Genomic DNA, 56,379 nt, shown 5'->3' on the forward strand with positions numbered 1-56,379 from the left:
TCCTCGAATCAGGAGGCTTCAGAAACCAGCTACACCCTCGGATGCGATGAGCCATTTATCCACAAATTCATCCACAGTCTCGACGGCAGGGGCGCAGGTTTTTGCGACGTCGTCGATGGGGAGCGCGGTGCCGGTGCATCGTTGCAGGTTGTGAGGGTGCTCAGGTCGGTTCAAGGGGATGCCGGGGGCGGCAAGCACGTTATCCACATTTCTCGGACGGGGTTTCGATTCTGGGCCGAACCGGGAAGAATGGAGGCATGTCGACAGCGAATATTCCGGAGTCCTCGCAGGAGCATCCCGCTCCCGAGGCGCTCCTCGCTGCGCTTCGTGAGGCAGGCCCCACCGGTCTCGCGGAGCTGATCGGGGATACCGACTTCCTGCTCTCCGCCATCGCAGCCACCCCGAGACGGATGTTCACGCCCGGTGCGCGACCGCGCGGTACGTACAAGAACCTGCTCGACAAGATCCATGAGGCGCGCAGCTCTCTCGACGCCCTCGAGGCACGCGCCGTGGTCGCGCTCGCCGAGGCGACCACCCGTGACCAGGTGCAGGCCGCGCGTGACGATGCTGCCCACGAGAACTCCTTTCTCCCACCGCTGGACCGGCTGATCCGGCAGGCCGACGCCAGGACCGCACGGGATGTTTCATTGGCCACCAGGCGCTCGCCGTCGACGACGAAGAGGACCTTGACGTCTGCGCGGCGCCTCATCGGCGCCATGCCCCGCATGCTCCAGTCTCTGGCCGGGGGGAAGGTCACGGCCACGGTCGCCTATGCGATCGCCTCCGCAACGGGGCCGCTCGATGACCGGCAGCGCCGCCAGGTCGACGAGGACCTCTTCGCGCGACTGCCGCGGATGGACGGCGCCGGAGTGAAGCGATGGCAGAAAGCTGTCGCCCAGGCCATCGCTGAGCTCGATCCTCACGGTGCCGCCGGTCGTCACCAGGCGGCGCGCAAGAACCGGCACGTGAACTTCACCCCGGGCGAGCACGGCATGGCGACCGTCAGCGCGTACCTGCCGGCCCTCGACGCGAAGCTCGTCCATAAACGGCTCTCCCTCGAGGCGGAACGCCGACGGGCCGACGGTGCTCGGCAGGGCCATGGCGCACTGATGGCGGATGCCTTCACCGACACACTGCTCGGGCGGGACAGCGGGATGGAGCCGGTGACGCTCGAGATCGGGCTCATGATGACCGACCGTGCCCTGCTCTCCCCGGACCATGGGGACGTCGCCCATATCGAGGGCTACGGCCCAGTCCCGGCTGAGGCTCTGCGCGAAGAGCTGCGCAACGCGCTCGCCGAGCCCGAGGATCCGGCTGAGGATCGATTCGGACCGGACGGGCCGCAGCTGCGGGTCGTCCTGCGGCGTCTGTACCTCCATCCCACCGCCGGGGAGCTGGTCGCCGTGGAGTCTCGGGCCCGGGAGTTCCCGGCTGCCCTGAAAAGGTTCCTGAACTGGCGTGATGGCACCTGTCGTGCCCCGTACTGCGATGCGCCCCTGCGCCATCACGACCACATCGTGCCGGCGAGCAAGGGTGGCCCCACCAGCGTGGACAACGGTCAGGGCTCCTGCGCGTACTGCAACCTCGCCAGAGAGGACGACGTCGCCCGGGTCGAGCGTGTCGAGGACCCGGAGCTCCCCGGCCACCTGGTGGCCTGGACCGGACACGGAGGCACGACGGTCATCACCGCCGCGCCGCCGCTCGGGCCGATCGCGCCGGTGGAGGACAGCCGCGTCGATCCCTCCGAATGCCACGATGAGGACCAGGTCGAGCACTCGGAACAGGACGAGGGCCAGGACAATGGCCGGGGCGAGGACCAGGAAGAGCCTGGCGGGATCACCGGCAGCGCCCACGTCGCACCGTGCACGGGTAGCGAGTTGTCGATCAGCTGTCGGATTCCCGAGGGTGACGCCGGGCAGCCCAGCGGATATCCCAGAATGGTCGGACCTCCTCGGGGAAAGCCCGCAAGCGCTGGCGTGCCAGGATGCACCCCACGGGCGACGAAGTCCTGCGACCGGCGCCGTCGTGCGCCGCGACGTCCTGAGACTCGACATCCTGAGACTCGACACTGCGCGCGGCCACCGCGCGCGTCTCGATCTGCTGTGCCGTGGAACCACCGCGTCTCACGTCGTCACCGCCACGCCCTTGCAGCGGGGGTCTCGATCTACTGTGACCTGATGATCCGTCACACCGTTTCCTTCACCCTCGTGCACGCTGCGGACTCCGCAGCGGAGCAGGACTTCCTCACCCAGGCGCCGGCCCTGCTCCGCGAGATCGATGGAGTCGAGGACTTCGCCGTCTCGCGACAGGTCAGCCCCAAGTCGGATTACCGGTTCCAGTTCGCGATGACTTTCGCAGACCAGGCGACCTACGCCGCCTACGATGCGCACCCCGAGCATCAGCAGTTCGTCGCAACGCGGTGGAGCAGCGAAGTCAGCGCCTTCGAGGAACTCGACTTCATCGCTTATCCCTGAAGCATCCGCGCGACGCTCGACAGGACGATGCCCCGGACGCCGACCGCAGTGGTCGGCATCCGGGGCATCGCCGCTGGTCGGCGGATCAGGCTTCCGCGCGCCGCAGCCAGACCGTGGTCGCGCCGGGCAGCTCCTGTGCCGTGCCGTCGGCCGCTGTGAGCGGAGCGCTCGCGAGCAGCACCTCGCCGTCCGGCAGTGCGACCGGCGCGTCACCGAAGTTCGTCACGCTCAACCAGCCGCCGGGCCGCTCGAAGGCGAGGACGTCACCGGTGGAGACCTCCTCGTCCCAGGTCAGCGACTCCTCGCTCTGCAGCTCCCCACGCAGTCGCAGCGCCTCGCGGTACATCTCGAGGGTTGAGCCCGCGACCCCGTCCTCGGCCTCGACCGAGAAGTCCGCGAACCAGGCCGGCTGGGGCAGGTGCGCGCCGCCGGTCCCGAAGCCGAATGAGGAGCCTTCGCGGGTCCAGGGCAGCGGCACCCGGCAGCCGTCGCGGCCCAGGCCGTCGAAGCCGCGATCCTCTGCGGTGGTGCGCCAGAACGCGGGATCCTGCCGCTGTGCATCAGGGATCTCGGCGACCTCGTGCAGGCCCAGCTCTTCGCCCTGGTACAGGTAGGCGCTGCCCGGCAGGGCCAGCTCGAACATCGTCGCTGCACGTGCACGGCGCAGGCCCAGTTCACGATCGATGCCCTCGTCCGGACCGCCGGCGAGCACCCACTCCGCACCCTGCTTCACGTCACGACCGGCGCGCGGGGGCAGACCGTAGCGGGTCGCATGGCGCACTCCGTCGTGGTTCGAGAACACCCAGGTGGTGGATGAGCCCGTCGCCGCCGACTGCGCAAGGTTGTCCGTGACGATGTCGCGGAAGTGTGTCGCGTCGAAGTCCGCCTCCATCAGATCGAAGTTGAACGCCTGGCCCAGGCCCTCGGGGCTCGCGTACTTCGCGCGCCGCTCCGGGGTCTCCACCCAGGCCTCCGCCACGGCGGTGCGTGCCGGGGAGTACTCGTTGAACACGGCGCGCCACTCGGCGTAGATCTCATGGACCTCATCGCGGTCCCACAGCGGGTGGGTGCCGTCCTTGGGCATCGCCTGCAGCTCCGCCTTGCTCGGCAGCACCTCGCCGAGATCCTTGGCGAGCCCGTGCGCCACATCGATGCGGAAGCCGTCGACTCCGCGATCCGACCAGAACCGCAGCGTCCGCCTGAAGTCCTCGTGGACCTCGGGGTGCTTCCAGTTGAAGTCGGGCTGCTCGGTGGCGAAGGAGTGCAGGTACCACTGGCCGTCCGGCACCCGGGTCCAGGCCGGGCCGCTGAAGATCGAGGTCCAGTCCGCCGGGGGCAGCTCCCCGTTCTCGCCCGTGCCGTCGCGGAAGATGTACCGCGCCCGAGCGTTCGAGCCCTGCGGGGAGGCCAGCGCCTCGCGGAACCACTCATGGCGGTCCGAGGAGTGGTTGGGGACCAGGTCCACCACCAGCTTGATGCCGGCGTCATGGAGCGCGGCGACCATCTCGTCGAACTCCGTCAGGGTGCCGATCTTCGGATCGACGTCCCGGAAGTCGTCCACGTCGTAGCCGCCGTCCGCGAGCGCGGAGGGGTAGAACGGGCTCAGCCAGACGGCGTCGACGCCGAGCTGCTGCAGGTAGGGCACGCGGGAGATGATCCCGCCCAGGTCACCGATGCCGTCGCCGTTGCTGTCCGCGAAGGAGCGCGGGTAGATCTGGTAGACGGCCGCCTGGCGCCACCAGTCGGCGTCAGCCTGCTGGTCGGCGGGAACGGTCAGGGAAGGAGTGGTCACGGTCGAGGAACCTCCGGGTTCTGCGGGTGGTGGGTGAAGAACGGGTGTGAGGGGAAAGAGTCGGGTGGGGAAGCGGCAGGTGGGCAGGCCGCGCCGGGGCGTCACGAAGGGTGGCCGACGCCGCCGGCCGCCCTCGGGCTCGCCCGCTACTTGATGGCGCCCTGGGTCAGGCCGGACATGACCCAGCGCTGCGCGAACAGGTAGACGATGATCGCCGGCGCCATCGCCATCAGGTACGAGGCGAAGGCGACGTTGTAGCTGTTGCTGAACTGGGTCTGGAACATGTTCTGCAGCACCGGGATGGTCTGCAGCGTAGGGTCCGAGATGATCAGCGACGGCATCATGAAGTCGTTCCACGAGGCGATGAAGGCGAAGATGCCCACGGTCGCGCACATCGGTCCCAGCAGCGGCAGGATCAGCTTCCAGAACACCTTCCAGGTGCCGGCGCCGTCCATCCGCATCGACTCCTCCAGCTCGAGCGGGATGGTGCGCAGGAATGCGGTGAACAGCAGGGTGTTGAACGCGAGGGAGAAGGCGATGTGCAGGATCGCGACCCCCAGCGGGTTGTCCAGCCCGAGCATGCCCGTGAGCTGGATCTGGGGCAGCGCCACCACCGGGAACGGGATGAACATCGCCGCCAGCAGGTAGAAGAACGACCAGCGGAAGGCGCGCCGATCCCAGTTGCGCACGATCGCGTAGGCCGCGAGGGACGAGATCACGATCTCGCCGATCACCGCGATCACCGTGATGAAGATCGAGATGGCGAAGCCGCGCGGGAAGTTCGTGAGGTTCCAGGCCTCGACGAAGCTCGAGAACGTGAGCGGGGAGGGCAGGCCGAACGCATTGCCGTCGACCGCCTGCTCGGTGGTCTTCAGTGCCATGTTCACGGTGACGAACAGCGGCACCAGCACGGCCAGCGCGCCCACCATGAGCAGCACGGTGGCGGACCAGTTGGTGCGATCCCGGCCCACCTTCCCGCGGCGGCGGCGCACGGGCTGCGAGGTGGAGGTCGAGGTGGCGGTGGAGGACGTGGGGCTCGGGGCCGCGGCAGCGGCGGAAGTGGTGGTCGACATGATCAGAACGCCGTCCTTCCTCGGGTGATGCGGAGCTGGAGGAGCGCGAGCGCGATCGAGATCAGGAAGAAGACCATCGCGTTCGCCATCTGGTAGGCGTAATCGCCGCCCTCGAACCCGCGGAAGATCGACATCGCCACGGAGCGGGTGGCCACGCCCGGGCCGCCGTCGGTCAGGCCCACGATGATGTCGTAGGCGTTCAGGTAGTTCTTGAATCCCAGGATCGTGTTGATGACGATGAACCCGGAGACCAGCGGCAGCGTGATGTGCCTGACGCTCTGCCAGCCGGTCGCGCCGTCGATCGACCCGGCCTCGTACACCTCGCCGGGGATGGTGACCAGTCCGGCGATGTAGATGAGCATCGTCGAGGGGATCGACTGCCACGCGGTGACGATCACGATCGACAGCCAGGCCCAGTCGGGGTTGGCGAGGATCGAGGTCGACAGGGCGTCCACGCCGATCGCCTGCCCCATGCCCGGGACGGTGTTCGCGAACAGGTACTGGAACACGAAGGCGATGACGATGCCGGAGATGACCATCGGGATCACGTAGATCGTGCGCAGCGCGGTGGTGAAGCGGATCTTCGAGGTCAGTCCCAGTGCCAGTGCGAAGGCGAGGATGTTTACCAGGACCACGGTGATCAGCGAGAAGCCGAGGGTGAAGGTGTAGGAGCCCAGGATCCCCTGGTCGCGGAACATCGCGATGTAGTTGCGGACGCCGATGAACTCCCAGTCGCCGAAGCCGATGGAGTTGGTGAAGCTGTAGCCGAAGCCCAGCACCGCCGGCAGGGTGACCGCGAGGCTGAACAGGGCGAGCGAGGGGAACAGGAACAGGTAGTAGAGGGGGTCGATCCTCCGCTTGCGATGGACGATCGGGGTGCGGGGCCGGCTGGCGCCGCCCGCGTCGGTGGTGCGAGAGGGTGTCGTCGTCGACATCGACGCTCCTTGCTGGTGAGTCATGGCGTGGTCACTCCCGGAAGGCCAGGCGGGCCCAGTCGGCATCCATGCGCGCCAGGACCTGCTCGGCGTCGGCACCGCCGACGATCGACTGAAGGTAGTTCTGGGCCGGGATCGAGTTCGGGATGAACTGAGAGGCCCCCATGTAGAAGCGGCCCTCGTCGTAGTACTGCTGCATCTCCGCGATCCGGTCATCGGTCACCGCCGGGGCGTCCTTGGTGGTGCCGAAGGCGAGGAACTCTGCGTTGTACGGGTCCTGGACCTCGGGCCGCATGAGGAACTGCAGCAGCTCCCGCGCCCCCTCCTGCTCGTTGGCAGCGTCGGGGATCCACAGTGAGAGGTCGATGTTCACGCGGACCTTCCGATCGGCCGGATCGGCGGTCATCGGCAGCGGGAAGGTGCCGAGATCCAGGTCGCCGCCAGCCTTCTCGATCTCTCCGAAGGCCCAGGGTCCCTGGAAGTACATGGCCGCCTGCTCCCGTGCCATCGCCGTGTTGCCATCGCCGTAGGCCCGGCTCGAAGCGTCCGCGTTGAGGTAGGGGATCAGTTCGACCATGCGCTGCACCGGCTCGAGCAAGGTCTTCTGGAATGAGACCTCGGAATCGGGGCCGACGTCCTCGCCGAGCTCGTTCATCTGCTGGTAGAAGGAGCGCACGTCCACGAGCCCGCCGACGGTGTAGTCGAACAGGCCCTGCGCGATCGTCCACGGGTCGAGCAGAGTCGCATAGATGGGCGTGACATCCGCGCTCAGGAGCGTCTCGCAGACGGTCAGGAACTCCTCCCAGGTGGCAGGAACCTCCAGGCCGTGCTCTCCGAAGATCCGTCGGTTGTAGATGACCGACGCGGCGGTCACCGAGTAGGGCAGCACGCTGGTGCGCCCCTCATAGGTGGGATACCAGTCGGCGAGCTCGGCGACGTCCTCGCGGATCATCCCGGCCTCCGGCAGATCGGAGAGGTCCGAGAGGGCTCCGCGCTCCATGAAGCGGCCCATCTCGAGGTTGTAGTTCAGGCAGCCGAGGTCGGGCGGACTGTTGCGCACGAAGCTCGCCGAGAGGTTCGTGGCGATGTCGTGCTGGACGGCGAAGCGGCCCTGGGAGGCGGAGAAATCCGCGGCGAGCTGGCCGAAGTACGGGATCGCCTCCGGTTTGGACTGGTACAGCGTCAGTTGGGAGGAGCCGCTCGCGCTGCCGCAGGCGGCCAGGGCCGCCGCGGTGAGCGCGCCGCCGGCACCTGCCAGCAGGGTTCGTCGGGTGAGGGGGCCGGGCGAGCCGGTCGAGGATGACACCATCGTCTCCTTCGCGAAAGAGTGTGCAGGCTCTCTGGACAGATGCGACCATAGATACATCAAGCGTTATATTTATGGTCTATCGGAAGTATGGAGCGGGGTGGAAGTGATGTCAACCGTCCAGGACCGCGGCGCGAGCTCGCCGCAGCTGATGCGCCGCGCCAACCGGCAGGCGCTGATGCAGCACGCCCTGCGGGCGGAGGCGTTCACCGCGGCCGACGCGATGGCCGCGACCGGGCTCACCCGGGCCACGGTGCTCGGGGTCTGTGCCGAGCTCGAGCAGGCCGGGTGGCTCTACGAGGTCTCCGGTGGCCGCGACGAGGGCATCGTGCAGCGGGGCCGTCCGGCCAGGCACTATGCGCTGCGCGCCGAGGCCGCGGTGCTGATCGGCATCGACGCCGGACAGCACACCCTCAGCGCCCGGGTCGCAGACCTGCATGGGAAGGAGCTCGCGGCCGCGCGATGCGCGATGCACGGCGAGCTCGACGGCACGGATGCTGAGCAGGGGGCTGCTGCGGCCGAGGAACGGGTGGACGCCGTGCGGTCCCTCGTCGACGAGGTTCTCGAACGAGCCGGCGCGAGCGGTCGCCTGCGGCTGCTGACCGTCATCGGCGTCCCCGCCCCGGTCGACTCCTCCGGCCGCTCGCCCGCTGTCGGCGGTGCCTACTGGTCTGCCATGAACCCCGGCTTCGTCGACGCCTTGGACGGCACCGTCGTCGTCGAGAACGATGCGAACCTCGCGGTGCTGGCCGAGCACGCTCTCGCACCCGCCGCACCCGCCGCACCCGCCGCACCCGCCGCACCCGCCGCACCCGCCGGAGCTGTGCCGGGAGAGCGCACCGAGCACCTCGCCGCGCTGCTGATGGGGGAGCGCGTCGGAGCCGGTCTCATCGTCGACGGCGGCCTGCTGCGAGGGGCCGACGGCGGGGCCGGCGAGATGCGCTTCCTCGACACCGTGCTCGGCGACTCCCGCGGGGCCGACGGTGTCGCGGCCCTCGCCCGCCGCTGGAGCCTCGAGGCGCTTACCGCCGGGGCGGTCTCACCCGTTCTCGCGAAGATCCCTGCCGCACGGCTCGCTGCGGAGGACGTCTTCGCCGCCGCTCACGCGGGCGATCTGCTGGCTTGCGAGGTGCTGGACCGGATCGGGGACCGGCTGGCCCGCATCGCCGCGATCCTCTCCAGCCTCCTCGGGGTGGAGAAGGTGGTGGTCGCCGGCGCGATCGCGACGGCCATCGAACCTGTGCTGGCCCACGCCCGCGCCGTCCTGCCCGAGGTCTCCGCGCCCCCGTTCCCGCAGCTGCTGGCCAGTGCACTCGGGCAGGACGTGGTGGTGCGCGGGGCGATCGAGCTTGCGCTGGCCCGCCTGCGCGAGGATCCTCTGGGGCTGCTCTCCACCGATTGACCCACTGACTCACCCACTGACTGACCCGCTGACCGACCGAACCACCGAAGGGAATCACGCACCATGACCGTTGCAGCACCGGAGGGCGCCCAGCGAAAGCTGCGCGCCGGAGTGATCGGCCTGGGCTGGGCCGGCCAGCAGCATGTGGCCGCCTACGCCGCCGATCCCACCGTCGATCTCGTCGCACTGTCCGCGATGGAGGAGCACCTGCTGGAGAGGTTCGGGCAGGAGCACGACGTGCCCGGCCGCTACCAGGACTGGAAGCAGATGATCGCCGAGGCCGAGCTCGACGTCGTCTCCATCGCCACGCCCACGTTCCTGCACGAGCCGATGGCGGTCCACGCCCTCGAGGCGGGCGTGCACGTGCTCACCGAGAAGCCGATGGCCCAGACCGGCGAAGCCGCCGCGCGCATGGTGGAGGCCGCGCACCGCGCCGGCCGGGTGCTCGAGGTGTCCTTCAACCACCGCCAGCGCGGAGATGTGACGGCGCTGAAGGCCGTGGTCGATTCCGGCGTGCTCGGGAACCTCTACTACGCCAAGGCCGGCTGGATCCGTCGTCAGGGCATCCCGGGGCTCGGCACCTGGTTCACCAAGGCGGCGAGCTCCGGTGGCGGCGCGATGATGGACATCGGCATCCACATGCTCGACATGACCCTGCACCTGATGGGCGAGCCCGAGGTCACCGCAGCATCCGCTGCCACCCACGCGGAGTTCGGTCCGCTGGGCCGCGGCGGCTCCGGCTTCGGCATCTCACAGGTCGAGGAGGGCGTCCCCTTCGAGGTCGAGGACCTCGCGACCGCCTTCCTGCGCCTGGACGGCGGCGGCACGATGCTGCTGGAGTCCAGCTGGGCGCAGTGGATCCCGCACGACCTCTGCTACGTCACCCTCTATGGGGCCGACGGCGGCGCCACCATCGAATGGGGCGGCGATCCCACGCACCCGCACCAGGTGCTGAAGGTCTGGACCGAGGTCGCCGGCATCCCTGCCGAGCTGCAGCCGGTGGTGGGTGAGGACGGTCGGCACGCAGGGGCGATCGCGGAGTTCCTCCAGAAGGTGCACTCCGAGGACTGGGTCGCGCACGACGGCTCGCTCGCGTTGCGCCGCGCCCGCGTGATCGATGCCTGCTATGCCTCCGCCAAGGCCGGCGCCGAGGTGGCTCTCGCGCACTGAGCGCGCGTACGCTCCGAGCCCGCGCACGCTCCGAGCCCGCACATTCCTTGCGTGTGCGCACTGGCCCGGGGGTCGCAGCTGCGGAGGATGACAGTACGGGCCGACCACGATGATGTCGTGGTCGGCCCGTTCGCTGTGCAGCCTCGCGCTGTCGCTCGCTGTGCGAGGACGCTGCACCGTCGGCCGGAAGGTCAGTCCCTCGCGGCCGACGGGGCGAGACGGGGGAGGGTCACTCGCCGGGCAGCGGCGGGAGGACGTCGGGGTTCTCCTCGAGCCACTTCTCCACGGCCTCGGCATACTTGCCCTCGCCGAACTCGTTGACGACCATGTCCTCGAGCGAGCCGAACTCCTCATCGGTCAGGGCGGCGCCGGCGATCCACTCGGTGACGTCCGGGAAGTCCGCGCCGAAGCCCTGACGGGCCAGGTGGTGCAGGGCCTCGGCCTCACCGAAGTGGCCCTCGGGGTCCTCGAGTGCCTTCATCGAGTAGGCGGGCATCGCCCAGAACGGGGTCCAGAGCGTGACGACGATGTCCTCCTGGGCATCGATCGCGCTCTCCAGCTCGGTGATCATCGCCGGGGTGGAGGAGGTGATCAGCTCGTAGTCGTCGAGACCATAGCCGGGGATCACGCGCTCCTGAGTGGCCTCGGTGAGACCGGCGCCGGGCTCGATGCCGACGATCCGACCGCCGAAGCGGTCAGCCTGACCAGCCAGCTCGTCGATCGAGGTGATGTCGACGTACTCGGGGACGGCGAGGTTCAGCACCGCACCCTCGTAGTAGGGGACCAGGTCCTCGATGGAGTCGCCGTACTCCTCCATGTAGGAGGCGTGGGTGACCTCGGGCCAGGCCGAGGGGAAGATGTCGACATCGCCCTGGGCGAGGCCCGCGTAGAGCACACCAGCCTCGGTGATCGGCTCGTGCTCGACGGTGTAGCCCATGGCCGTCAGGCGGTTGTCGAGCAGGTAGGCGGTGGACAGGCCGTCGGTCCAGGACGGGATGTAGCCGAGCGTGATGGTCTCGCCACCACCGCCGCCGTTGTCGCTGCTGCCACTGCCGCTGCCGGAGTCGTCGGTGCCGCAGGCCGCGAGGCCCAGGCCCATCAGGCCCGCTCCGCCGCCCAGCAGGGCGGCGCGGCGGGTGAGGGGCCGGCGGACGGCAGCTCGGGGGCTGAAGGGAATGCGTCGGTTCGTCATGATCGGGTCCTTCCGTGGTGATCAGTGGGTGGTCAGAGGTGGGGCGCTGTCAGAGCGCGGCGACACCGGCGGCGCGGGCGCGCTGTGCCAGCGCCTTCTGGGTGAGTGCGACCAGCGAGCCCTTGTAGGCGCCCGGGTTGCCGAGGGCCGCGGTGAGCCGGTCCAGGTAGACGGCCAGCACCACGACGGCGAGGCCGGCCTCCACGCCCAGGGCCAGGTTCTGGGTGGAGATCGCCTGGACGACCTCCTTGCCCAGGCCGTCCGCGCCGACCATGCCGGCGACGACCGCCATGGACAGCGAGAGCATGATGACCTGGTTGACGCCGGCCATGATGGTGGGGACGGCCAGCGGGAGCTGGATGCCGCGCAGGATCTGTCCGCGGGTCGCGCCGAAGGCCTCACCGGCCTCGACGGTCTCGGAGTCGACCTGGCGGATGCCCAGCTCGGTCATGCGCACACCTGGGGGCAGCGCGAAGATGATGGTGGAGAAGACGCCGGGGACGACGCCGATGGAGAAGAAGGTGACCGCCGGGATCAGGTAGACGAAGGCCGGCATGGTCTGCATGAAGTCCATGACGGGCTTGACGATCGAGCTCACCGTGCTGTTGACCGCGGCGAGGATGCCGAGCGGCACCGCGATCAGCACCGCGAACAGGGTGGCGATCAGCACCAACGACATGGTCTGCATCATCGTCTCCCACTGCTCCATGGACAGGACCAGTGCGAATCCGACCAGGGTGGCGACGGCGAGCTTCCAAGAGCGCAGGATCAGGGCGATCAGCGCGAAGATCGGGATCGCGACCAGCGCCGGGACCAGCAGCAGCACATCGGTGAGGCCGCCGATCAGGAGGTCCATGATCGCGCGGAAGGCGTCGAACAGCCAGGAGACGTTCTCCTTGAGCCAGTCGAAGCCGTCGTCGATCCAGTCGCCGAGCGGGATGCGGGGGACGAGGGAGTCTTCCTGCGGGGTCATCGTGCACCTCCCTGCGCATCGTCGGTCTGGGGGGCGACGGCATCACTCCCCGGTGATGGGGTGCTGGTGGTCTGGCCGTTGCCGTTGCCGTTGCCGACGCCCGCCGCCGTGAGCAGCGTGACCCGAGGGACGACGCCGGAGAAGCGACCGCGCTCGTCGACGACGACCAGCGGGCTCAGGTGCTTCGCCGAGAGCGCGAAGAGATCAGCGATCGGGGTGTCCTCGGAGACCACCGGCATCTCGTGGGCCGTGGACCAGGGCAGGTCGTCACGGCCGGCGCTGACTGCCGCGGCGACGTCGTCCTCCCAGAGCACGCCGTGCGGAGTGCGGTCGCGGCGCAGCACCACCAGCCAGGAGTTCTGAGTCGCGCGCAGCATGCGATGCGCAGTGCGGGGACCCTGCCCGTCACCGAGGACCTCGGCGGGCTTCTCCATGATCGCCCCGGCGGTGAGCACGCGGGAGCGGTCCACGTCCTGGATGAAGCGGGCGACGTAGTCGTTGGCCGGCTCGTTGAGGATCTCGTCGGAGGTCCCGACCTGCACGATCCGGCCGTCGCGCATCATCGCGATCCGGTCACCGAGGCGCATCGCCTCGTTGAGGTCGTGGGTGATGAACAGGACCGTCTTGTCCAGGCGCTGCTGGAGATCCACGAGCTGGTCCTGCATGTCGCGACGGATCAGCGGATCCAGGGCGCTGAACGCCTCATCCATGAGCAGCACGTCAGTGCCGGCGGCGAGGGCGCGGGCCAGCCCCACTCGCTGCTGCATGCCGCCAGAGAGGTTGTCGGGACGGTAGCCACCCCAGCCCTTCAGCCCGACCATCTCCAGGGCGGTGTTCGCCTTCTCCTCGCGATCGGCACGGTTCATGCCGCTGATCTCGAGCCCATAGGCTGCGTTCTCGCCGACGGTGCGGTGGGGAAGGAGGGCGAAGTGCTGGAAGACCATCGAGACGCGCGTACGGCGGGCTTCGCGGACCTGCGCCGGGGACATGTCCGAGAGGACGGCGTCACCGATCCGCAGCTCGCCGGCCGTGGCAGGCAGCAGACCGTTGACCATCCGGATCAGGGTGGACTTGCCGGAGCCGGACAGCCCCATCACCACGAAGATCTCGCCGGGGTCGACGCTGAAGCTCGCATCGATCACGGCTGCGGTCAGTCCGTTCTCGCGCAGCTCGCCGCGACTGCGGCCCTGGCGCAGGGCATCGACTCCTCGGGCGGGGCGGCGGCCGAAGACTTTATACAGGCCTTCCGCAGAGATCACTGGAGGCACGTGGGCTCCTTCTTCGGTGGGCGATTGGTGGGCATCCATCGCATCGACGGCGTCCTGTTCCCCCGTTCCGGGGTGCCGGCGCGACTCTGAGACTCTTCGAAGCGTAGGCGTCGGCGCAGACCGAATCAGCCCAGGATCAGGCGTTTTCGTCCGATGGCGGGGTCTGCTGAAGCCGTAGCGGGACGTGGCCGACTATGGGTGGCGAGGAATGAATCGACGCATGGCCTGGAGCGATGCGGGGCTCGAAGTAGTCGCATCGTCCGAGATTCGTCTGTCCGACAATCTGGACATAACTATTCGGTCACGCATGGCGTGGTGCGAAAAGCGCGCTGCCACGGGCGCGAATCCTGTGTCTCAGGTCTCCGGTGCGGCACTCTTTGCCGCTGCCGCTGCCGCTGCCGCTGCCGCTGGCGCTGGCGCTGGCGCCGGCGGGTGGGCCAGGGCGCAGGTTCAGGCGCGGCTCGGGAGATTCTCCGCGAGGAAGCCGACGGTCCGCTGCCAGGCGGCCTCTGCGGCGTCGGCGTGATGGAGCCCCGGATGAGGATTGTCGAACGCATGGCCCGCGCCCTCGTGCAGCTCGAAGCGCACCTGCTCCCGAGTGCCGCCTGCGGTGACCGCCTCGCGGATCTGCTCGACCTGCTCCGCCGGGATGAAAGCGTCGGCGGTGCCGAAGTGGTGCAGGCTCGGCGCCCCCACCAGGGGAGCCCGGTGCAGGAGCGTCGGCAGGGCGGAGCCGTAGTAGCTGACCAGCACCGACGGCGGGCGCTGCTCGTCGGCGGCGGAAGCGGCCGCGGCGAAGGCGAGCCCGCCGCCGTAGCAGAAGCCGAGCAGGCCCACCTGCTCGGAGTCCACGGCGCCGTGCGCCCGCAGCGCACCCATCGCAGCGATCGCGTCGGCCTCCGCGCGCTCCCAGGGCAGTTGCCCGGTCAGGGTGACGCCCTCGGTGAGCCAGGAGTCGAAGTCGTCCCAGTCCTCGAGCCCCACCAGCGGCGGGTCCAGACGGGCGAACAGCTGCGGGGCGAGCACCGCATAGCCCAGCGCGGCGAGGTCCGCGCAGCGCTGCTGCATGTACTCGGACAGGCCGAAGATCTCCTGCAGCACCACGAGCCCGGGCACCGGCTCCTCGAGGTTCTCGGGCAGCCAGAGCAGGCCCGGCAGGTCGCCGGCGTCGGTCGGGATCGGAAGCATCGTCGCACTCACGCTGTGACTGTATCCCGCTCCCGAGCGCCGGGGGCTGCAGAACACGAGTCCCACAGGACCACCGCCGGCGACTCGCAGGAAGGTGACTCGCAGGACTCGGGCCTACTCTGATCTCGACCCGCTCCCATCACCGCTGAGGACCGACCATGACCGCTCTCGAGGATCGCTGGACCGCCGCCTACGCCCCTGGGGTGCGCCGCCATCTGGACTATCCCGCCGGTTCCCTGGTCGACGAGTTCGATGCGTACACGGTGACCTATGCGGAGCAGGCGGCGCTGGACTTCTTCGGCCGACGCACGAGCTATGCCGAGCTCGCCGCCCAGGTGCGGGCCGTGGCCGGGAACCTGCACCGCTTGGGCGTAGGGCCGGGATCGACCGTGGCACTGCTGATGCCCACCTGCCCCCAGCACGTCGTCGCCTTCTACGCCGCGCTGCGGTGCGGCGCGACCGTCGTCGAGCACAACCCGCTCTACCCGGCCCACGAGCTCGCGCCGATGTTCGCCGACCACCGCGCGGAGGTCGCGATCGTGTGGAACGTCGCGGCCGGGACCCTGCAGGAGCTGCCGGAAGAGGTGCGCCCGGGCGCGATCATCGCGGTGGATCTCATCGAGGAGATGCCCCGCGGGAAGCGCGCCCTGCTGCGGCTGCCGCTGAAGAAGGCCCGTGCCTCACGGGACCAGCTCTCCCGGCCCGCGCCGGCCAGCACTCTTCCCTTCTCCGGGCTGCGCCGCGAGGCCGCCCCGGCACCCGCCGCCTCCCGTCCGGCGCGCGAGGACACCGCCTTGCTGCTGTACACCTCGGGCACCACCGGCGCCCCGAAGGGCGTGCCGCTCAGTCATGCCAACCTGATCGCCTCCACCACTCAGGCCCGCGAATGGGTCACGCCCCTGGTCCCGGGCAAGGAGGTGTTCATGGCCTGTCTGCCGCTCTTCCATGTGTTCGGCTGTTCGCTGTCGATGAACGCGGGCCTGACCGTCGGGGCGATGCTGCACCTGATCCCCAAGCCCGAGACCGGACTGATCCTCGATGCGATCAAGCGGCGGCGGCCGACGACGATGATCGCGGTGCCACCGCTGTTCGATCGCGTCGTCACCGGCGCGAAGGAGCGGGGCGTCTCGCTCGAGGGAATCCGCACCGGGATCGCTGGAGCGATGCCGCTGCGACCCGAACTCATCGAGGCCTGGGAGAACGCGACCGGGGGCCTGCTCATCGAGGGCTACGGGCTCTCGGAGTGCTCGCCGATCGTCTGCGGCAACCCCGTCGACAGCACCCGCACCCCGGGCTCGATCGGCATCCCCTTCCCCGACACCCAGGTACGCCTGGTCGACCCCGAGGACCTCGACCGGGATGTGGAGCCCGGTGAGCCGGGGGAGATCCTGGTGCGGGGCCCGCAGGTGTTCTCCGGATATCGCGACCGCCCCGAGGCGACCGCCGAGGCGTTCCATGACGGCTGGTTCCGCACCGGAGACATCGCCCAGGTCGACGAGCGAGGGTTCCTGACGATCGTCGATCGGCTCAAGGAGATGGTGATCACCGGCGGTTTCAACGTCTATCCCTCCGAGGTCGAGGACGCGATCCGTGGGGAGCACGGCATCGAGGACATCGCCGTGGTGGGCGTGCTCGACGAGCAGGGCGCTGAAGAGGTGGTCGCCGCGATCGTCACGCCGGATGGAGTGCTCCCCGACGTCGAGGACCTGCGCCGACTGCTCAAGGAGCGGCTGACGGCCTACAAGGTGCCGCGCCGTTTCCACGTGCTCGCCGAGCTCCCGCGCAATGAGATGGGCAAGGTCCTGCGCCGTGAGGTCCGCGACCGGCTCCAGGAGCTCGACCGCCGACGCCCCCGGCGCTGAGCGCGGCAGTGCTGAGCCGGGCAGTGCTCAGGAGAAGAGCATGAGCGCGTAGACGCCGAACAGCAGCAGGTGCACGGCGCCGTGCACCGCGGTGGTCCGCGGAGCGCTCGCCGAGATCGCGGCGACCGCCAGGGTCACCCCGAGCAGCAGCAGGTTCGTCGGCGATTCCGCGAGCACCACCTCGGTGCCGGTGACCAGCCCGATCACCAGCACCGTGGGGATCGTCAGGGCGAGGGTCGAGACCAGTGCGCCATGGCACAGGTTCACCACCCGCTGCATTTCCCCGTTCAGCGCCGCCCGCACCGCGGTGATCGACTCCGGCGTGAACACGATCATCGCGATCAGCACTCCGCCGAGGGCGACCGGGGCACCGAGCCGCGCCAGGCCGTCATCGAGCAGCCCCGCCATATGGTGCGAGAGCAGCACGATCGGCAGCACGGTCGCGATCAGCAGGGCGGCGCGCGCCAGCAGCTCCTCCCGGTGCAGGGAGAGGACCTCCCGCAGCGCGGTGCGGTTCCCGGTAGTGCGGGCGGTGCGAGTGGTGGCGGCGGTGGCGGCGGTGGTGCGGGTGGCGGTGGTGGGGTTCGCGTCGGTCGCGGGCTCGGCGGCCGCGGCGCTGCCCACGGCTCGCTCGATCTCCTGGAACTCACCGGCCTGGGCTCCCATCTGGCGCCAGAGGAAGAAGGCGTACACCGCCACCGTGAGCCCACCGACCACCAGTGCCTGGGGAGGCGCATAGCCGCCGCTCTCGCTGATCGTCGCCGGCAGCGCGAAGGCGAGCGCCGCGAGCGCGGTGAGCATCACCAGGTAGGCGGAGGTCCCCACCCGGTGCGTAGCGAGGGAGCCGTGCCGCAGGCCGCCCACCAGCAGGCAGAGCCCGAGCGCCAGGTTCATGATGATCATCGAGACCGCCATCACCGAGTCCCGGGCGATCACGGCGTGCTCTCCGGGACCGAGCATGACCGCGGCGATCAGCACCACCTCGATCACCACGATCGAGAGCGTCAGCACGAGCGTGCCGTAGGGATCGCCGAGCCGGCGCGCGAGCGCCTCGGCCTGGTGGACCACTCCGCCGGCGGCGACCACGATCACCGCGATGATCGCGGCCAGCACCAATGCGAGCACGGGGGAGGGCAGCGGCGCGGCCAGCAGCGGGCCGGCGAGGCTCAGAGCGCCGACGGCGGCCCAGCCGAGCACCAGGCGTCCGATGGCGTCGCGGGTGAGGAGCTCGCGCGCGAGCTGTCTGCGGGTACGGGGGCCGGGCTGGGCGGGGGAGTGGCCGGTCGGGGTCATGGGGGATCCTCCTGCGAGGCCGTCCTCCCTGCGACTGCGCGGACCGGGTCGTCCCGGCGGCGGCGCCGGCACTCTCCGCGCGGCGCCTCCCCACCGTAACCTCACCGCGCCCGGCGGTCAGCTCCCGGTGAGGGAACTGACCACCGAGGGCGGTGATTCAGCAGCCGAGCAGCTGAGCGAGTGGGTGGTCCAGCAGTCCAGCAGTCCAGCAGTCCAGCAGTTCAGCAGTTCTGTGGCCGGTGGCTCAGCCGTCGCGGGGGACCGAGATCCCGACCAGCAGGCCCTGGTCGTTGTCGGCATAGGTGCCCGGGGCGACCAGCAGCCCCCAGGTGGTGCCGTCGGTGGTCGTGGCCTCGCAGTCGACGGTCTCGAACTCGGTGAAGTCCAGGCCGTCCTCGCAGGTGACGTCGCTCCACTCGGCCATTGTGTTGACCGGTACATAGGCGTTCTCGGAGGTCAGCGTCTGCAGTGTGCTCTCGGCGACCTCGTCGGCGCTGAGCGGCTCGGCACCGAACATCGAGCCGAATCCCACCCCGGTGAGGCTGACGTCCTCGTCCAGCAGGCCATCGGCCGCTGTGGGCAGCTCGGTCCCGGTCGAGAACAGCACTGCCACCGTCGAACCGTTCTGAAATCCGTCCTCCGACGGCACGAAGACCACGTTGGCGACCCACTCCTGGTGCGGCTCGGTCGTATCGAAGCTCGCCGGGCCGAGGCATCCGGTCGCTGCGGCGCCCGGCTCGAGCACCAGCTCGTCCTCGCATTCGGCAGTGCCCTCGAAGGGTGCTGCGAGAAGTGCTGCCAGGTCGTCGTCCGTGAGGGCGGGGGCGCCCTCTCCGCTGGTGTCGTCCGTCCCCAGATCGGTCACCAGCATGATCCGCGTGCGCTCCCTCGAGGCACCCGGCTCACCCCCGTCCTCTCCCGCACCCTCATTGGCCCCTGCGCCGTCTCCTGCTTCCTCTTCTTCTTCCTCGCCGCCACCGTCCGACGCGGACTCCTCGTCGGAGGCGTCCCCGCCTTCCGATGACTGCTGGTCCTGCTCTCCACCACCATCGGAGGTGTCATCGGCATCCGTCTCGGCGGCCCCGGCGGGGGTCTCCGGAGGGGTGTCGACGTCGGCCCCGCAGGCGCTCAGCCCCAGCAGGGCCGCGCCGGCGCAGAGCGCCATCGTGGTGCGGGCTCGTCGGCCGATGCTCGTGATCGTCATGACGGTTCCTCTCCTCGGGAGTCCGCGGGGCGGCTGCACCGTGGTGGACATCGAGCCAAATGGCCCGGGTCACACGGTGCCAAAAGGTAAAGGAAAGGTCAAGGCTTAGTCACGGGTGTGGCGCGATGGCGAGGTGAAGATTTTGTGTGCAGCTGTCGTTCGGGGCTCCGGTCGGGCTCAGGCATCCGGGCCGCGAGGGGTGGGGTCGCCGTGCTCGCGGCGGTAGCGGTCGTCCTCGGCATCCTCGTCGTCCACAGAGCGTCGCGGATCGCGGAACCCGAGGGCGATACCGAGTGTGGCGCCGACGGCGAAGCCGATCAGAGCACCGATGAAGATGTTGTTGATGACGGCCAGCCCCAAGCCGATTCCCACGGTGAAACCGATCATCATGCCGAAAGGGAGCCAGGTGGCGTCGAAGCGGCGACGCGTGGGTGCAGTCATGGATCCTCTGTCCGATCAGACCCACCGGCAGGGCCGACGGGAGGGGAACTACCAGGGTAGTCTCGGCTGCTGTGACCTCGCGCGCCAGGACGCAGACCCCACGCCCGTCGGCCGTGGACCGCCGATACCATCACGGGCGTGACAGCGACTCCCACTTCGGCTCCGAGCCCCACCACCCTGCAGGCACTGCGGAACCCGCGGCTCCTCACCACCGAGGCGCTCGCCGGGGCGGTCACCACGCTCGCCCTGATCCCCGAGGTCATCTCGTTCTCGGTGATCGCCGGCGTGGACCCGAAGGTCAGCCTCATCGCCTCGGTCGTGCTCGCGATCTCGATGTCGATCCTCGGTGGCCGGCCCGCCATGATCACCGCCGCCGCGGGTGCCGTCGCGCTCGTGGTCGCGCCGCTGGTCCACACCCATGGCGTCGAATACCTGCTGCCCACGGTGATCCTCGCCGGCATCATCCAGATCCTCTTCGGTGTGCTGGGGCTCGCCAGGATCATGCGGTTCATCCCGCGCTCGGTGATGATCGGCTTCGTCAACGCGCTCGGGATCCTGATCTTTGCCGCTCAGCTGCAGCACGTGCTCGACGTGCCGGCCATGGTCTACCCGTTGTTCGCGCTGACCCTGCTGGTGGTGCTGCTGCTGCCGCGCTTCACCAAGGCCGTGCCCGCACCGCTGGTCGCGATTGTGCTGGTCACCGCGATCGCGGTGTTCGCGCATCTCTCCGTACCCACAGTCGGCGACCAGGGCGAAGTCTCCGGCGGACTGCCCGGAATCACCCCGCTCGAGGTCCCGCTGGACCTCGACACGCTGCGCCTGATCCTGCCCACCGCCCTCAGCGTCGCCTTCGTGGGACTGATGGAGACGCTGCTGACCGCCAAGCTCGTGGACGACATCACCGACACCCGCTCGCACAAGAGCCGTGAATCCTGGGCGCTCGGCGTCGCGAACATCCTCGCCGGCTGCTGGGGAGGCATCGCCGGCTGCGCCATGATCGGGCAGACCGTGGTCAACGTGAAGCTCGGCCGGGCCCGCACGAGGCTGTCCACCTTCTTCGCCGGAGCAATGCTGCTGATCCTGGTCACCGTGCTCTCGGATCTCATGGAGGCGATCCCGATGGCCGCGCTCGCCGCGGTGATGATGGTCGTCGCCGTCTCCACCGTGAACTTCCACAGCGTGCGACCCGCGACCCTGAAGCGGATGCCGTGGTCGGAGACCCTGGTGATGGTCACGACGGTCGTGGTCGTGGTCGCCACCAACAACCTCGCGATCGGCGTTGCGGCCGGGGCGCTGCTGGCGATGGTGCTGTTCGCCCGCCGTATCGCGCACGTGACGAGCGTTCGCCGTCTGGTCACCGACGGGGCGGCGACCTACACGGTGCGCGGCCCGCTCTTCTTCGGCAGCAGCAACGACCTCGTCGAGCAGTTCACCTACGCCGAGGACCCGCCGCAGGTCACCATCGACTTCTCCGCCGCCCAGATCTGGGATGCCTCGACCGTCGCCGTCCTCGATTCGGTGCAGACCAAGTACTCCGACCACGGCATCGAAGTGCGTTTCACCGGGCTGGACGAGCACTCCACCCAGTTCCACGGCCGGCTCACCGGCACGCTGAACTGACCCTGCCCAGCAGCAGCAGCTGTCAGCTCCGCACTCACCAGGGCAGGACCTCCGGGATCGGCTCGGCGCCGAGGACGTGCTGGTCGCAGAACGCGAGCACGGCCTGGTTCCAAGCGAGCGCATTGGATGGGGTGAGCACCCAGTGGTTCTCGCTGGTCAGCTGCAGGAAGCGGTGCGGCATGCCCTGCGGCTCGCCGTCCCAGGTGGAGACCAGGTCCCACCACAGCCGCAGCGCCTCGCTGATCGGCACCCGGTAGTCGCGGTTGCCGTGGGTGATCAGCATCGGGGTGGTGATCGCGTCGACCTCGTGATGCGGGGAGAACGCCCGATACCAGTCCGGATCCTCATCCTCATGACGGTGCACGCGCATCTTGGAGGCCGCGGCGTCGGTGGTGCGGTGCTGCTGATCCAGCGCCCACAGCCCCGCATGGGTGACGATCGCGTCGAAGCGAGTGGTGTGCCCGGCGATCCAGTTCGCCATGAAGCCGCCGAACGACGCCCCGAGCATCGCGGTGCGGGAACCGTCGAGGTCCGCCCGCTCGAGCACCGCATCGAAGAGGGTCTCGCACTCGTGGAAGACCACGTCCGGACGGCGCGGCCAGCCGCGGTTCAGCCCCGCCTTCCCGTAGCCGGTGGACATCGCCGGATCCGGCATCAGCACCGCATAGCCGCGCTGCACCGCGAGCCACGGGCACCAGCGCCAGCTCCAGGCGTTGTAGGAGCCGTGCGGCCCGCCGTGGATCCACAGCATGACGGGCGCCGGGGCCTCGGCCGACGCCCCCGCGGGGACGCACAGCCAGCCGCCCACGGTGAGCCCGTCGACGTCGGTCTCCACCCATTCCAGCGTACCGGGCAGTGCGCTGACCGCACCCGGTGCAGGCAGCTCGGTGACGGCACCGGCGCCAGCGTGGGAACCGGCGTCGATCCGGACCGGCCGGGACGGGGTCGCCACGTCATTGCGGAGTGCGAACAGGGTGCCGCCGGCCGTCGCGGCGAGTGACGAGAAGACGCCGTCGCCTGCCACCGTGCGGGACTCGCCGGTGGCGGCGTCGATCCGCAGCACCGCGCCGGAGGAGTGCAGGTCACCGGTCACCAGCAGGCTGCCGTCAGCGGCCCATTCGAGGTCGGTGATGCTCAGATCGCCGAGCAGCGCGGTGACCGGCTCGCCGCCGCTGATCTCGCCGCCGCCGAGGGGGTGGATCTCCAGGCGGCTGTAGCTGGTGTCGGTGGGCGAGGAGGCGGTCGAGCGGATCACGGCGAGCTTCTGGCCGTCGCGGGAGAACAACGGGGAGCCGTACTGGGCAGACTCGTCGGCCTCCAGCAGCACGCTGCGGCGCAGGGTTGCGGTGTCGATCAGCACGAGCGAGCTGCGGGTCTCGCCGCTGCGCACCCGCTGGGTCCAGGAGGTCGCGACGGTGGAGCCGTCGGGGGAGAGGTCCGCGGAGGCGGCGTAGAGGGTCACGGTGCCGACGTCCGGGGTGAGATCGGTGAGGTCACCCTCCGGGGACACCAGCACCAGGCGGCGGCTCTGGTCGCCGATCTCGTGGTCCCACAGCCGGATCGGCATCCCGGTGTGCCAGATGGTGGTCTGCTTCGCGTCATTGCGGGCCTTGCGGCGCTCGGCATCCTCCTCGAGGTTGCTGCCCGGCAGCACGCTGGTGGCGGCGAGCATGGTCCCGTCCGCGGCGACCGAGAGCAGGGACAGGCCTGCGGCGGCGGAGGCCACCACCTGTGCTTCGCCGGTGCGCGGCAGGCGCCAGATCGCGGTGACCTCCTCCTCGGCACCGCCTTCAGGATCCGGCCGGGAGGAGCTGAACAGCAGCGACCCGTCGGGGGCGAACCGGGGCGAGCTCTCGCCCTTGGCGGAGAAGGTCAGCCGACGGGCGGGCTGCTCCCCGGCCGGGTCGAGCTCCCAGAGCGAGGAGACGAGCTTCGCGCCGGGCTCGTCGGCCTCCTGGATCGCCGTGACGACTCGCCCGTCGTCGCTCGCGGCCACGGAGGCCAGGCGCGGGATCCGCAGGAAGCCGTCGATGTCAGCAAAGTCAGCGAATCCAGCGGGATCAGCGAATCCAGCGGGATCAGTGAATCCAGCGGGATCAGCGGGATCAGCAGACGGGGTCGAGGGAGCGGCAGGGTCAGCGGTGGGAGAGGTCATCTGCGTCACGCTACCGGAGCCGCGGGCGCCACCGAGGGCAGGTCAGGGGACGATCACGATCTTCCCGTGAGCGTGACCGGACTCCACCAAGGCGAGTGCCTCAGCAGCCTGGCTCAGGGGGAAGGTCTCCACCACGTGCGGGTCCACGAGACCGTACTGGACGACTCCGGTGATCTTGCCCAGCACCCCCTCGGAGCGCTCCCGACCGCCGCCGCCGAGCTCGACGGCGGTGGTGCCATCGGCAGCGGAGACGATCACCGAAGGATCCTTCGCCAGCGGCGCCAGCTCCCGCAGCGCGTCCCCGCCCACGAGATCAGCCAGCACATCCACGCCGCCCGGGGCAAGCGCCCGCACCCGCGCGGCGACCCCCTCACCGGAGGGGACGAAGGTCGCGCCGGTGGCCTCGACCAGCTCCCGCTTGGACTCCGAGGCGACACCGATGGCCTTCAGCTCGTGGACCTTCGCGATCTGCAGGGCCATGCGGCCCACGCCGCCGCCCGCGCCGAGCACCAGCAGCGTCTGGCCGGCCTCGATCTCGACCTGGTGGGTGAGGTCGTAGGCGGTGGTGCCGGCGACCGGGATCGCGGCGGCATCGGTGAAGGAGATCTCCTCAGGCTTGACGACCGTCGCCGAGGCGTCCAGGACAGTGTGCTCGGCGAAGGCGCCGAGCCCGCGCGCCGGGGCGCCGAGGACCTCGTCGCCGACGGCGAAGTCCCGGGTTCCCTCGCCGACAGCGGTGACGATGCCGGCGGCCTCGAGGCCCATCGCCACCGGCAGACGGCCACGGGTGCCGAAGACGCCTTCGCGCCGCTTCCAGTCCGCGGGGTTCACGCCGGCGGCGCGCACCTCGATCGCGATCTCCCCGGCACGGGGGGCTGGGGCCTCACGCTCGGTGAGCTGCTGACCCTCCGGGCCTCCGTAGGTGGTGAAGACGAAAACCTTGGACATCTGCGTTCTCCTGTGTCGTTGCTGCTGTGCGGGGAGCGGCCGCTCCGGGCGTGTGCCCGTGGGGCCGCCATCAGGGGTGCTGCGGGGGATCAGGCCCGGGGAGACTGGTCCTCGCCTGCGGCCTCGGCGGCGTCCGCCTCCTCCTTGGTGGCGAAGGCGCCGTCCACCGCATGCTCGGGCGGGCTGTAGATCGTGTACAGCACGAGGGGCTCCTCCCCGGTGTTGCGGACGTTGTGCTGGGCGCCGGCGGGCACCGCGCACAGATCACCGGCGTGGACTGCGTGGGTGTGGCCGTTGAGGTCGGCTTCACCGGTCCCGGAGACCAAGGTCAGGATCTGGTCCGTGGTCTCGTGGACCTCGTCCCCGATCTCTCCGCCCACCGGCACGGTCACGAGGACGATCTGGGAGTGCTTCCCCGTCCACAGAACCTTGCGGAAGTCCGGATTCGCTGTCGCGATGTCCGCGATGGTGAAGTGCTCGACGTCGCCTTCGAGGGCGAAATGCTGTTCAGACATGATGCGCTTCCTCTCGAGTGGACATGGTTCTGTTCGGGGTCAGATGCTCTGGCTCGCCCCGACGCTCTGCGGAATGCGGGTCTCGGACGGGGAGCCCGGGCGGGCGCCGTGCTGATCCTTGCGGCGGCGCAGCAGTCGCATCGCGTTGAGGATCACCAGCAGCACCGAGCCCTCGTGGACCAGCATGCCGATCGCCATCGTGACCCCACCGGCGAACACGCCCACCAGGAGCGCGATCACCGTGATCAGCGCGATCGCGATGTTCTGTCGCATCACGGAGACCGTGCTGCGGGCCAGACCGATCGCCTGCGGGAGCTTGAGCAGATCGTCCTTCATCAGGGCGATGTCAGCGGTCTCGATGGCGACGCCGGTGCCGGCGGCGCCCATCGCCACGCCAATATCGGCAGTGGCCAGGGCCGGGGCGTCGTTGACGCCATCGCCGACCATCGCCACGGTGCAGCCCTCGCTCTGGAGCTGCTGGACGACGGTGAGCTTGTCCTCGGGCAGCAGCTGGGCGCGGACCTCGTCGACCCCGACCTCGGCGGCGACCGCCTCGGCGACCCGCCGGTTGTCACCGGTGAGCATGATGACCTTCTTGACCCCGGTCGCGTGGAGCCGGGCGATCATCTCCCTCGCGTCGGTGCGGATCCGGTCGGCGACCGCGACCACGCCGATCACGCGGCCGTCGAGGGTGACGACCATCGGGGTGCGGCCGAGTCCGGCGAGCCGGTCGACCTCCGCGGTCGCGCCGCGATCCTCGGAGATGTCCTCGGCCGCCAGCAGCGGCAGGTTGCCGACGGCGACGCGTCGACCCTCGAGGGTGGCGACGATGCCCTTGCCGGGAACCGGCTCGGTGTGCTCGGGCAGGCCATGGGTGGGCAGGCCCTCGGCCGCCGCGGCGTCGATCAGGGGACGTGCCAGCGGGTGCTCGGAACCGGCCTCGGCACGTGCCGCCCAGCCGAGCACGTCGGCACGATCCAGGGCAGGGTCCAGGACGGTCACGTCGGTGAGGTAGGGCTTGCCCTCGGTGAGGGTGCCGGTCTTGTCCAGGGCGACGGCGGTGATCTTCGCGCTGGTCTCCAGGTACTCGCCACCCTTGATGAGGATGCCGTCCTTGGCACCGCGGCCGATGCCAGCCACGATCGAGACGGGGATGGAGATGACCAGCGCCCCGGGGCAGCCGATCACCAGCAGGGTCAGGGCGAGCACGACGTTCCCGGTGATGAGCCCCGTGATCAGGGCCAGCAGAATGATGCCGGGGGTGTACCAGGTGGAGAACTTCTCCATGAAGGTCTGGGTGCGGGCCTTGGCGTCCTGCGCTTCCTCGACGCGATGGATGATGCGGGCCAGGGTGGTGTCGGCCCCGATGCCGGTGGCGCGCACCTGCAGGAAGCCACCGCCGGAGATGGTGCCGGCGAACACCTGGTCGCCCTCGCCCTTCTCGACGGGGATGGACTCGCCGGTGATCGACGCCTCGTCCAGAGCCCCGGTACCGCCGATGACGATGCCGTCCACAGGGACCTTCGCGCCGTTCTTGACCAGCACCGTCTCCTCGGGCTGGACCAGGGCGGCGGAGATCTCCACCTGTTCGCCCTCCCGCATCACCACGGCGACATCGGGGGCGACAGCCACAAGCTCCGCGAGCGCCGAGCGGGTGCGGTTCATGGTGCCGGCCTCGAGGGCGTGGCCGATGGCGAACAGGAACGTGACTGCAGCCGCTTCCCAGTACTGCCCGATGATCAGCGCACCGACCGCGGCGATGGAGACCAGCAGATCGATGGCGATGACCTTGACCGTCAGCGCGCGCAGGGCCTTGAGGATGATCGGGATGCCGGCGACCAGGGCCGCGGCGACCATGAAGAGATCGGAGGTGACCAGGGCGGTGGGCCCGTTCAGCTCGACGCCGAGGCCGTGTTGGTGGCCGGAGCCGAAGGGGTTCACCCCGATGGACAGGGAGAGGATCGCGGCGACGACGATGAGGAGACCCGAGATGATCGGGGTTCCCCAGGGACCGCGCAGCCAACGGGTCAGAGCAGACATGGTGTGGTGCCTTTCAAGTCGGGTGCGGCGCAGGATGCGGAGCAGGGTCCGGGGAAGGCGGCCGGGCCGCGGGGCCCGGCCGCCAGGGGGTCAGAAGGCCGAGAGGACGGACGTGTAGCCGGCCTTGCCGATCGCGGTGACGATCTCGTCGGTGGTGGTCACGGAGGCGTCGTGGTCGACTTCGACGCGGCCGGAGGCGAACTTCACGCTGACGTTCTGCACGCCCTTGAGGCGGCCCACCTGCTTCTCGATCTTGGCGACGCAGGAGGGGCAGCTGAAGCCCTCGGCGCGGAAGATGGAGTGGGTGCTGGTGACGGGCGTGGCAGTCATGATGAGCCTTCCTTCTGGAGCGTGGTCCTCGAGGGGATGTCCCTCGATGTGCTCTCAACCTAGAAGTGTTCTTGTGGCAGCGACATGACGGGGATCAATCAACTGCACATCACTTCTGACCAGGCCGGATGGGGGAGGGCTAGAGTCGATCCATGACCGTCACGGAGCCGCCCGCCGGGCCCGCCGCCCAGGGTCGGCGCACGATCCCGCTCACGGAGATCACCCTGCCTCACCAGTGCCCACGGCCGGTGCGGCTGTACGTCCTGGCCCGCGCGCCCTACTTCCTCGGGCTCAGCGAGGAGGAGCTGGACCGCATCGATGCCCGGATGCGCACCCTGACCTTCGCCCCGGACGCCCCGATCTACCGCGCCGGCGAACCGGCGGAGTCCCTCTACGTGGTCGCCGAAGGCCGCGTGAAGCTCTCCCAGGTCACTGCGGGTGGGACCGAGACGGTCACCGATCTGCTGGTCCCCGGGGAGCTGTTCGGGACCATGAGCACTCTCGGCGAGCCGATCCACCACCAGACCGCCTCGGCGCTGGTGGGCACCTGCGTGCTGCGCATCGACCAGGACGACTTCCGCTCTGTCCTCGCTGAGCAGCCGCGCATCGCGCTGCGGGTCCTCGACGACGTCGCCGCCCGCCTCTCGCGTGCTGAGACCGACATCGGCTCGCAAGGCTCCGCGACCGTCGAGCAGCGGGTCGCGAGCACCCTGCTCCGCCTGGCGGACAAGCTCGGTGAGGACCGTGGGAGCGAGGGGATCATGCTCGAGGTGCCGCTGTCCCGCGCGGATCTCGCGGGCCTGGCCCGCTCCACCCCGGAATCCGTCTCCCGCGTGATGAGCCGGTGGAAGAGGGAGGGCCTGATCGACTCCGGGCGGCGCTGGACCGCGGTGAAGGATCGCGGACGGCTCGAAGTGCTACGGGATGCGCAGGAGTGAGCTGGCGGCGCTGCACAGCTCGGCTCATTACTTCAAGTCGGCCCTCTGATTCAAGTCGGTCCACTCGCTCAACCCGGCCCGCTGGTTCGACCCGGCCCCATGGTTCGTGCCCCCGGCGCGATTCGAACGCGCGACACCCGCTTTAGGAGAGCGGTGCTCTATCCCCTGAGCTACGGGGGCGATCCGGCCCATGCCCGGAACGAACCGGGACCTGAGCCTCGAACATGGTAGCGCTCCATGGCAGGATCTGAGCATGTCCAGCGAGCTGCCCGAGACCTCCGCCACCGTCGCCGCCGTGATCCTGGCCGGTGGTGCGTCCTCGCGCCTGGGTGGCGCGGACAAGACCCGTCTGCCGATCGCCGGCGCGACCGCCCTGGAGCGGGTGCTGCGCGCCGCCCCCCACGGACGGCGCATCGTCGTCGGTCCCAGCGGCGAGGACGGCAGTGACCTCGCCACCCGCCATGGCGCTCGCTTCGTGCTCGAGGATCCGCCGCGCTCCGGGCCGCTGGCCGCTCTCGCCCGTGGCGTCACCGAGTTCTCCGAAGGCCCGGACAGCGCCACCGTGCTGGTGCTCGGCGGAGACATGCCGATGCTTCGTCCCGAGACACTGCGCAGCCTCGCCACCCGCAGCGCTGAGACCGGGCAGGTGGTGGCCCTCGAGGCCGACGACGGCCACCTCCAGTTCCTCGGCGCGGCCTGGCCGCTGGGCCGGCTGCGAGCAGCACTGGGTGCGGTCGAGCATGAAGACGGTGGCTGGGCCGATCTCAGCCTGCGCCGGCTCTACGCGCAGCTCGGTCCGGAGGAGCTGGGAACGCTGCGTGCGCTCGGCGCTGAAGGCGCGGACATCGACACCCCGGATGCCCTGGCCCAGGTGCGCCGCGCGGCCGGTCCCCGCATCGCCCTGGCCCAGATCGAGATCTCCGAAGACCTCGAGGCCACCTTCGAGACCGTGCGTGGCGCGGTCATCGAGGCCGCCGAACAGGGGGCGCACCTGGTGCTGCTGCCCGAGGCGACGCTCACCCCCTTCGGCACCGATCTGCGAGCGGCCGCTCTCGCGCACCATGACTCCTTCGCCCAGCTGGTCCAGGAGCTCGCCGAAGCGCATTCGCTCGTGGTCGTCGCCGGCTCCTTCACCCCCACCGAGGACGGCCGCGTCCACAACACCGTGATCGTGCGTGGCCCGAACTGGGATCCCCACCTCGAGTACCGCAAGATCCACCTCTTTGATGCCTTCGGCGCCGACGAGTCCCGGACCGTCGCCCCGGGCAGCGAGCTGGTCACCTTCGATCTGCACGGCACCCGCTTCGGGATCGCCACCTGCTATGACGTGCGCTTCCCGGAGCAGTTCACGGCGCTGGCCCGCCGGGGTGCGCAGGCGATCCTGCTGCCGCTGGCCTGGGCCGAGGGGCCGGGCAAGCGGGAGCAGCTGCAGCTGCTGCTGCGGGCCCGCGCTCTGGACTCCACCACCGTGGTGCTCGCCGCGGACCAGGCCCCTCCCGCGGAGTACACCGGGAAGGCGGCTCGCGGCATCGGCCGCAGCGCCGCCGTCGGCCCGCTGGGCGCCATCCGCCAGGAGCTCGGCCGCGAGCCGGGGCTGCTGCTGGTGGATCTCGATCTCGAGGAGATCGATGCTGCCCGGGCCGCGCTCCCGGTGCTCGAGCATCACGTGGACCTTCCTCGCGACTGACCCTGCGGCTGGCGTGACCCGAGGTGACCGGCGCCACGGCGGCACCGTGCCCTGCTGGCGTAGCCTGCAGGAATGATGTCTTCGATCGACAGCTTCGGCTCTGTTCGCCCCGCTCCTGCCCGTCGTGCCCCTGCCCGTCTGGTCACGCTGCTCGCGCTCTGCAGCGCGATGCTGTTCGCCGTGCTGCTGGCGATGCCCGCCCCGGCGCAGGCGCATGACACCCTGCTCAGCTCGGATCCGGAGGACGGCGCGACTCTGGAGGCCTCGCCCGAGGCGCTCACCTTCACGTTCTCCGCAGATGTCCTCGAGGTGAGCCCGCTGGTGCGGATCTCCGACGAGTCCGGCACCGAGCTCGCCGAGATCGTCCCGACCGTCGACGGTCCGATCGCCACCGCGACGCTCGAGGAGCCGCTGCCCGCAGGCACCCACACCATCCAGTGGCGCGTGGTCTCCAGCGACGGCCACCCCATCGAGGGCACCCAGACCCTCACGATCGAGCAGGGACCGGCCGAGCCCGCTGCCCCGAGCGACGGCGGCGGTGCTGCGGAGGAGCCCGGCGCCGCGGCGAGCGATGCCGGGGGAGCGGAGAGCTCGGACGCTCCGGTCACGGACGACGCCCCGCAGGAGCAGGGCGCCTCGGCGCAGTCCTCGGATGATCAGGGGGGCCTCCCCATGGGAGCCCTGATCGGGATACTCGCGGTGATCGCCGTGGGTGCTTCCGTCGCCGTCTACTTCATCGGGCGCCGCGGGGCCGGCCCGCGGCTCGTGGCGGCGGCGACGTAGGGCTGCGACTTACCCCCGCGCCCCCCCGCACAGCGCGCAGACGCGCGCCGTCGCGGGCCCCCGACGCCGATGGCGTCGGGGCCCCTCCTCACGTGGTCGGGAAGACCGGGCTCAGTTGCCCTTGTTCTCGTCCCCGCCGAGTCCGAACTTGTCGCGGGCTGCATCCAGACCGGAGTCGACCTGTCCATCGACGTTGTCGGGGGTGCGCTCCTTGATCTGGTCGCCAGCGGCGTCCAGGAGCTGCTCAGCCTGCTCCGGGTTCTCGGAAGCAAGATTCTTGGCCTTGTTCAGCGCGTCATCGAAACCCATGAGGATGTCCTTTCGTTCGCGGAACCGCCCCGTGCAGGGCGACGCGGTCAACCTACGACGGGAAGGACTCCTGGCTCAAACGTGACCTCCGAATCCTGCGCGGAACTGGCATGTTATGCACGGATTCCCGGCCAGTCGGCGACGAACGCGCAATACTGGCTGCGTGACTCTGCGCAATTCTGAACACGACAAGAGGGCCGACGACAAGCGGGCCGAACAGAAGAGGGCCGGTGAGAAGGGTGCGCAGCGTGGGGACGAGGCTCGCACCCCGCCCGCGGACCGCAGCGCCCGCTGGGACCATGTCCTCACCCTGCTGGCATCGACCAAGCGGCTGAGCGTCGCCGCAGTGGCCGTGGAGCTCGGGGTGAGTGAGTCGACCGTGCGCCGCGACTTCATGGAGATGGAGCGCGCACAGCTGGCCCGGCGCACTCACGGCGGGATCGTCGCGGTCGACGTCGCCTACTCGCTGGCGACCGTCCCCCGCAGCGCCGACGAGGGCGCTGCCCAGCGCGAGCGCGTCGCCGACAGGGCGGCGGCGATGGTCGAGCCCGGACAGATCATCGGCTTCAACGGCGGGCGCACCACCACCTCGACCGCGCGCCGTGCGGTGTCGCGGCCGGACATCGACTCGCGGGACGGGAAGCCGGGCCTGACTGTCGTCTGTGCGGCGCTGAACATCGCCACCGAGGCAGTCCTGCGGCCCTCCGTGCGCACGGTGGTGCTCGGCGGCGTCGCCGAGCCGTACTCCTTCGAGCTGACCGGCCCGCTCGCCACCGCCACCATGCGCGATCTGTGGCTCGACACCATGTTCGTCGGCACCGTGGGCATCGATCTCAATGCGGGCCTGACCTGCAACTCCGATGCCGAGGCGGGGGTCACCCGGATCATGATCGGTCATGCCCGCCGGGTGGTGGGCCTGGCCACGGCCGACAAGATCGGGCACCGCGCACTGGCCGGCATCTGCCCGGTCTCGGTGCTCACCGACCTGGTCATCGCCGGGCCTGTCCCGGAGGCGCTGCGCGACCATCTCGCGGAGGCTTCGGTGCGCCTGCACGAGGTGTGAGCGGGGCGAGGCGAGAGGGGCGAGCCGTGCCGGCGGGTGTGGGTGCGGAGCGTGGGTGCAGTAAAGGCTCCGGGTCTCGTGCGATGTGAGCAGGCCGGGCAGCGGTTCTGCGGCACGCCTGCACCGGCGTGCGCCCCGACCCCGGTAGCGTGAGCGACCATGTGGAGTTTCCTGCGCGGGAAGAAGCGGTCAGAGCGATCGGACGAGGACACGACCCCTCGTGACGATGCCCTCTCGGCCATGGCCCGTGAGCGCCGAGGCGCCTCGCGCGCACACCCCGACAGCTCGGACAGCTCGAGCAGCACCGGTCCGGGGACTGCCGCTGCCCCCGAGGACAGCGACGCGGCACCGGGAGAGACCGGCGGCTACGAAGTGGTGGTCGACCGCCACCTCGACGAGGTCGGCGCCGGCATCGCTCCCGAGCAGGACGAGGACGATCTTCCCGTCACCCCGCGGGAGCACCGTCCGCTCAGCCGCGAGGATCGGGTCGCGGACGCCCTGGATCGCTGGACCCAGCAGCTCACCGGCGGGGTCGCCGCCCCTTCCTTCCTCACCCAGATCCGCGCTGGCGGGGTGGTGCTGGACCTGACCCATTCGCACCCCTCGGGCCTTGCCCAGCTGCTCGCCGGCCGCGGCCCCACCCGGCTGTCCTCCCTGGTGCGCGAGGTGGGGGCGCTGGCCGATGCCCGCGCCCACGCCCGCTCCATCCGGGAGATCGCCGAGCGGCACGCGGAGGAGGTGGGTCTGACCACCTGCCATCTCGGCATCGGCGAGGCGATCTGGTACCCGGAGGACGGCTCCGCGCCCATCCATGCCCCGGTGCTGGTGCGACCGATCACCCTGCGGCTGCGCGGCAATGCCCGCGAGGACGTCGACCTCGAGGTCGACACCACCGCCGACCTGAACCCCGTGCTGCTGCGCTCGCTGCGCGAGGCCGGCGTCGCCGTCGACGCCCGGGCCCTGCTGGCCACCACCGACAGCACCCACGGCTTCGACCCCACCCCGGTGCTCGACGCCTTCCGTTCCCTGGGTCAGCCGCTGCCCGGCTTCCGCGTGGTGCACGCCCTGGTGGTCGGAAACCTGATGGACGCGACCGGCTCGGTCGCCGATGATCTCGCCGCCGACCGTCCCGACTGGGCCTCCTCCCCGCTGGTCGCGGCCCTCGCCGGCGACCCGGAGGCGCAGGCCGTGGTGCGCGCGGAGGACTCTGCCGCCGCCGTTCCCGAGGTGCCGGAAGCAGAGCTGGTCGCCGCCGTCGACCCCGGTCACCGCGATGTGCTCGCCCGGGTCCTCGCGGGGCAGGACCTCGCTGTCGTCACCCCGCCCGGCACCACCAGCCTCGACCTGGTGGTCGACCTCGCCGAGGAGCTCAACGCCCGCGGACGTTCCGTGCTGATCGTCTCCCAGCGTCGCCGAAATCTGGCACAGCTGATCGAGATCGCGCAGCGGCGAGGGCTCGAGGAGCTCGTCTTCGACCTCTCCCCGGATCCCTCCCTGCAGCGCAACGCCTCTGCGTCGCTGCTGCGGAGCCTGCGACGTGCCGGATCCCACGGGCTGGGTCCCGACGACGGGATCCCGGAGGAGCTCGGCGCCAGCCGAGACATCCTGGTGGGCCACGTCGAGGCGATGCACCGGGTGCAGCAGCCCTGGGACGCCTCCGCGCACGACGCCATCTCCGCGCTCGCCGCTCTGACCAGGCTGAACCCGGCTCCCCGCACCCAGGTGCGACTGCGCGCGGATGTCGCCGCGCAGATGATCGGCGAACAGCGCGACCGCTACGCCGCAGTGCTGCGGGAGGCCGCCGAGGTCGGAGTGCTCACCACCGGACCGGAGCTGACCAGCTGGTACGGAGCCCCCATCAGCAGTGACACCCAGGCCGCGCGCGCCGAGGAGCTCGTGGACCAGCTGCGTGAGGAGATCCTGCCTCAGCTGCGTCGGACCTGCGCCCGCGCCGGCGGCGAGCTCGGACTCACCGAGCCGACCACCCTCGCCCAGCTGGACGAGCGTCTCGCTCTGCTGGATCGGGTGCGCATCCTGCTGGGCACCTTCCAACCAGCGGTGTTCTCCGCGCCGCTCGCGGACCTCGTCGCGGCCACCGCGGACAAGCGCTGGCGCGAGGACCACGGGGTCACGATGGGCTTCGGCCTGCGTCGGCGCCTGCGTCGGGAGGCCACCACCCTGCAGCGCCCCGCCGCGCTCTCCCCGGATCTCCACCAGGATCTGGGAGAGGCGAGGAAGATCGCGGAGAGCTGGCGCCGAGCCGCGATCGAGCCGGCGCCGGACGATGCCAGAGACTCCGGGAACTCCGGCAACTCCGGGAACTCCGGGAACAGAGCAGAGCCGTCCCGTCCTGCGCTGCCGGACGATCTCGAGGCGGTCCGCCGCGCTGCAGCCCGGTCCGAGAAGGCCCTGGACGAGCTGTCCGTGCTGCTGCACGGGACCCCCGCCGGCGCCGATCTCACCCGCACCGACCTCGACGAGCTCGAGCAGCGGATCGATGCCCTCGCCGCCGACCGCTCGGACCTCGAGACCCTCCCGCGCCGCACCGAGCTGCTGCGCCGCCTCAGCTTCGACGGACTCGGCGAGCTGGTCGAGGACCTCCGCCTGCGCCGGGTGCCCGCCGAGCAGGTCGGCGCGGAGCTCGAACTGAGCTGGTGGCGCAGCGTGCTCGAGCTGATCGCCGGAGCGGAGCCCACCATCTCGCAGTACGACGGGACCTCGCTGTCCCAGGTCGCCGAGCGCTTCCGCCGCCTGGATGCGGGATACCTCGCCGACGCCGCCGCCCGGGTGCACGCCGCGGCCGACGAGAATCGCGTGGAGACCATGAAGTCCTACCCGGACACCTCCCGCTCCGCGATCGCGGAGCTCGCCCGCTCCTCGACCGTCTCCATCCGGGACCTGGCCGCGAAATACGAGGACATCCTCTTCGCCGCCCGTCCGGCCTGGCTCGCCTCGCCGTACCTGGTCCCGCAGGTGATCCCACGCGGCCGCCACTTCGACGTGGTGATCGTGTCCGACGGCGGCCGGCTGCCCACCGCCGCCGCTCTGCCCTCGATCGTCCGGGCCGAGCAGACCGTGGTGGTCGGCGATCCCCTCGAGTACGGCGGGGACTCCGCACCCAGCTTGCTCGATGACATGCTGCGCATCGCCCCGCACGTCGAGATCCTGCGCGATCCCCACCCCGCCACCGATGGGCTGCGCGGCTTCGCGCAGCGCCGAGCGCTGGTCGGTGAGGTGGTCGCGGTGCCCAGCCCGGTCGCTCCCGAGCAGGACCGGCTCGTGATGGTCGAGAACGGGCGCGGCCCGGTCACCGAGGGCATGGAGTACGTCGAGAGCACCGAGGCCGAGCTGCGACGGGTCACCGATCTGGTGATCGAGCACGCTCGCAGCCGCCCCGAGCGTTCGCTCGCGGTGCTCACCTTCACCGAGGACCATGCCCGTCGGCTGATGGAGCGGATCATGAACACCGTCTCCGTGATCCCTGCGCTGCGCGACTATTTCGATCCTGCGGCCAAAGAGGTCTTCACCGTCCTGCCTGCCGATCAGGCCACCGCGGTGGTGCGTGACGACATCATCGTCTCCGTCGGCTTCGGGAAGACCCCGCACAGCAGGCTGCTGCACCGCTTCGGGCCGCTCTCCGAGGCCGGTGGCCGCAAGGCACTGGCCACGGTGATCACGCGCGCCCGGGGCCGGACCACCGTGGTCTCCTCGATCGGGGTCCAGGATCTCGAGCATGCCCGCCTGCGCTCCGACGGCGCCCGCGACCTGCGGGCCATGCTGTGGGTGCTGCAGGGCGGGCCGGACGTCCCCGTCGTCCCGCATGTCGCCTCCCTCACCGGCAGCGAAGAGGAGATCGTCCCGCCTGCCCCGCAGGAGCCACGGCTCTCCCCGGCGGTGCCGATCCAGCAGCGGACCCCGGCCGCTGCCCCGCCCGCCGACGAGAAGTCTGCGCCGGCGGAGCTGTCGGACGAGGACATGGACGCCGCGATCGAAGCGGCGCTGAGCCGCAAGTCCGCCCAGTCGCCGCAGAGCGCCGCGCCGCTCGACGCCTCCGTGAACGAGAACGAGAGCGAGCGCGAGTTCGTGGGTGCTGAGCCCACGGCGGACGACCAGACGGGCACCGAGCAGGCAGCTTCAGAGACAGCTGCCGGATCCGGCGCCGAGCCTGCAGAGCCCGCCGAGCCTGCTGAGCCCACTCCTGAGCCCCGTGCCCCCCGGGAGCTCGAGACCGACGCTCTGGTGCAGGACCTCGCAGATCGGCTGTTCCGGCTCGGCCTGCTGGTCGAACGTGACTTCGGACTCTCCGCCGACCGGATCGAGCTCGCACTGGGCCATCCGGAGATGCCGGGCCGCCTGCTGCTGGCCGTGGACACCGACGGCTCCCATTACGTCGATACCCCCAGCCAGCGCGAACGCGACCGGCTGCGCGCCGAACGGCTCGAGGCCGCCGGCTGGGCGACCGAACGGGTCTGGTCCTGGGCGCTGTTCATCGACCCCGACGGCGAAGCCGAGCGAATCCGACGCGCCGTGGACCGGGCACTGCGCCTGGTCCAGGCCGAGGAGCGCTCCGACTCACCCTCGGGCGTGGGCACCATCCGCCATCGTCTCCCTCGACCGCAGATCCCTGCCGGCCATCAGCTGTCCTTCTACTCGAGCGACGATTTCGATGCGGTGGTGGAATACATCTGCTCCGACGGCAGGGCTCGCCTCGAGGAGCACCTGGCCACCGAAGTGCGCAGCTTCCTCGGCTTCGAGCAGCGTTCGGTGCTGCTGGACGTCTCCGTCTCCAGCGCCATCCGCCGCTACCAGGAGCGCCAGTGAGCACCGACGCAGCAGACGGGCCGGCAGGGCGTGGAGCTGCTGACCGCGCAGCAGCTGACGGCGGAGCTGCTGACCGCGCGGCGAGCAGCGGACGACCGGCCGACGAGCGCGCGGCACGCCCCGCGCGCCGGGTGGTCATCTCCTCGGTGACCGGCAAGCCGATCCCGTGGGACGAGCCCGCCTCTCCGTCGCCGGCGGGCCGCGCCCCCCAGGAGCGCCGACCGATCCTCCCCGATCGCGTCGACGAGGACGCTCCGGAACCCGGGGTCGACGAGTCCAACGATGCTCGCATCGCCGGGGACGTGCCCCCGCACTGGGGCCGCGGCCGCTGAACGGGCCCTCCCGCTCATGAACGAGCCATCCGCTCATGAACGAGCCATCCCGCTCAGCGCACGGGCTGTCCCTGAGCCCGGCCCGCACTACGCTGGGGATATGAACGACACCGACTCCACCGTCCCCACCGCCGACGGCGTCGACCTCGCCGCTGTTCAGGTCGCCGTGATCGGCGCCGGCAACATGGGTGGGCCGGTAGCCCGGACGATGCTCGACGCCGGGGTGCGGCCCGACCAGCTGCGGATCGCCAACACCAGCGCGGACAGCAGCCGCCGCGCCGCCGAAGAGCTCGGCGCCACCGCCGCCGATTCCCGTGAGGACGCGCTCGCGCAAGCCGATGTCGTGGTGCTCGGAGTCAAGCCGTACCAGATCCTCGACCTGGCCGGCGAGCTGCGGGAGCAGCTCCCCGCCGGAGCGGTCGTGATCTCCCTGGCCGCCGGGATCACCCTCGCCCAGCTCGAGGGGGCCCTTCCCGAGGGCAGCGCCGTGGTGCGGGCGATGCCCAACACCCCGATCTCGGTCGGGGAGGGCGCGGTGGGCCTGATGCGCGGCAGCGCCGTGACCGACGAGCAGCATCGGCTGGTCCATGCGCTGTTCTCCCGCGCAGGAGTCGCCGTGGACATCACCGAGGACCAGGTCCACGCCTTCATCGGCGCCGCCGGATCGCTCTCCGCCTTCGTCTTCGCGATCATCGAGGCGATGACCGACGAGGCCGTGCGGTTGGGTCTGAAGCGCGACCTGGCCGCGACGCTGATCCAGCAGACGGTGCGAGGCGCGGCGACCATGCTCACCGAGCACGGCATCCATCCCGCAGTCGCGAAGAACGGCGTCTCCAGCCCGGGCGGCACCACCGTCGAGGGTCTCGCCGCGCTCGAGCGCGCCGGGATGCGGGCCGGGGTCGCCGCCGCGATGGCCGCCGCTGCCGAGAAGTCCCGGGAGATGACCCAGGACTGATCCGGTCGGCCAGTGCCCAGGCCTGATCCGGTCGCCCAGCCCAGCCGCCCTCAGGCGCGGTGGGAGAACTTCTCGATCAGCCCGGTGCGCCCAGAGACGATCAGGAGGTCATGCGCGGCGACCATGGTCTCGGGCACCGCATAGGTGAAGTCCTTGCCCGGTGACTTCACCCCCACCACGGTCACGCCGTGACGCTTGCGGATATCTGATTCGGCGAGCGTCATGCCCTGCACCTCGTGCGGGGGACGCATCTTCACGATCGCGAAGTCATCGTCGAACTCGATGAAGTCCATCAGCCGGCCGTTGACCAGGTGCGCGACCCGCTTGCCGGCGTCGGCCTCCGGATAGACCACATGGTGCGCGCCGATGCGCTGGAGGATCCTGCCATGCGCGGCGGAGATCGCCTTCGCCCAGATCACGGGCTTGCCGAGGTCCACCAGGTTCGCGGCGATCAGCACGCTGGCCTCGATGGTGGTGCCCACCCCCACCACGGCGATCGAGAAGTCACCGGCACCCACCTGCTCGAGCACCTCGGGCTGGGTGGCGTCGGCCCGCACCACGTGCGTGAGCTGCCCGGAGTACTTCTGGACCAGCCCCTCGTCGGTGTCGATCGCGAGCACCTCGGTGCCCAGCTTCTCGAGTGTCAGGGCGATCGAGGCGCCGAAGCGTCCGAGCCCGATGACCAGGACTCCCTCGTCGCGCGTGCTGCGTGGCATGTCTGCTCCTCAGGGACGGGCCCGCGGGGATCCCGCGAGCTGAGCGGGCACAGTCTAGAGCCTCGGCCGCCAGGCCAGGCCGGGGGTCAGCCGACGATCGGGCGCTCGTAGGGGAGCTGGATCATCCGCACCCGGGAGCGGACCGCGAGCGCGGCCCCGAGGGTCATCGGCCCCAGACGCCCGACGTACATGCACAGGATCAGCACCCATTTCGCCTCCTCGGGCAGGGAGGTGGTGATCCCGGTGGACAGCCCCACGGTGCCGAAGGCGGACAGTGCCTCGAACAGAGTCTGGTCCAGCGTGTACGGGGTCATCCGCAGCAGCAGGAAGGTTGCCAGGAACACCACGGAGGCGCTCATGACCAGCACCCCGATGGCCTGGCGGATCGTATCCCGGGGGATCCGGCGGTGGAAGACCTCCACATCCGGGTTGCCTCGGACCTCCGCCCAGATCGCGAGCATCAGCAGTGCGAAGGTGGTGACGCGGATGCCGCCGGCGGTGGAGCCGGAGCCGCCGCCGATGAACATCAGCAGGTCGGTCAGCAGGCGGGATTCGGCGGTCAGCTGGCCCACGTCGATCGTGGAGAACCCGCCGGAGCGCGGCATCACCGCCGCGAACGCCGCACCGAGCAGCTTCGTGCCCAGCGGGCGGTCACCGAGGGTCGCGGGATTGGACCATTCGAGGCCCAGATAGCCGAGGAAGGAGAGGAGCAGCAGCAGTGCGGTGGTGGTCAGCGTGAGCTTCGCGTGCACGCTCCATTTCCGGGGCGTGCGCAGCTTCCGCACCACCACCAGGATCACGGGGAAGCCCAGCGAGCCCACCAGCACCGCCAGGCCGATGGGAATGGTGAAGAAGGGGTCGCCGACGTACTGCGCGGTCCCCGCTGCCTCGGGCACGAAACCGGCGTTGTTGAAGGCGCTGATCGCGTAGAACAGGCCCAGGAACAGTGACTCCCGGATCCCGTGCTCGGTGATGAACATGTAGGGGGTCAGTGCCACGAAGGTCGCGACCTCGAAGGTGGTCGAGGTGATGAGGATGACCTTCAGCACCCCGCCGACCTCGGCGAGCCGCTCGGCCCGGGTCTCCTGGGCGGTGATCACGCGCTGGGCGAGGCCCAGGCGGTGCATCACCGACAGGCTCAGCAGCGAGGCGACGGTCATCAGCCCCAGGCCGCCGAGCTTGATCGCGATCATGATCACGGTGAGGCCGAAGGTGGACCAGTGGGTGCCGGTCTCGACCGTGTACAGCCCGGTCACGCAGATCGCGGAGACCGCGGTGAACAGCGCGTCGGTGAAGCTGGTGCGCACCCCCTCCAGGGTCGCTGCAGGCAGCGACAGGAGTGCGGTGAACGCCCCGATCAAGCCCGTGAACACGGCCAGCGCGATCCGTGCCGGGGTGGCGCGGGTGAGGGAATGCATCGCGATGCGCCACTCGGGTGGACGCCTCTGGGCACCGAGCGGCCGGGTGCGCTGCAGGCGTGCGCGTCTTCCGGGTGTGCTCATGCTGCTCCTCGCTCCACGACCGTGACCGGCGGTCGCGGTCCGCGGCAGTCTACGACCGTTGCCCCGGCGCGCTCCCATGCGCTGATGCCCGTGCGGGACGTCCATGCGACGGCCGGGCAGGCGGGGGACCGGTGGGCGGGCACGAACCCGTCACCCTGGGTACGCTTCGATCCATGCTCGATGCTGCGCTGCCCTCCCTCCCCGTCGACCCGGTCGATGATGCCGATGCGCCGGCCCCCACCGGGATCGTGTGGGACGACGCGCTGTGCGAGTACGACTTCGGACCCTTCCACCCGATGGCCCCGATCCGGCTCACGCTCACCCGGGAGCTCGCCCGCGGTGCCGGGCTGCTGGGCCGCCCCGGGGTGGTGACCCTCCCGGCACCGGTGGCGAGCGATGAACAGCTCGCCCGAGTCCATGACCCCGACTACATCGCGGCGGTCAAGCAGGCCTCACGGCCGATGGAGGAGATGACGGCGGAGGAGCTCGACGAGCTGATCCGCTTCGGACTCGGCGGTGATGATGTCCCGCCCTTCCCCGGCATGCACATCGCCTCCGCCCGGATCGCCGGTGGGTCGATCGCCGCGATCGATGCGATCCTCTCGGGCCGGGTGCGGCGCGCCGTGAACTTCGCCGGAGGGCTGCATCACGCCAAGCCGGCCACCGCCTCGGGCTTCTGCGTCTACAACGACGCCGCACTCGCCATCCGCCACGCCCTGGACACGGGGGAGGAGCGCGTGATGTACGTCGACGTCGACGTCCATCACGGTGACGGCGTGGAGCGCGCGATGTGGGACGAGCCCCGCGCGATCACCCTCTCCGTCCACGAGACCGGGGAACGGCTGTTCCCCGGCACCGGCTTCGTGCAGGACACCGGCGGGGCAGGGGCCGCAGGCACCGCGATCAACGTGCCGCTGCCCTCGCGCACCACGGCCGACGGGTGGGTGCGCGCGATCCGCGCCACCGTCCCCGCCCTGGTCCGCGCAGTGAAGCCGACGCTGCTGGTCACCCAGCACGGAGCCGACACCCACCGGCTGGACCCGCTGGCGGATCTCACGGTCTCCCTCGAGGCACAGCGCGAGGTGATGCTGCTGATGCGAGAGCTGGCCGATGAGGTCTGCGGCGGGCGCTGGCTCGCCCTCGGCGGAGGCGGGTATGCGGTGATCGACGTGGTGCCGCGCTCCTGGGCGCACCTGATCGCGATCGCGACCGGCGAGGCGATCGAGGCCACCGCCCCGCTGCCGGCCCAGTACATCGCCGCTGCCGATGCGGCGCGTACCGCCCATGGGCTCTCCCCGGAGCCGGGGCTGATCACCTTCGGGGACGGGCGACCCCTGGCCGTACGGGACTGGGAGCACGGATTCGATCCCGAGAACGGCCTCGACCGAGCGGTCCAGGCGGCGCGGCGGGTCAGCTTCCCCGAATGGGGCCTGGATCCGTTCCTGGACTGATCTCTTCTCGCACGCTCCCCGGCTGTGGGCTCCCCGGCGGTGGGCTCCCTGGCTGTGAGTGCCCAGCTCCCGAGCGCCTCACCCTCGCGACCAGACGCGAGAGCAGCAGGACCAGCAGACAGAGCAGCAGGAGGGCCGGCGCCGCGAGGGCCCAGCCGTGCAAGCCGTCGAAGATCACTGCGCCACACGCCGCTGCGGCGATCGCGACGCCCAGGACCACCTCGAGGGCGACGCCGCGCCCGCCACCGGCTCCGCGCCCGCCACCGGCGCCGCGCCCGTCACCGGCTCCGCGGCGAATGCCGCGTTCGCCGGGGCTGCCGGGGCCGCCGCGTTCGCCGGGGCCGCCGGTCAGTTGCGCCAGGGCGATGACCAGCGCGAGCACCGTGGATCCCAGGCACAGCAGCGGGAACGGATTTCCGTACCCCAGGATGATCGGCGCGAACCAGCGGAACTCGACGACATGGACCGAATCGACCGTCGGACCGAGCCATTCCGTCCGCCACGTGGGCAGCACCATCACCGTCAGCGCGGCCAGGATCAGCACCGGGGGAAATGCTCTGAACGCCGTCGTCATGGCGCGAGCCTGCCACAATGACGCCGTCACCACTCGTGCACAGACCCCAGGGGGATCCATGACGAACCGGACCACCGCCGTGCTCGACGCCTTCGCCGAGCATCTGCGTGTCCTCGAGCTCCCGCTGCCTGTCGAGGGTGTCGAGATCGCCCGCGCCGAGACCGGTGCCGCTCGCTCCCAGCTCGGCGACCATGTGATCCCGCGCCTCGAGTCGCTCGACGCCCCGCTGCTGGTGGTCATCGGCGGCTCGACCGGCGCCGGCAAGTCCACGCTGGTCAATGCGCTGGTGGGCCATCCGGTCACCCGGTCCGGGGCGATCCGTCCCACCACCCGTCGGCCGGTACTGCTGCACCACCCGCTGGATGAGCCCTGGTTCACCGGCACCCGCATCCTGCCCGGCCTCGCCCGGGTCCATGCGGGCCAGCGGCGTGATCCCGAGGCACCGGGCACCGGCGACACCACCGGCGACATCGATCCTGCGACCTCCCTCGAGCTGCGCGGCGAGGAACGGGTGCCGCAGGGCCTCGCGCTGCTGGACGCCCCGGACATCGACTCCGTCGCGGTCGGCAACCGGGAGCTCGCCCGGCAGCTGCTGCGCGCCGCGGATCTGTGGCTGTTCGTCACCACCGCCAACCGCTACGCCGACGCCGTGCCGTGGGACGTGCTGCGCACCGCCGCCGAGCGCGATGTCACCGTCGACGTGGTGATGAACCGGATCCCTCCGCGCGAGGGCGTCTCCGAGGAGCTCGCCGAGGACCTCCGCGGCATGCTCGAGCGCAACGGCATCGACGTGGACCGCCTGTTCCTGGTCCCCGAGACCGACATCGACGAGGACGGCATGCTGCCGCCCGCAGTGATCGCCGAGCTGCATGAGCACCTCAGCACCCTCGCGGCCGATGGCGAAGCCCGCAGCCGCATCGCCCGCCGCACCCTCGCCGGCGCACTCGATGGCCTGGCCGGCTCCGCAAGGACGATCGCCGAGCACGCCGTCGTGCAGGACGCCGAGCGCCAGCAGCTGCGCGAACAGGCGATCGCCGCCTTCTCCGGAGCGCGCGAACGGATCGACAACGCCCTCGGGGACGGCTCGCTGCTGCGCGGCGAGGTGCTCGCCCGCTGGCAGGACGTGGTGGGCACCGGGGAGTTCTTCCGCGGCGTGGAGTCCCTGGTGACCAGGGCCCGGGACCGGATCGGCCAGATGCTCAGCGGGAAGCCCGCCCCGGCCGTCGCTGCCGAGCAGGCGCTGGGGACCGGCCTGGTGCACGTGGTCATCGACGAGACCGCCCGCGGCGCAGAACGGGCCGAGAACGCCTGGCGCTCCTCCGCCGCCGGGCGACACCTCACCGAGGGGCAGGACCTCTCCCGCCTCCCCGACGGCTACAGCGAGGAGGTCTCGAGCGCGATCCGGGCCTGGCAGGGAGACGTGCTCGAACTGGTCCGCTCCGAGGGCGCCGACCGCCGGACCAAGGCCCGCATGCTCTCGCTCGGCGTCAACGTCGTCGGCGTCGCGCTGATGGTCGTCGTCTTCGCCTCGACCGCCTTCATCCCCACCGGCCTCGAGGTCGGGGCGGGGGCCGCCACCGCGGTCGTCGGCCAGAAGCTGCTGGAGACGATCTTCGGCGACGACGCCGTGCGCCGCATGGCCGCGATCGCCCGCGAGCGCCTCACCTCCCGGCTGGACGCACTGGTCGCCGAACGCTCCGGACCCTTCCTCGACCGTCTCGACGCCCTCGGCGAGGTCGGCACCGGCGAGCTGCTGGGCGCCGACGCCGATGCCCTCACCCAGCTCGCCCGCGACATCCGGGAGGACGCATGAGCCCGCTGCTGAGCCGCTCCGCGAAGGGCCCCGCCCCGCTCGCAGAACGGATCGACGCCCTGGAGAGCGCCCTCGAGGCGCTCGACGGCGTCGCCGCTGACGGACCGCTCGAGAGCGTGACGGAGCTGCTGGACCGCGTCGACCGGCGCCGCGCGCTCTCCGCCGAACACACCGTGATCGGGCTCTTCGGGGCCACCGGCTCCGGAAAGTCATCGCTGGTCAATGCGCTGGTCGGGGTCGATGTCTCCCGCGCCGCGGTGCGCCGGCCGACCACCGCGAAGCCGGTCGCCGCCGTGCTCGGCGCCCCCGGCAGCGATGCGCTGCTGGACTGGCTCGAGGTCGAGGACCGCCACCATCTCGACGGGACCGACGCCGCCCTCGCCACCTCCGCCGTCCAGGCGCCCTCGGGCCGCCGCGCCCGGCGGGAGCAGGCCTCTGGGCCTTCGGGTGCTCCCGGCATCGTGCTGCTGGACCTGCCTGACCTCGATTCGGTCGAGAGCGCCAACCGTGCCGTCGCCGAACGGATGACGGGCCTGGTCGACGTGCTGGTGTGGGTCACCGACCCGCAGAAGTACGCCGACGCCGTCCTCCACCAGGAGTTCGTGCGCCCCTTTGCCGGCCACGACGCCGTCACCGTGCTGGTGCTCAACCAGATCGACCGGATCCGCGAAAGTGAGCGGGAGGCCGTGATCGCCTCCCTCGCCTCCCTCGCCCGGACCGATGGGCTCGAGCAGGCCCCCGTGTTCGCCACCTCTGCGAGCACCGGGGAGGGCGTCGACGAGCTGCGCGAGCATCTGCTGCAGATCGCCCGCAGCCGCGAGGCCATCGCCTCCCGGCACCGGGCCGACGTGCGCGGCGCCGCCGAGACACTGCAGGACGCCGCCGACCCCACCGGGCTGCCGGCGGCCGCGACCCCGGCCGAGATCGATGACCTGGTCGAGGATCTCGCCACCGCAGCCCGGGTCGAGCCGGTGGCGCGCGCCGTCGGCGCCTCCTACCGTTACCGAGCGGCGGGGAAGGTGGGCTGGCCCCCGCTGCGCTGGCTGCGCGCTGCGCGGCCCGATCCGCTGCGCCGCCTCGGCATCGGCCGGGCACGCGACGGCGAAGGGCTCGAGCGCACGTCCCTGCCCGAACCGGACGCCGCAGCCCGAGCCCGCGCCGCCGGTGGGGTTCGTCGCTTCGCCGATGCCGCCTCCGTCGGCGGCAGCGATCCCTGGCGCGCCGCCGTACGGGCAGCGGCCCGCTCCCATGAGGAGGAGCTGCCCGATGCCCTCGACCAGGCGGTCGCCGGCGCCGATCTGCGCGCGACGACGACCTCCTGGTGGTGGCCGGTGCTCGATGTGCTCCAGTGGCTGGCGCTGCTCACCTGGGTGGTGGGCCTGGGCTGGCTCGGGCTGAACGCGCTGCTGGCATTCCTCGGGGTTCCGCCGCCGCCGATGCCGATGGTCGAGGAGCTCTGGATCCCGATCCCGCTGCCCACCGTGCTGGTGGTGCTCGGGATCGCGGCAGGAATCCTGATCGGCGTGGCCGGGGGAGTGGTCGCTGCGCTCACCGGTTCCTGGCACCGCCGCCGGGCGCGACGAGTGCTCACGGCCCGTGTCAGGGAGGTCGCGCACGACCTCGTCGTCGACGAGGTCGAGGCCGAGCTGACGCTCGCGGCGACGGCTGCGAGGGATCTCGCACTCGCCCACGGCTGAGGATGCAGGGTGGTTGTGTAGAATTACTGGTCGACCGTGGCGTCGGGCCCGCACGAGGCAGCTCCCCGTGCAGTCTCCGCGGGCCGCGCATACCTGATCCGCTGCATCACCGCAGGCACTGACCTGCAGAACTGAGGTTCCCTATGGGTTCAGTCGTCAAGAAGCGACGCAAGCGCATGTCCAAGAAGAAGCACCGCAAGCTGCTTCGCAAGACCCGTCACCAGCGTCGTAACAAGAAGTGATCGCCGCACGGTGATCTCTGCGTGACGCACATCGGCCCCCGCCATCAGGCGGGGGCCGACGCATGTCACGGGGCATTCATCACGCGGCGTTCAGGCGCGGCCGGAGAGACGCTCGGGCGCGGCCAGCGGGAGGTTCGGGCGCGGCCGGACGGCCAATGCTCAGGCGCGGCCGGTGAGGCGGCGCCACCAGGGGCGCTTGGCGAGTGCTGCGCGGAGCTGCCCGGCATCGACCCGGTACTTCGCGTGGACCTTGCCGTCCACGATGATGACCGGCACGTCGTAGTCCCAGTCCTCGCGCAGCTGATCATCGGCATCGATGTCGCGTACTTCCACGGTGGAGCCGACCCGGTCCGCCTCGGCCCGCACCACCGGCAGGGCCTCTTCGCAGAGGTGGCAGCCCTCTCGGGTGAGGTACAGGACGCGAGCGTCCGGATCGGTGGGTGAGGGGATGCGCGGTGCGGTCATGGGCGAACCCTATCGAGGCGGGGCGGGCGGCGATGCGCCGGGGGTCGGCGGTGATGCGGGGCCGACGAGCTGGTGCGGGAACGACGACGGGCCGCCCGCGCAGTGCGGACGGCCCGTCGGACTCATGCGGCGCAGCGCGCCGGGGGAGCGGGGAGGCTCAGGCGGCGGCCGGAGCGGTGAACTCGGCCTCGATGAGGATCTTGACGTTGTCGCCGACCATCACGCCACCGGCTTCGAGGGCCGCGTTCCAGGTCAGCCCGAACTCCTTGCGGGAGATGGTGGTCTCACCGGTGAAGCCCGCGCGGTAGATGCCGAAGGGGTCGGTGGCTGCACCCTCGTAGGTGAAGTCCAGCTCGACCGGCTTGGTGATGTCGCGGATGGTGAGGTCACCGATCAGCTTGTCGCCCTCGACCTTGGTGGAGGTGAAGGTGATCTCCGGGAACTTCTCGGCGTCGAAGAAATCGCCGCTGCGCAGGTGAGCGTCCCGATCCGGCTGAGCGGTGTTGATCGAGGCGGTCTTCAGCGCGGTGGAGAAGGAGAGGTTCTCGCCGCCCTGGCCGACCTCGAGAGAGCCCTCGAGGTCATGGAACTGGCCACGAGCCTTGGAGATGCCGGCGTGACGCACGGTGAACGCAGCGGAGGTGTGGGCGGGGTCGAGGGTCCAGGTGCCGGGGGTCAGGTCCGTCATGAGAGGTCTCCTTGGAGTTGAATGGACAGTGGCGGTCTGGAAGCGATCACCACGAGCTTGCTTGAAATATAAACTAATCTGGGGGAGGATGGCAAGCATCGGATCCCAGGAAAGAGGAGAACGTGATGGACGACACGATAACGCCCGGCGAGGGTCGAGGCTCGACCCCGGGGGAGCTGTGGCTGACTCCGCAGGAGCAGACGGCATGGCGCACCTACCTCTACGCGACGACCCTGCTGAACGACCGCTTCAGCGAGGCGCTCCAGGCGGATGCCGAGATCGACCTGACCCTCGGTGAATACGAGATCCTGGTGCGTCTGTCCGAGGCGGAGAAGAAGTTCCTGCGGATGTCCGAGCTGGCGGACAAGGTCGTCCACTCCCGCTCCCGCCTGACCCACACGATCACCCGCATGGAGAAGCGGGGGCTCGTGGAGCGGGTTCGCTGCACGGATGACGGACGCGGCCGGCAGGCCCAGCTGACCGCAGCCGGAGAGCAGATGCTCGAGCGCGCCGCCCCCACGCATGTGCGCTCCGTGCGCGAGCACCTGCTCGATGTGATCGGCCACGACGATCTGCTCGAGCTGGGCCGGATCCTCGGCAAGACGCTCGACGAGGACGCCCCCGTGGCCGTCGGATGTCCGGCACCTCACGAGACGGCCTCCGCTCCCCGCTGATCCGGAGGTTCGGTTGGTACCGTGAAGCGGCTCGGGCCTGAGCCCGCAGCGCGACAGTGAAAGAGGACTCCCCGCCCATGACCACCACCACGGTCCACCTCGTCCGCCACGGCGAGGTGCACAACCCCGAGCGCATCCTGTACGGCCGCCTGCCCGGGTACCGGCTCAGCGATCGTGGTGAGCAGATGGCAGGCCTGGTCGGCCAGCATCTCGCTGAGGCGGATATCGCGGTGGTCCGCTCCTCCCCGCTGCTGCGCGCGCAGCAGACCGCCGCCCCGATCGCCAGCCCGCACGGCCTCGAGATCACCACCGACCAGCGGCTCATCGAGTCCGGCAACCACTTCGAGGGCCACCGGATGGGCCATGGTGAGGCCAAGCTGAGCGATCCGCGCAACTGGCGCTGGTTCCTGAACCCCTTCCGCCCCTCCTGGGGCGAGCCCTACCGTGCGCAGGTGGCACGGGTGGTCTCGGCGGTGCACGACGCGCGCGCCGCGGCCGAAGGCCGTGAGGCCGTGCTCGTGCTCCACCAGCTCCCGATCTGGGTGACGCGCCGCAGCGCCGAGGGCAAGCCTCTCTTCCATGATCCGCGCCGCCGCCAGTGCGGGCTGTGCTCGGTCACCAGCCTCCGCTTCGTGGGCCCGCACCTCGCGGACGTGGGCTACGCCGAACCCGCTGCCGCGCTGTACGCCGGGGCGGTCGACGCCACCGGAGGCAAGCTCACGTGAGCATCAGGACCTCATCCTCGCGCACCCTGCGCCTGACCCGGCGCGGCCTGCTGGGAGCGGCTGGCGGCGCCTCCGCCGCGCTGCTGCTCGCCGCCTGCGGGACCGACACCGGCGAACGCTATGCCTCCGGGGATTCCGGATATGTCTCCGGCGACGGCGTGGCCACCGAGATCCCGCCGGCGGACCGCGCCGAGCCGCTCGAGTTCTCCGGCACCTCCTACGACGGTGAGCAGATCACGGCCGCTGACCGGCGGGGCGAGGTGCTGGTGCTGAACGTCTGGTACGCCTCCTGCCCGCCCTGCCGCAAGGAGGCTCCTGACCTCCAGGCGATCCACGAGGAGTACGCGGAGCAGGGCGTGTCCTTCCTGGGGGTCAACGTGCGCGATGCCGCCGGCCCGGCGCAGGCCTTCGAGGAGCGCTACGGGATCACCTACTCCTCACTGCCCGATCCGGACGCCGAGATCATGTTCTCGCTGCGAGGCCAGGTCGCACCCAATGCGGTGCCCTCCACCCTGGTGATCGACCGCGAGGGTCGGGTCGCCGCACGCATCTCCGGCGCCGCGGACCCCTCGGTGCTGCGCGCGATGATCGATGTGGTGGTCGCCGAATGATCGTCGCCGAGGTCGGGGCCGCCTTCCAGGCCACCGCGCTGTCCGGCTCGCTGTTGCTGGCCGTGGCCGTGGCCGCTGCCGCGGGCCTGGTCGCCTTCCTCTCTCCCTGCGTGCTGCCGGTGGTGCCCGGATACCTCGGCTACGTCTCGGGGCTCGCCGGGCAGAGCGCGGTGGGACCGGGCACGGGCGCCGGCGCGAAGCGCGCCCGACCCCGCACCGGGCGCTTGCTCGCCGGCAGCGCACTGTTCGTCGCCGGCTTCGCCATCGTCTTCATGGTGCTCGGCGGATTCGCCGGCGCGCTGGGCTACCTGCTCCAGGCGTACAGCGTGTGGATCAACCGCGTCGCCGGCGCGATCGTGATCCTCATGGGTCTGCTGTTCATGGGGGTGTTCCCCGGCCTGTCCGCCACCCGGCCCGTCTCCTCGAAGCGTCCCGATGCGGGGCTGCTCGGTGCTCCGCTGATGGGACTGATCTTCGGGCTCAGCTGGACACCCTGCATCGGACCCACCTACGCGGCCATCGTCGCCCTCTCCCTCGACGGCGGAGGCGAGGGCGCGGCGTTGCGCGGCGCCGTGCTGGCACTGGCCTACTCGCTGGGCCTGGGCATCCCCTTCGTCGTCTTCGCGCTGCTCTTCGAGCGGGCACTGGGCCTGAGCAAGAAGCTCGCCGCCCACCGGCGCACCATCGGCCTGCTCTCCGGGGCGCTGCTGATCGCGATCGGGGTGCTGCTGATGACCGGCGTGTGGTCGACCTGGATGAGCGGGCTGCAGGGCCTGATCGCGACCTTCGAGCCGGTGGTGTGATGAACGAGAAGACGCCCGGGAACAACCCTGGCACCGACGCTCCGGACACTCCTGCTCCGGACACTGCCGCTCGCGGGGCGAGCGGCTCCTGGAGCAGCAAACCCGAGGTTGACGGCACCGCCCCGGTCACCGTGCCCGGCCTGGGCCTGCGCGGCACGCTGCTGTTCCTCTGGCGCCAGCTGACCAGCATGCAGACCGCGCTGATCCTGCTGATGCTGCTGGCGGTCGCCGCGGTGCCCGGCTCGCTCTACCCGCAGCGCAGCGTGAACCCGGCACTGACGGATCAGTTCCTCGAGGAGAACGGCAAGTGGGGGGAGTTCCTCGACGCGCTGGGCTTCTTCGAGGTCTTCTCCTCGCCGTGGTTCTCCGCGATCTACCTGCTGCTGTTCATCTCGCTGATCGGCTGCATCGTGCCGCGCGTCGGCGTGCACCTGCGGCAGCTGCGCTCGAAGCCGCCGCGGACCCCCTCGCGGCTGAATCGGTTCGTCGGCCATACCCGGGTCGAGCTGCCCGGTGCCGATGCTGACACCCTGCTGCAGCAGGCGCAGCATGCGCTGCGCCGCTCGCGCTATCGCACCGAGGTGCGGGAGGAGGCCGCCTCCCGCTCAGTCAGCGCCGAGCGGGGCCTGCTGCGGGAGACCGGCAACCTGGCCTTCCACATCGCCCTGGTCGGGGTGCTGGTCTGCATCGCCGGTGGGCAGATGACCAGCTACCGGGGCCAGATCACGGTGATCGAGGGCACCGGGTTCTCGAACTCGCTGACACAGTACGACTCCTTCGAGTCCGGGGCCTGGTTCGACGAGCGGGACATGCCGGCCTTCCGCCTCACCCTCGAGGACTTCCGCGCCACCTACGTTCAGCCCGGGGAGTCCGGCAACGTCGGCGAGCCCCGCTCCTTCGAAGCCGACGTCGCCGTGACCACCCCCGGGGACCCCGAGCGCTCGCAGACCGTGCAGGTCAACAAGCCGCTGCACATCGACGGCGCCTCGATGTACCTGCTGGGCAACGGCTACGCCCCCGAGGTCACCGTCACCGACCCCGAGGGCACCGTGGTCGCCGAGGGCCCGATCATCACCGTTCCCATGGGCGATGTCGGCTACACCTCACAGCTCGTGATCAAGGCCCCGGATGCCCGGCCCGAACAGACCGCCGTGGTCGGATACTTCCTGCCCACCGGCACCATCGACGAGCAGGGCCCCCATTCGCTGTACCCGGATTCCCTGGACCCACAGCTCGCGCTGACCGTCCACCAGGGCGATCTGGGCCTCGACTCCGGGATCCCGCAGAACGCCTACGAGGTGGACGTCACCACCCTCACCCCAGTGGCGGGGGAGGACGGCACCCCGGTGCTGATCCGCCTCTACCCCGGCCAGGAGTTCGAGCTGCCCGACGGCACCACCGTCAGCTTCGACGGGCTGCGGCGCTACGCCGCCTTCGACATCGCCCACAACCCCTTCGAGCGCGGGATCCTGGTCAGTGCCCTGGTCGCTGCAGGCGGGCTGATCCTGTCGCTCTTCGTGCCCCGCCGCCGGGTGTGGGTGCGGGTGCGGAGCACAGCCGATGGCGCCGTGCTCGAGGTGGCAGGACTGGCCCGCAGCGACGACTCGACTCTCGAGGCAGACGTGCACGCTCTGGCCTCGAAGCTCTCCACGGCGCAAGATGGACCCCTGGCCGAGGACCGCAGCAATGACGACGAACGGCTCCCACGAGCCGCGAAGAACTCCTCTGAAGGAAGTGCACAGTGATCAATGAGCAGCTCGCAGAGCTCTCGAACCTCGCGCTCGTGGTGGCGATCGTCCTCTACGTGCTCGCCCTGATCGGCTTCTCCGCCGATCTCTCCTCGACCTCGCAGCGACGCAGCGATGCGCGCCTCGCAGCCCTGGACGAGCAGGAGGAGACGCGCGTCCTGCAGACCGCGACGGTCGCCTCCGAAGGGGCCGCCCCGGTCTCCGTGGAGCGCGGGACCAGTGGTCCGGATGGCCCGCTCGCCGCCGCCGAGGGAACAGGGGTGCATGCTCCCGGCGCCATGACCGCGCAGAAGTTCGCGTTCATCCTCTCCATCGGCGCGACGCTGCTGCACGTGCTGGGAGTGCTGGCCCGTGCGATCGCCACCCAGCGCGTGCCCTGGGCGAACATGTACGAGTTCGCGACCACCAGCTCCGCCCTGGTGATGGTCGCCTTCCTGGTCTTCAGCATCAAGCGCACCGAGCTGCGCACGCTGGGCACCTTCGTGGTCGGCCCGGTGCTGCTGATGCTCCTGCTCGCCCAGACGTTCTGGATCGTCCCCGCCGCGGCGCTCACCCCGAGCCTCCAGAACTCGCACTGGCTGATCATCCACATCGGCATCGCGATCATCGCCACCGCCCTGTCCATCCTCGGAGCGGTGGTCGCGGCCCTGCAGCTGCTGCAGGGCCGCCATGAGCACGCTCTGGCGGAGAAGGCGGCCGCCGGCGAGGTGCTGCCCGAGCACTGGGGGCGCGCCGGCCATGTGCTGGACCGCCTGCCCACCTCGAAGGTGCTGGAGTCGCTGAGCTTCCGCATCCACTCGATCGCCTTCGTGTGCTGGACCTTCACCCTGATGTTCGGCGCGATCTGGGCACGAGAGGCGTGGGGCCGCTTCTGGGGCTGGGACCCGAAGGAGGTGTGGACCTTCATCATCTGGGTGATCTATGCGGCCTACCTGCATGCGCGGGCCACCGGCGGCTTCCGCGGCAGCCGCGCCGCGGGCCTCGCCCTGGCCGGCTTCGTGGCCGTGGTCTTCAACTACACCATCGTCAATACGGTGATCAACGGCCTGCACTCCTACTCGGGCCTGTGAGCAGGATCAGGAGCATCTGAGCAGGCACAGAAGCCGCAGCAGGCAGCACTCGGCCCGGGACGGATCCCTCCGTCCCGGGCCGTTGTTCGTCGTCAGTGCCCGTCGTCAGTGCCGTGTGCGGTGCTCAGGTCTCGGTGCGGAGCTCCGTCACTGTGCGGTCACGGTGCGGTGCTCAGTCCCGTTGCGGGGCTCAGGCGCCGCGGTCGTCCTCGCCCGCAGCAGGATCGCTCCCGCCATCCGGGCCGGGCCGGTCCTCTCGCTGCACGCCCTGCTCATCCTGGTCATGCTGCGTCCGCTCCCGTCGCTCCCGACGGATGTCCTCGTCGAGCCTGCGCAGGAAGTCGGGGTCTTCGTCAGGTGCCAACGGGCCCTGCCGGCGCGGGCGCCCGCCGCCACCGGGAACGCTGCGGTCCTTGCCCACGAAGAGCCAGGTGATCGGCCCCACCCAGGGGATCAGCACGACCAGCACGATCCACGCCCATTTCGGCAGCCCGCGGATCTTCTCGTCCTCGGTCTGCACGCAATCGGCGAGCGCGAAGACGGTCAGGGCGATGGAGAGAACTGCAAGAATGCCGCGGGCCATGACCGAAGTCTAGGCAACGGACCTGATCGCCGGGTGGGGGAGGCAGATCCGATGGTGCGGGCAGCGGCCTGCGAGCGGATCCAGGCAGGAGAACTACCCTGGACCCATGCGTCAATTCCTGCTCTACGCCGTCATCCGCCTGGGACTGTGGATCCTGCTCTGGTGGGCACTGACCCTGCTGGACGTCGGGGTGATGCTGGCCGGGGTGCTGGCGGCGCTGATCGCGATGCTGATCTCGATCCTGTTCCTGGACCGGCTGCGGGACGCCGCCGCGATGCGCTGGAAGGCGGCCGACGAACGCCGGGCAGAGCGCCGCGGCCCCGACATCGACGAGGACGCCGAGTACGAGGACGCCATGCTCGACGATGCCGCCCGGAACGGCGAGGCGGGCACCGGGAGCGATCTTCGGGGCGCGGGCGCGGCGGGCCCTGCTGCGGGACCGGGGCAGCTGCCGGATCTTGATGAGCCCGACCACGATCAGCCCGGCCCTGATCAGCCGGGTCAGGTCAGAGGATCAGACCGATGAGCACCAGGAGCGAGTAGACCAGCTCGAGGCGACCAGTCGCGCCGAGCACCGGGATCAGATCACGACCCCGGGCCCCGCGCAGCACGGTGAGCACCGGGCCGATCGCGAGCGGCAGGGCGAGAATCACCAGGGCCACCGGCCACTGCTCTGCGATCACCGGCACCATCAGCACGAAGGGCACCAGCACCGTCGCGGCGTACAGTCCGCGCGTGCCCCGTTGGCCGAGCCGCACCGCGAGGGTCCGCTTGCCGGCCACCTCGTCGGTGGGGATGTCCCGCAGGTTGTTGGTGAGCATGAGCGCTACGGCGAGCAGCCCGATCGCGACGGAGGCGAGCATGGCGACCCAGGTGGGCTGCTGGGTGATCGCGTAGGCGGTGCCGTTGACGGCGACCAGCCCGAAGAACACGAACACGAACAGCTCCCCGAGCCCCAGGTATCCGTAGGGCTTCTTCCCCCCGGTGTAGAACCAGGCGGCGGCGATGGCGGCGGCGCCCACCACCAGGGCCCACCAGATCTGGGCGAGCGCGATCAGCGCCAGCCCGAACAGGCCACCGAGCGCCAGCGCGAGGATCGCGGCGCGCTTCACGGTGGCGGGGGCGGCCGCACCGGAGCCGGTCAGGCGGAAAGGCCCCACCCGGTCATCGTCCGTGCCGCGGATCCCGTCGGAGTAATCATTGGCGTAGTTCACGCCGATCTGCAGGGAGAACGAGACGGCGAGGGCGAGCAGCGCCCGGGGGATGACGAGTGACCAGTCCACGTCCCCGTGCAGCCTCTGCAGCTGCCAGACTGCGGCGCCGGTGCCGGCGGCGACCGGGGCCAGTGCGGCGGGGAGGGTGCGGGGTCGGGCGCCCTGCACCCACTGGGACAGGCTGGCCATCGTGCTCCTCGAGGATGCGGGGGAAGAGTGGGGAAGAGTGCTGGCCGCCGCACGACGGCCTCCACGAGGATACGCCGCGGTCAGATCCCGGAACCGGCCCCGGCACCGAATCACACCCCGCCTCTGCATCACGCCCGCTTCTGGATCGCGCCTCAGCGACCGGCCTCTGCACTCCGCCTGTCAGGCCCCGCTCGGGTGGGGCGCTACCTGGCCTCGCTGGCGAGGCGGCGGGCGGTGGCCCGGTCCACCTTGCCGATGCCCAGCAGCGGCAGCTGCTCCACGACGTGCACCCGCTTGGGGATCATGTGGGCAGGCACCTCAGAGGTTCGCAGCGCCGAACGCACCAGGGAGGTGGCCTCCGCCGGGTCGATCCCCGGCTCGAGGGTGACAAGAGCCTCGATGCGCTGCCCCCACTCCGGGTCCGCGACTCCCACGACCACGTTCGTGCGCACCATCCCGCGCAGCATCAGCGAGCGGTCGATGGCACGCTCGACGTCCTGCGGCAGGACCTTGCGGCCACCGGTGTTGATCACGTCGTCGGCCCGGCCCAGCACGGACAGCGCCCCGTCGGCGGAGAGCTCGGCGAGGTCGGAGGTGAGGAACGCACGCTCCGCACCTGCACCTGCACCTGCACCTGCACCTGCACCTGCACTCGCATCCGCGCCTGCGCCTGTATCCGCAGTCGTGTGAGAGGCGAAGGGGGTGGTGTCGACGCCGCCGTCAGCGGTGAGATACCCGAGTGCGAGGGTGGGGGAGGAGATCTCGAGCCGCCCGGCCCCGGAGGCGTCAGGCTCGGTGAGCCGCAGCCGCACGCCCGGCAGCGGCGCGCGGTCGTAGACACAGCCGCCAGCGGTCTCGGAAGAGCCGTAGGTGGTGCGCACAGCGATCTTCTGGGCGCGGCACCGGGCGAGGATGTCGGCACTGGTCGCCGCGCCGCCCACCAGCACGGCGGCGAAGCGCTTGAGCAGGGAGCGGGCGCGCACGTCGGCCCCGGAGGTGCCGGTGACGATCCGGCTCAGCTGGGTGGGAACGAGCGAGGTGAAGGCGGGCAGGCCGAGCTGCTCGGCCCGGGCAAGAGCGGGTCCAGCGAGCGCCACGAACGCCGCGGCATCGAAGTGGCCGCGCAGATCCGGCAGCGGCTCCGGGAGTGCGGGCCGGCCCAGGCCCAGCACCTGGCCGGTGCGGTGAGCGCGGGCGATGACCTGCACCCCGGCGATATGGGTGGGCGGCAGCAGGGGCAGCCAGAAGCCATGCCCCCGGCTGTCCGCGGCGGTGCCGTCGGCCGCGAAGAGCTGCGCGGTCGCATCCTGTGAGACCAGCAGCGCCTCGCGGGTCAGCGCGACCGCCTTGGCGATGCCGGTCGAACCGGAGGTGGGGACCACCAGCGCGGTGTCCTCGAAGCCGGCCGGCAGCTGCGACGGAGCGGCGAACGGCCCCAGCCACAGCCGTGCCCGCCCTGCCATCACCTCACCGATCGCCTCGACGTGAGCGGTGAGGGAGGCTGCGGAGGCGTCATAGCCGGGCGGGACCAGCCAGGGCAGGGAC

Annotated in this window: 48 protein-coding genes and 1 tRNA gene (1 of these 49 only partly in view); 23 read left to right on the top strand and 26 right to left on the bottom strand. The window is 70.5% G+C overall.

What is annotated here, in order from left to right:
• The first annotated feature begins 257 nt into the window (after positions 1-257).
• Positions 258-2,474, top strand: a complete 2,217-nt coding sequence (locus ACTH43_RS08005; protein ID WP_441444398.1) for a Dabb family protein — start codon at positions 258-260, stop codon at positions 2,472-2,474.
• Positions 2,475-2,559: 85 nt separating this feature from the next.
• Here the strand turns inward: ACTH43_RS08005 and ACTH43_RS08010 are convergent, their stop codons facing one another.
• From ACTH43_RS08010 to ACTH43_RS08025, 4 genes are all read right to left on the bottom strand, one after another.
• A complete protein-coding gene (locus ACTH43_RS08010; protein ID WP_441444399.1) occupies positions 2,560-4,266 on the bottom strand; it encodes a glycoside hydrolase family 13 protein in 1,707 nt (568 codons plus the stop codon).
• 146 nt (positions 4,267-4,412) lie between these two features.
• A complete protein-coding gene (locus ACTH43_RS08015; protein ID WP_441444400.1) occupies positions 4,413-5,339 on the bottom strand; it encodes a carbohydrate ABC transporter permease in 927 nt (308 codons plus the stop codon).
• Positions 5,340-5,341: 2 nt separating this feature from the next.
• Entirely contained in the window at positions 5,342-6,274 is a 933-nt protein-coding gene (locus tag ACTH43_RS08020) for a carbohydrate ABC transporter permease (protein ID WP_441444401.1), read from the bottom strand.
• Positions 6,275-6,305: 31 nt separating this feature from the next.
• A complete protein-coding gene (locus ACTH43_RS08025; protein WP_441444402.1) occupies positions 6,306-7,583 on the bottom strand; it encodes an ABC transporter substrate-binding protein in 1,278 nt (425 codons plus the stop codon).
• Between the two features lie 106 nt (positions 7,584-7,689).
• Here ACTH43_RS08025 and ACTH43_RS08030 point away from each other — a divergent pair, with 106 nt between their 5' ends.
• Complete coding sequence (locus ACTH43_RS08030) at positions 7,690-8,982, top strand: ROK family protein (protein WP_441444403.1); 1,293 nt, start codon at positions 7,690-7,692, stop codon at positions 8,980-8,982.
• Between the two features lie 63 nt (positions 8,983-9,045).
• Positions 9,046-10,152, top strand: coding sequence for a Gfo/Idh/MocA family protein (locus ACTH43_RS08035; protein ID WP_441444404.1), 1,107 nt, complete (start codon positions 9,046-9,048; stop codon positions 10,150-10,152).
• Between the two features lie 229 nt (positions 10,153-10,381).
• Here ACTH43_RS08035 and ACTH43_RS08040 read toward each other — a convergent pair whose 3' ends face one another.
• The 4 genes from ACTH43_RS08040 to ACTH43_RS08055 all read right to left on the bottom strand — a co-directional run bounded on the left by ACTH43_RS08040 (position 10,382) and on the right by ACTH43_RS08055 (position 14,785).
• A complete protein-coding gene (locus tag ACTH43_RS08040; RefSeq protein WP_345076789.1) occupies positions 10,382-11,344 on the bottom strand; it encodes a glycine betaine ABC transporter substrate-binding protein in 963 nt (320 codons plus the stop codon).
• A gap of 49 nt (positions 11,345-11,393) precedes the next feature.
• Positions 11,394-12,317 carry an ABC transporter permease gene (locus ACTH43_RS08045; RefSeq protein ID WP_345076792.1) on the bottom strand — a complete coding sequence of 308 codons (924 nt, stop codon included), beginning with the start codon at positions 12,315-12,317 and terminating at the stop codon, positions 11,394-11,396.
• Positions 12,314-13,624, bottom strand: a complete 1,311-nt coding sequence (locus tag ACTH43_RS08050; RefSeq protein WP_425548347.1) for a quaternary amine ABC transporter ATP-binding protein — start codon at positions 13,622-13,624, stop codon at positions 12,314-12,316. Before ACTH43_RS08050 ends, ACTH43_RS08045 begins: the two co-directional genes overlap by 4 nt.
• Before the next feature lie 411 nt (positions 13,625-14,035).
• Positions 14,036-14,785 carry a dienelactone hydrolase family protein gene (locus ACTH43_RS08055; protein ID WP_441444405.1) on the bottom strand — a complete coding sequence of 250 codons (750 nt, stop codon included), beginning with the start codon at positions 14,783-14,785 and terminating at the stop codon, positions 14,036-14,038.
• 146 nt (positions 14,786-14,931) lie between these two features.
• On the opposite strand from ACTH43_RS08055, the gene ACTH43_RS08060 reads away from it, so the two are divergent.
• Positions 14,932-16,635 carry an AMP-binding protein gene (locus tag ACTH43_RS08060; RefSeq protein ID WP_441444406.1) on the top strand — a complete coding sequence of 568 codons (1,704 nt, stop codon included), beginning with the start codon at positions 14,932-14,934 and terminating at the stop codon, positions 16,633-16,635.
• 27 nt (positions 16,636-16,662) lie between these two features.
• On the opposite strand, the gene ACTH43_RS08065 is transcribed toward ACTH43_RS08060, so the two are convergent.
• The 3 genes from ACTH43_RS08065 to ACTH43_RS08075 all read right to left on the bottom strand — a co-directional run bounded on the left by ACTH43_RS08065 (position 16,663) and on the right by ACTH43_RS08075 (position 19,573).
• Positions 16,663-17,928, bottom strand: coding sequence for a calcium:proton antiporter (locus ACTH43_RS08065; RefSeq protein WP_441444407.1), 1,266 nt, complete (start codon positions 17,926-17,928; stop codon positions 16,663-16,665).
• A gap of 244 nt (positions 17,929-18,172) precedes the next feature.
• The gene (locus ACTH43_RS08070; RefSeq protein WP_441444408.1) at positions 18,173-19,132 is read right to left on the bottom strand and encodes a hypothetical protein; all 960 of its coding nucleotides are present in this window, start codon (positions 19,130-19,132) and stop codon (positions 18,173-18,175) included.
• A 177-nt stretch (positions 19,133-19,309) separates the two neighbouring features.
• The gene (locus tag ACTH43_RS08075) at positions 19,310-19,573 is read right to left on the bottom strand and encodes a hypothetical protein (protein ID WP_441444409.1); all 264 of its coding nucleotides are present in this window, start codon (positions 19,571-19,573) and stop codon (positions 19,310-19,312) included.
• A gap of 138 nt (positions 19,574-19,711) precedes the next feature.
• On the opposite strand from ACTH43_RS08075, the gene ACTH43_RS08080 reads away from it, so the two are divergent.
• Positions 19,712-21,193: a SulP family inorganic anion transporter gene (locus tag ACTH43_RS08080; protein ID WP_441444410.1), complete on the top strand. Its 1,482-nt coding sequence runs from the start codon at positions 19,712-19,714 to the stop codon at positions 21,191-21,193.
• 34 nt (positions 21,194-21,227) lie between these two features.
• On the opposite strand, the gene ACTH43_RS08085 is transcribed toward ACTH43_RS08080, so the two are convergent.
• The 5 genes from ACTH43_RS08085 to ACTH43_RS08105 all read right to left on the bottom strand — a co-directional run bounded on the left by ACTH43_RS08085 (position 21,228) and on the right by ACTH43_RS08105 (position 27,181).
• Positions 21,228-23,348: a prolyl oligopeptidase family serine peptidase gene (locus ACTH43_RS08085; RefSeq protein WP_441444411.1), complete on the bottom strand. Its 2,121-nt coding sequence runs from the start codon at positions 23,346-23,348 to the stop codon at positions 21,228-21,230.
• Positions 23,349-23,390: 42 nt separating this feature from the next.
• The gene (locus ACTH43_RS08090) at positions 23,391-24,296 is read right to left on the bottom strand and encodes an NADP-dependent oxidoreductase (protein WP_441444412.1); all 906 of its coding nucleotides are present in this window, start codon (positions 24,294-24,296) and stop codon (positions 23,391-23,393) included.
• A gap of 89 nt (positions 24,297-24,385) precedes the next feature.
• Positions 24,386-24,811 carry a cupin domain-containing protein gene (locus tag ACTH43_RS08095; RefSeq protein WP_441444413.1) on the bottom strand — a complete coding sequence of 142 codons (426 nt, stop codon included), beginning with the start codon at positions 24,809-24,811 and terminating at the stop codon, positions 24,386-24,388.
• 39 nt (positions 24,812-24,850) lie between these two features.
• A complete protein-coding gene (locus ACTH43_RS08100) occupies positions 24,851-26,851 on the bottom strand; it encodes a heavy metal translocating P-type ATPase (RefSeq protein ID WP_441444414.1) in 2,001 nt (666 codons plus the stop codon).
• A gap of 90 nt (positions 26,852-26,941) precedes the next feature.
• The gene (locus tag ACTH43_RS08105; RefSeq protein WP_441444415.1) at positions 26,942-27,181 is read right to left on the bottom strand and encodes a heavy-metal-associated domain-containing protein; all 240 of its coding nucleotides are present in this window, start codon (positions 27,179-27,181) and stop codon (positions 26,942-26,944) included.
• 152 nt (positions 27,182-27,333) lie between these two features.
• Between ACTH43_RS08105 and ACTH43_RS08110 the strand changes: the two genes are divergently transcribed.
• Complete coding sequence (locus ACTH43_RS08110) at positions 27,334-28,119, top strand: Crp/Fnr family transcriptional regulator (RefSeq protein WP_441444416.1); 786 nt, start codon at positions 27,334-27,336, stop codon at positions 28,117-28,119.
• Positions 28,120-28,226: 107 nt separating this feature from the next.
• On the opposite strand, the gene ACTH43_RS08115 is transcribed toward ACTH43_RS08110, so the two are convergent.
• A tRNA-Arg gene (locus ACTH43_RS08115) sits at positions 28,227-28,299 on the bottom strand.
• A 73-nt stretch (positions 28,300-28,372) separates the two neighbouring features.
• Here ACTH43_RS08115 and ACTH43_RS08120 point away from each other — a divergent pair.
• Together ACTH43_RS08120 and ACTH43_RS08125 are read left to right on the top strand one after the other, a co-directional pair.
• Positions 28,373-29,806 carry a nitrilase-related carbon-nitrogen hydrolase gene (locus ACTH43_RS08120; protein ID WP_441444417.1) on the top strand — a complete coding sequence of 478 codons (1,434 nt, stop codon included), beginning with the start codon at positions 28,373-28,375 and terminating at the stop codon, positions 29,804-29,806.
• A gap of 72 nt (positions 29,807-29,878) precedes the next feature.
• Positions 29,879-30,589 carry a copper resistance CopC family protein gene (locus tag ACTH43_RS08125; protein WP_441444418.1) on the top strand — a complete coding sequence of 237 codons (711 nt, stop codon included), beginning with the start codon at positions 29,879-29,881 and terminating at the stop codon, positions 30,587-30,589.
• A gap of 111 nt (positions 30,590-30,700) precedes the next feature.
• On the opposite strand, the gene ACTH43_RS08130 is transcribed toward ACTH43_RS08125, so the two are convergent.
• Entirely contained in the window at positions 30,701-30,898 is a 198-nt protein-coding gene (locus tag ACTH43_RS08130) for an antitoxin (RefSeq protein WP_441444419.1), read from the bottom strand.
• Between the two features lie 163 nt (positions 30,899-31,061).
• Here ACTH43_RS08130 and ACTH43_RS08135 point away from each other — a divergent pair, with 163 nt between their 5' ends.
• From ACTH43_RS08135 to proC, 4 genes are all read left to right on the top strand, one after another.
• Positions 31,062-31,961 carry a DeoR/GlpR family DNA-binding transcription regulator gene (locus tag ACTH43_RS08135; RefSeq protein ID WP_441444420.1) on the top strand — a complete coding sequence of 300 codons (900 nt, stop codon included), beginning with the start codon at positions 31,062-31,064 and terminating at the stop codon, positions 31,959-31,961.
• A 159-nt stretch (positions 31,962-32,120) separates the two neighbouring features.
• Complete coding sequence (locus ACTH43_RS08140) at positions 32,121-36,782, top strand: hypothetical protein (RefSeq protein WP_441444421.1); 4,662 nt, start codon at positions 32,121-32,123, stop codon at positions 36,780-36,782.
• Complete coding sequence (locus ACTH43_RS08145) at positions 36,779-37,114, top strand: hypothetical protein (RefSeq protein ID WP_441444422.1); 336 nt, start codon at positions 36,779-36,781, stop codon at positions 37,112-37,114. Before ACTH43_RS08140 ends, ACTH43_RS08145 begins: the two co-directional genes overlap by 4 nt.
• 100 nt (positions 37,115-37,214) lie before the next feature.
• On the top strand, positions 37,215-38,069 hold the full coding sequence (gene proC, locus ACTH43_RS08150) for a pyrroline-5-carboxylate reductase (protein WP_441444423.1): 855 nt from the start codon (positions 37,215-37,217) through the stop codon (positions 38,067-38,069).
• 50 nt (positions 38,070-38,119) lie between these two features.
• Here the strand turns inward: proC and ACTH43_RS08155 are convergent, their stop codons facing one another.
• Both ACTH43_RS08155 and ACTH43_RS08160 read right to left on the bottom strand, forming a co-directional pair.
• A complete protein-coding gene (locus ACTH43_RS08155) occupies positions 38,120-38,785 on the bottom strand; it encodes a potassium channel family protein (protein WP_441444424.1) in 666 nt (221 codons plus the stop codon).
• 86 nt (positions 38,786-38,871) lie between these two features.
• Positions 38,872-40,287 (bottom strand): TrkH family potassium uptake protein, encoded by a 1,416-nt coding sequence (locus ACTH43_RS08160; protein WP_441444425.1) that lies wholly within the window; start codon positions 40,285-40,287, stop codon positions 38,872-38,874.
• A gap of 173 nt (positions 40,288-40,460) precedes the next feature.
• Here ACTH43_RS08160 and ACTH43_RS08165 point away from each other — a divergent pair, with 173 nt between their 5' ends.
• Complete coding sequence (locus ACTH43_RS08165) at positions 40,461-41,738, top strand: acetoin utilization protein AcuC (RefSeq protein ID WP_441444426.1); 1,278 nt, start codon at positions 40,461-40,463, stop codon at positions 41,736-41,738.
• On the opposite strand, the gene ACTH43_RS08170 is transcribed toward ACTH43_RS08165, so the two are convergent.
• On the bottom strand, positions 41,698-42,312 hold the full coding sequence (locus ACTH43_RS08170; protein ID WP_441444427.1) for a hypothetical protein: 615 nt from the start codon (positions 42,310-42,312) through the stop codon (positions 41,698-41,700). The genes ACTH43_RS08165 and ACTH43_RS08170 overlap by 41 nt on opposite strands.
• A 58-nt stretch (positions 42,313-42,370) precedes the next feature.
• Between ACTH43_RS08170 and ACTH43_RS08175 the strand changes: the two genes are divergently transcribed.
• From ACTH43_RS08175 to ACTH43_RS08185, 3 genes are all read left to right on the top strand, one after another.
• A complete protein-coding gene (locus tag ACTH43_RS08175) occupies positions 42,371-44,125 on the top strand; it encodes a dynamin family protein (RefSeq protein WP_441444428.1) in 1,755 nt (584 codons plus the stop codon).
• Positions 44,122-45,822: a GTPase family protein gene (locus tag ACTH43_RS08180; protein ID WP_441444429.1), complete on the top strand. Its 1,701-nt coding sequence runs from the start codon at positions 44,122-44,124 to the stop codon at positions 45,820-45,822. The genes ACTH43_RS08175 and ACTH43_RS08180 overlap by 4 nt, the downstream gene beginning before the upstream one ends.
• 143 nt (positions 45,823-45,965) lie before the next feature.
• Positions 45,966-46,064 (top strand): 30S ribosomal protein bS22, encoded by a 99-nt coding sequence (locus tag ACTH43_RS08185; RefSeq protein ID WP_019174583.1) that lies wholly within the window; start codon positions 45,966-45,968, stop codon positions 46,062-46,064.
• A gap of 159 nt (positions 46,065-46,223) precedes the next feature.
• On the opposite strand, the gene ACTH43_RS08190 is transcribed toward ACTH43_RS08185, so the two are convergent.
• Together ACTH43_RS08190 and ACTH43_RS08195 are read right to left on the bottom strand one after the other, a co-directional pair.
• Entirely contained in the window at positions 46,224-46,529 is a 306-nt protein-coding gene (locus ACTH43_RS08190) for a glutaredoxin family protein (protein WP_441444430.1), read from the bottom strand.
• A gap of 157 nt (positions 46,530-46,686) precedes the next feature.
• Entirely contained in the window at positions 46,687-47,217 is a 531-nt protein-coding gene (locus ACTH43_RS08195; RefSeq protein WP_441444431.1) for a YceI family protein, read from the bottom strand.
• 125 nt (positions 47,218-47,342) lie between these two features.
• Between ACTH43_RS08195 and ACTH43_RS08200 the strand changes: the two genes are divergently transcribed.
• The 6 genes from ACTH43_RS08200 (at position 47,343) to ccsB (ending at position 52,848) form a co-directional block, all read left to right on the top strand.
• Entirely contained in the window at positions 47,343-47,891 is a 549-nt protein-coding gene (locus ACTH43_RS08200) for a MarR family winged helix-turn-helix transcriptional regulator (RefSeq protein WP_441444432.1), read from the top strand.
• Positions 47,892-47,968: 77 nt separating this feature from the next.
• The gene (locus ACTH43_RS08205) at positions 47,969-48,616 is read left to right on the top strand and encodes a histidine phosphatase family protein (protein ID WP_441444433.1); all 648 of its coding nucleotides are present in this window, start codon (positions 47,969-47,971) and stop codon (positions 48,614-48,616) included.
• Positions 48,613-49,227: a TlpA family protein disulfide reductase gene (locus ACTH43_RS08210; protein ID WP_441444434.1), complete on the top strand. Its 615-nt coding sequence runs from the start codon at positions 48,613-48,615 to the stop codon at positions 49,225-49,227. Before ACTH43_RS08205 ends, ACTH43_RS08210 begins: the two co-directional genes overlap by 4 nt.
• The gene (locus tag ACTH43_RS08215; RefSeq protein WP_441444435.1) at positions 49,224-50,030 is read left to right on the top strand and encodes a cytochrome c biogenesis CcdA family protein; all 807 of its coding nucleotides are present in this window, start codon (positions 49,224-49,226) and stop codon (positions 50,028-50,030) included. The genes ACTH43_RS08210 and ACTH43_RS08215 overlap by 4 nt, the downstream gene beginning before the upstream one ends.
• The gene (gene resB, locus ACTH43_RS08220) at positions 50,030-51,775 is read left to right on the top strand and encodes a cytochrome c biogenesis protein ResB (RefSeq protein WP_441444436.1); all 1,746 of its coding nucleotides are present in this window, start codon (positions 50,030-50,032) and stop codon (positions 51,773-51,775) included. Before ACTH43_RS08215 ends, resB begins: the two co-directional genes overlap by 1 nt.
• On the top strand, positions 51,772-52,848 hold the full coding sequence (gene ccsB, locus ACTH43_RS08225) for a c-type cytochrome biogenesis protein CcsB (protein ID WP_441444437.1): 1,077 nt from the start codon (positions 51,772-51,774) through the stop codon (positions 52,846-52,848). The genes resB and ccsB overlap by 4 nt, the downstream gene beginning before the upstream one ends.
• Positions 52,849-53,038: 190 nt before the next feature.
• Here the strand turns inward: ccsB and ACTH43_RS08230 are convergent, their stop codons facing one another.
• On the bottom strand, positions 53,039-53,431 hold the full coding sequence (locus tag ACTH43_RS08230; RefSeq protein ID WP_441444438.1) for a PLD nuclease N-terminal domain-containing protein: 393 nt from the start codon (positions 53,429-53,431) through the stop codon (positions 53,039-53,041).
• 106 nt (positions 53,432-53,537) lie between these two features.
• Between ACTH43_RS08230 and ACTH43_RS08235 the strand changes: the two genes are divergently transcribed.
• Positions 53,538-53,957 carry a DUF4229 domain-containing protein gene (locus ACTH43_RS08235; protein ID WP_441444439.1) on the top strand — a complete coding sequence of 140 codons (420 nt, stop codon included), beginning with the start codon at positions 53,538-53,540 and terminating at the stop codon, positions 53,955-53,957.
• On the opposite strand, the gene ACTH43_RS08240 is transcribed toward ACTH43_RS08235, so the two are convergent.
• Both ACTH43_RS08240 and ACTH43_RS08245 read right to left on the bottom strand, forming a co-directional pair.
• Complete coding sequence (locus ACTH43_RS08240; protein WP_441444440.1) at positions 53,938-54,834, bottom strand: 1,4-dihydroxy-2-naphthoate polyprenyltransferase; 897 nt, start codon at positions 54,832-54,834, stop codon at positions 53,938-53,940. The genes ACTH43_RS08235 and ACTH43_RS08240 overlap by 20 nt on opposite strands.
• A 203-nt stretch (positions 54,835-55,037) precedes the next feature.
• On the bottom strand, positions 55,038-56,379 hold the 3' portion of the coding sequence (locus tag ACTH43_RS08245; RefSeq protein ID WP_441444441.1) for an AMP-binding protein. 23 nt of this gene lie beyond the right edge of the window; the window shows 1,342 of its 1,365 coding nt (coding positions 24-1,365); its start codon lies beyond the right edge, outside the window; it ends in the stop codon at positions 55,038-55,040.

Source organism: Brachybacterium sp. (assembly GCF_052095815.1).
Taxonomy (GTDB): domain Bacteria; phylum Actinomycetota; class Actinomycetes; order Actinomycetales; family Dermabacteraceae; genus Brachybacterium.

Bases quoted from the DNA above. Each gene is read 5' to 3' on its own strand.
- ACTH43_RS08005 (WP_441444398.1), top strand. From the start codon at position 258: ATGTCGACAGCGAATATTCCGGAGTCCTCGCAGGAGCATCCCGCTCCC.
- ACTH43_RS08015 (WP_441444400.1), bottom strand. From the start codon at position 5,339: ATGTCGACCACCACTTCCGCCGCTGCCGCGGCCCCGAGCCCCACGTCC.
- ACTH43_RS08020 (WP_441444401.1), bottom strand. From the start codon at position 6,274: ATGTCGACGACGACACCCTCTCGCACCACCGACGCGGGCGGCGCCAGC.
- ACTH43_RS08025 (WP_441444402.1), bottom strand. From the start codon at position 7,583: ATGGTGTCATCCTCGACCGGCTCGCCCGGCCCCCTCACCCGACGAACC.
- ACTH43_RS08030 (WP_441444403.1), top strand. From the start codon at position 7,690: ATGTCAACCGTCCAGGACCGCGGCGCGAGCTCGCCGCAGCTGATGCGC.
- ACTH43_RS08035 (WP_441444404.1), top strand. From the start codon at position 9,046: ATGACCGTTGCAGCACCGGAGGGCGCCCAGCGAAAGCTGCGCGCCGGA.
- ACTH43_RS08040 (WP_345076789.1), bottom strand. From the start codon at position 11,344: ATGACGAACCGACGCATTCCCTTCAGCCCCCGAGCTGCCGTCCGCCGG.
- ACTH43_RS08045 (WP_345076792.1), bottom strand. From the start codon at position 12,317: ATGACCCCGCAGGAAGACTCCCTCGTCCCCCGCATCCCGCTCGGCGAC.
- ACTH43_RS08050 (WP_425548347.1), bottom strand. From the start codon at position 13,624: ATGGATGCCCACCAATCGCCCACCGAAGAAGGAGCCCACGTGCCTCCA.
- ACTH43_RS08060 (WP_441444406.1), top strand. From the start codon at position 14,932: ATGACCGCTCTCGAGGATCGCTGGACCGCCGCCTACGCCCCTGGGGTG.
- ACTH43_RS08065 (WP_441444407.1), bottom strand. From the start codon at position 17,928: ATGACCCCGACCGGCCACTCCCCCGCCCAGCCCGGCCCCCGTACCCGC.
- ACTH43_RS08070 (WP_441444408.1), bottom strand. From the start codon at position 19,132: ATGACGATCACGAGCATCGGCCGACGAGCCCGCACCACGATGGCGCTC.
- ACTH43_RS08075 (WP_441444409.1), bottom strand. From the start codon at position 19,573: ATGACTGCACCCACGCGTCGCCGCTTCGACGCCACCTGGCTCCCTTTC.
- ACTH43_RS08085 (WP_441444411.1), bottom strand. From the start codon at position 23,348: ATGACCTCTCCCACCGCTGACCCTGCCGCTCCCTCGACCCCGTCTGCT.
- ACTH43_RS08090 (WP_441444412.1), bottom strand. From the start codon at position 24,296: ATGTCCAAGGTTTTCGTCTTCACCACCTACGGAGGCCCGGAGGGTCAG.
- ACTH43_RS08095 (WP_441444413.1), bottom strand. From the start codon at position 24,811: ATGTCTGAACAGCATTTCGCCCTCGAAGGCGACGTCGAGCACTTCACC.
- ACTH43_RS08100 (WP_441444414.1), bottom strand. From the start codon at position 26,851: ATGTCTGCTCTGACCCGTTGGCTGCGCGGTCCCTGGGGAACCCCGATC.
- ACTH43_RS08105 (WP_441444415.1), bottom strand. From the start codon at position 27,181: ATGACTGCCACGCCCGTCACCAGCACCCACTCCATCTTCCGCGCCGAG.
- ACTH43_RS08110 (WP_441444416.1), top strand. From the start codon at position 27,334: ATGACCGTCACGGAGCCGCCCGCCGGGCCCGCCGCCCAGGGTCGGCGC.
- ACTH43_RS08120 (WP_441444417.1), top strand. From the start codon at position 28,373: ATGTCCAGCGAGCTGCCCGAGACCTCCGCCACCGTCGCCGCCGTGATC.
- ACTH43_RS08125 (WP_441444418.1), top strand. From the start codon at position 29,879: ATGATGTCTTCGATCGACAGCTTCGGCTCTGTTCGCCCCGCTCCTGCC.
- ACTH43_RS08130 (WP_441444419.1), bottom strand. From the start codon at position 30,898: ATGGGTTTCGATGACGCGCTGAACAAGGCCAAGAATCTTGCTTCCGAG.
- ACTH43_RS08140 (WP_441444421.1), top strand. From the start codon at position 32,121: ATGTGGAGTTTCCTGCGCGGGAAGAAGCGGTCAGAGCGATCGGACGAG.
- proC (WP_441444423.1), top strand. From the start codon at position 37,215: ATGAACGACACCGACTCCACCGTCCCCACCGCCGACGGCGTCGACCTC.
- ACTH43_RS08155 (WP_441444424.1), bottom strand. From the start codon at position 38,785: ATGCCACGCAGCACGCGCGACGAGGGAGTCCTGGTCATCGGGCTCGGA.
- ACTH43_RS08160 (WP_441444425.1), bottom strand. From the start codon at position 40,287: ATGAGCACACCCGGAAGACGCGCACGCCTGCAGCGCACCCGGCCGCTC.
- ACTH43_RS08165 (WP_441444426.1), top strand. From the start codon at position 40,461: ATGCTCGATGCTGCGCTGCCCTCCCTCCCCGTCGACCCGGTCGATGAT.
- ACTH43_RS08170 (WP_441444427.1), bottom strand. From the start codon at position 42,312: ATGACGACGGCGTTCAGAGCATTTCCCCCGGTGCTGATCCTGGCCGCG.
- ACTH43_RS08175 (WP_441444428.1), top strand. From the start codon at position 42,371: ATGACGAACCGGACCACCGCCGTGCTCGACGCCTTCGCCGAGCATCTG.
- ACTH43_RS08180 (WP_441444429.1), top strand. From the start codon at position 44,122: ATGAGCCCGCTGCTGAGCCGCTCCGCGAAGGGCCCCGCCCCGCTCGCA.
- ACTH43_RS08185 (WP_019174583.1), top strand. From the start codon at position 45,966: ATGGGTTCAGTCGTCAAGAAGCGACGCAAGCGCATGTCCAAGAAGAAG.
- ACTH43_RS08190 (WP_441444430.1), bottom strand. From the start codon at position 46,529: ATGACCGCACCGCGCATCCCCTCACCCACCGATCCGGACGCTCGCGTC.
- ACTH43_RS08195 (WP_441444431.1), bottom strand. From the start codon at position 47,217: ATGACGGACCTGACCCCCGGCACCTGGACCCTCGACCCCGCCCACACC.
- ACTH43_RS08200 (WP_441444432.1), top strand. From the start codon at position 47,343: ATGGACGACACGATAACGCCCGGCGAGGGTCGAGGCTCGACCCCGGGG.
- ACTH43_RS08205 (WP_441444433.1), top strand. From the start codon at position 47,969: ATGACCACCACCACGGTCCACCTCGTCCGCCACGGCGAGGTGCACAAC.
- ACTH43_RS08215 (WP_441444435.1), top strand. From the start codon at position 49,224: ATGATCGTCGCCGAGGTCGGGGCCGCCTTCCAGGCCACCGCGCTGTCC.
- resB (WP_441444436.1), top strand. From the start codon at position 50,030: ATGAACGAGAAGACGCCCGGGAACAACCCTGGCACCGACGCTCCGGAC.
- ACTH43_RS08230 (WP_441444438.1), bottom strand. From the start codon at position 53,431: ATGGCCCGCGGCATTCTTGCAGTTCTCTCCATCGCCCTGACCGTCTTC.
- ACTH43_RS08235 (WP_441444439.1), top strand. From the start codon at position 53,538: ATGCGTCAATTCCTGCTCTACGCCGTCATCCGCCTGGGACTGTGGATC.
- ACTH43_RS08240 (WP_441444440.1), bottom strand. From the start codon at position 54,834: ATGGCCAGCCTGTCCCAGTGGGTGCAGGGCGCCCGACCCCGCACCCTC.